This window comes from Vibrio sp. 2033, assembly GCF_033339735.1.
Genome location: NZ_JAWOVC010000001.1, coordinates 1 through 57,671 on the forward strand (window position 1 = coordinate 1; position 57,671 = coordinate 57,671).

Annotated in this window: 38 protein-coding genes; 21 read left to right on the top strand and 17 right to left on the bottom strand. The window is 43.3% G+C overall.

From position 1 onward, the window contains the following. On the top strand, nucleotides 1-5,036 hold a 5,036-nt coding region (locus R7P74_RS00005; RefSeq protein WP_318122457.1), incomplete at its 5' end, for a tandem-95 repeat protein. An 88-nt stretch (nucleotides 5,037-5,124) separates the two neighbouring features. On the opposite strand, the gene R7P74_RS00010 is transcribed toward R7P74_RS00005, so the two are convergent. Both R7P74_RS00010 and R7P74_RS00015 read right to left on the bottom strand, forming a co-directional pair. Further along, a complete protein-coding gene (locus R7P74_RS00010; RefSeq protein ID WP_031781371.1) occupies nucleotides 5,125-5,739 on the bottom strand; it encodes an OmpA family protein in 615 nt (204 codons plus the stop codon). A gap of 2 nt (nucleotides 5,740-5,741) precedes the next feature. Next, nucleotides 5,742-7,058 carry a TolC family outer membrane protein gene (locus tag R7P74_RS00015; RefSeq protein WP_005389970.1) on the bottom strand — a complete coding sequence of 439 codons (1,317 nt, stop codon included), beginning with the start codon at nucleotides 7,056-7,058 and terminating at the stop codon, nucleotides 5,742-5,744. A gap of 401 nt (nucleotides 7,059-7,459) precedes the next feature. Here R7P74_RS00015 and R7P74_RS00020 point away from each other — a divergent pair, with 401 nt between their 5' ends. After that, the gene (locus tag R7P74_RS00020) at nucleotides 7,460-12,832 is read left to right on the top strand and encodes a Calx-beta domain-containing protein (protein ID WP_318122459.1); all 5,373 of its coding nucleotides are present in this window, start codon (nucleotides 7,460-7,462) and stop codon (nucleotides 12,830-12,832) included. 70 nt (nucleotides 12,833-12,902) lie between these two features. Here R7P74_RS00020 and R7P74_RS00025 read toward each other — a convergent pair whose 3' ends face one another. Further along, nucleotides 12,903-14,096 (bottom strand): class I SAM-dependent methyltransferase, encoded by a 1,194-nt coding sequence (locus tag R7P74_RS00025; RefSeq protein WP_195723091.1) that lies wholly within the window; start codon nucleotides 14,094-14,096, stop codon nucleotides 12,903-12,905. 161 nt (nucleotides 14,097-14,257) lie between these two features. Then, a complete protein-coding gene (locus R7P74_RS00030) occupies nucleotides 14,258-15,661 on the bottom strand; it encodes a methyl-accepting chemotaxis protein (RefSeq protein ID WP_025766604.1) in 1,404 nt (467 codons plus the stop codon). 90 nt (nucleotides 15,662-15,751) lie between these two features. Here R7P74_RS00030 and yccX point away from each other — a divergent pair, with 90 nt between their 5' ends. Then, nucleotides 15,752-16,024, top strand: coding sequence for an acylphosphatase (gene yccX, locus R7P74_RS00035; protein ID WP_017634611.1), 273 nt, complete (start codon nucleotides 15,752-15,754; stop codon nucleotides 16,022-16,024). A gap of 2 nt (nucleotides 16,025-16,026) precedes the next feature. On the opposite strand, the gene R7P74_RS00040 is transcribed toward yccX, so the two are convergent. Beyond that, nucleotides 16,027-16,356, bottom strand: a complete 330-nt coding sequence (locus R7P74_RS00040; RefSeq protein ID WP_005377396.1) for a TusE/DsrC/DsvC family sulfur relay protein — start codon at nucleotides 16,354-16,356, stop codon at nucleotides 16,027-16,029. A 408-nt stretch (nucleotides 16,357-16,764) separates the two neighbouring features. On the opposite strand from R7P74_RS00040, the gene R7P74_RS00045 reads away from it, so the two are divergent. Further along, nucleotides 16,765-17,139 (top strand): chromosome partitioning protein ParB, encoded by a 375-nt coding sequence (locus R7P74_RS00045; RefSeq protein ID WP_005377398.1) that lies wholly within the window; start codon nucleotides 16,765-16,767, stop codon nucleotides 17,137-17,139. 76 nt (nucleotides 17,140-17,215) lie between these two features. On the opposite strand, the gene R7P74_RS00050 is transcribed toward R7P74_RS00045, so the two are convergent. The 5 genes from R7P74_RS00050 to R7P74_RS00070 form a co-directional block, all read right to left on the bottom strand. Continuing rightward, entirely contained in the window at nucleotides 17,216-17,878 is a 663-nt protein-coding gene (locus R7P74_RS00050; protein ID WP_025766607.1) for a Bax inhibitor-1/YccA family protein, read from the bottom strand. 249 nt (nucleotides 17,879-18,127) lie between these two features. Continuing rightward, on the bottom strand, nucleotides 18,128-18,877 hold the full coding sequence (locus R7P74_RS00055) for an amino acid ABC transporter ATP-binding protein (RefSeq protein WP_005377400.1): 750 nt from the start codon (nucleotides 18,875-18,877) through the stop codon (nucleotides 18,128-18,130). A 23-nt stretch (nucleotides 18,878-18,900) separates the two neighbouring features. After that, nucleotides 18,901-19,998 carry an amino acid ABC transporter permease gene (locus R7P74_RS00060; RefSeq protein ID WP_005389988.1) on the bottom strand — a complete coding sequence of 366 codons (1,098 nt, stop codon included), beginning with the start codon at nucleotides 19,996-19,998 and terminating at the stop codon, nucleotides 18,901-18,903. Between the two features lies 1 nt (nucleotide 19,999). Beyond that, a complete protein-coding gene (locus R7P74_RS00065) occupies nucleotides 20,000-21,205 on the bottom strand; it encodes an amino acid ABC transporter permease (RefSeq protein WP_005377402.1) in 1,206 nt (401 codons plus the stop codon). A gap of 218 nt (nucleotides 21,206-21,423) precedes the next feature. Then, nucleotides 21,424-22,452 carry an amino acid ABC transporter substrate-binding protein gene (locus R7P74_RS00070; RefSeq protein WP_005377403.1) on the bottom strand — a complete coding sequence of 343 codons (1,029 nt, stop codon included), beginning with the start codon at nucleotides 22,450-22,452 and terminating at the stop codon, nucleotides 21,424-21,426. A 460-nt stretch (nucleotides 22,453-22,912) separates the two neighbouring features. On the opposite strand from R7P74_RS00070, the gene R7P74_RS00075 reads away from it, so the two are divergent. Beyond that, entirely contained in the window at nucleotides 22,913-23,833 is a 921-nt protein-coding gene (locus R7P74_RS00075) for a precorrin-2 dehydrogenase/sirohydrochlorin ferrochelatase family protein (RefSeq protein ID WP_005390199.1), read from the top strand. A gap of 101 nt (nucleotides 23,834-23,934) precedes the next feature. Here the strand turns inward: R7P74_RS00075 and R7P74_RS00080 are convergent, their stop codons facing one another. Both R7P74_RS00080 and R7P74_RS00085 read right to left on the bottom strand, forming a co-directional pair. Then, nucleotides 23,935-24,417 carry a YajQ family cyclic di-GMP-binding protein gene (locus tag R7P74_RS00080; protein WP_005377415.1) on the bottom strand — a complete coding sequence of 161 codons (483 nt, stop codon included), beginning with the start codon at nucleotides 24,415-24,417 and terminating at the stop codon, nucleotides 23,935-23,937. 21 nt (nucleotides 24,418-24,438) lie between these two features. Then, nucleotides 24,439-25,497, bottom strand: coding sequence for a 3-deoxy-7-phosphoheptulonate synthase (locus R7P74_RS00085; RefSeq protein WP_213877442.1), 1,059 nt, complete (start codon nucleotides 25,495-25,497; stop codon nucleotides 24,439-24,441). Between the two features lie 372 nt (nucleotides 25,498-25,869). Here R7P74_RS00085 and R7P74_RS00090 point away from each other — a divergent pair, with 372 nt between their 5' ends. Continuing rightward, a complete protein-coding gene (locus R7P74_RS00090; RefSeq protein WP_005377418.1) occupies nucleotides 25,870-26,367 on the top strand; it encodes a DUF4442 domain-containing protein in 498 nt (165 codons plus the stop codon). Nucleotides 26,368-26,400: 33 nt separating this feature from the next. Here the strand turns inward: R7P74_RS00090 and R7P74_RS00095 are convergent, their stop codons facing one another. Continuing rightward, entirely contained in the window at nucleotides 26,401-27,753 is a 1,353-nt protein-coding gene (locus R7P74_RS00095) for a hypothetical protein (RefSeq protein WP_005377421.1), read from the bottom strand. 192 nt (nucleotides 27,754-27,945) lie between these two features. On the opposite strand from R7P74_RS00095, the gene R7P74_RS00100 reads away from it, so the two are divergent. Continuing rightward, entirely contained in the window at nucleotides 27,946-28,779 is an 834-nt protein-coding gene (locus R7P74_RS00100) for a CvfB family protein (protein WP_017633794.1), read from the top strand. 284 nt (nucleotides 28,780-29,063) lie between these two features. On the opposite strand, the gene rsmF is transcribed toward R7P74_RS00100, so the two are convergent. The 4 genes from rsmF to R7P74_RS00120 all read right to left on the bottom strand — a co-directional run bounded on the left by rsmF (nucleotide 29,064) and on the right by R7P74_RS00120 (nucleotide 36,363). After that, entirely contained in the window at nucleotides 29,064-30,500 is a 1,437-nt protein-coding gene (rsmF, locus tag R7P74_RS00105) for a 16S rRNA (cytosine(1407)-C(5))-methyltransferase RsmF (RefSeq protein ID WP_318122462.1), read from the bottom strand. 150 nt (nucleotides 30,501-30,650) lie between these two features. After that, nucleotides 30,651-33,299: an MlaD family protein gene (locus R7P74_RS00110; protein WP_318122464.1), complete on the bottom strand. Its 2,649-nt coding sequence runs from the start codon at nucleotides 33,297-33,299 to the stop codon at nucleotides 30,651-30,653. Beyond that, nucleotides 33,292-34,542: a paraquat-inducible protein A gene (locus R7P74_RS00115; RefSeq protein ID WP_005377429.1), complete on the bottom strand. Its 1,251-nt coding sequence runs from the start codon at nucleotides 34,540-34,542 to the stop codon at nucleotides 33,292-33,294. The genes R7P74_RS00110 and R7P74_RS00115 overlap by 8 nt, the downstream gene beginning before the upstream one ends. 24 nt (nucleotides 34,543-34,566) lie before the next feature. Beyond that, the gene (locus R7P74_RS00120; RefSeq protein ID WP_318122466.1) at nucleotides 34,567-36,363 is read right to left on the bottom strand and encodes an ABC transporter ATP-binding protein; all 1,797 of its coding nucleotides are present in this window, start codon (nucleotides 36,361-36,363) and stop codon (nucleotides 34,567-34,569) included. 92 nt (nucleotides 36,364-36,455) lie between these two features. On the opposite strand from R7P74_RS00120, the gene R7P74_RS00125 reads away from it, so the two are divergent. From R7P74_RS00125 to rmf, 14 genes are all read left to right on the top strand, one after another. Beyond that, nucleotides 36,456-36,929 carry a GAF domain-containing protein gene (locus tag R7P74_RS00125; RefSeq protein WP_005377433.1) on the top strand — a complete coding sequence of 158 codons (474 nt, stop codon included), beginning with the start codon at nucleotides 36,456-36,458 and terminating at the stop codon, nucleotides 36,927-36,929. Between the two features lie 97 nt (nucleotides 36,930-37,026). Next, complete coding sequence (gene proQ / locus R7P74_RS00130) at nucleotides 37,027-37,653, top strand: RNA chaperone ProQ (RefSeq protein ID WP_005377435.1); 627 nt, start codon at nucleotides 37,027-37,029, stop codon at nucleotides 37,651-37,653. Between the two features lie 17 nt (nucleotides 37,654-37,670). Then, nucleotides 37,671-39,677 carry a carboxy terminal-processing peptidase gene (prc, locus tag R7P74_RS00135; RefSeq protein WP_213962515.1) on the top strand — a complete coding sequence of 669 codons (2,007 nt, stop codon included), beginning with the start codon at nucleotides 37,671-37,673 and terminating at the stop codon, nucleotides 39,675-39,677. Nucleotides 39,678-39,871: 194 nt separating this feature from the next. Beyond that, nucleotides 39,872-40,537: a hypothetical protein gene (locus tag R7P74_RS00140; protein ID WP_062730582.1), complete on the top strand. Its 666-nt coding sequence runs from the start codon at nucleotides 39,872-39,874 to the stop codon at nucleotides 40,535-40,537. A 226-nt stretch (nucleotides 40,538-40,763) separates the two neighbouring features. Further along, entirely contained in the window at nucleotides 40,764-43,370 is a 2,607-nt protein-coding gene (gene pepN / locus R7P74_RS00145; protein WP_225472946.1) for an aminopeptidase N, read from the top strand. A 65-nt stretch (nucleotides 43,371-43,435) separates the two neighbouring features. Then, entirely contained in the window at nucleotides 43,436-43,654 is a 219-nt protein-coding gene (locus tag R7P74_RS00150) for a DUF2835 domain-containing protein (protein ID WP_005377440.1), read from the top strand. A gap of 201 nt (nucleotides 43,655-43,855) precedes the next feature. After that, on the top strand, nucleotides 43,856-48,697 hold the full coding sequence (locus R7P74_RS00155) for an NAD-glutamate dehydrogenase (RefSeq protein WP_086046766.1): 4,842 nt from the start codon (nucleotides 43,856-43,858) through the stop codon (nucleotides 48,695-48,697). Between the two features lie 311 nt (nucleotides 48,698-49,008). Continuing rightward, the gene (pyrD, locus tag R7P74_RS00160) at nucleotides 49,009-50,019 is read left to right on the top strand and encodes a quinone-dependent dihydroorotate dehydrogenase (RefSeq protein ID WP_225472945.1); all 1,011 of its coding nucleotides are present in this window, start codon (nucleotides 49,009-49,011) and stop codon (nucleotides 50,017-50,019) included. Between the two features lie 168 nt (nucleotides 50,020-50,187). Beyond that, the gene (locus R7P74_RS00165; protein ID WP_005377444.1) at nucleotides 50,188-50,730 is read left to right on the top strand and encodes a cell division protein ZapC; all 543 of its coding nucleotides are present in this window, start codon (nucleotides 50,188-50,190) and stop codon (nucleotides 50,728-50,730) included. A 486-nt stretch (nucleotides 50,731-51,216) separates the two neighbouring features. Further along, nucleotides 51,217-53,337, top strand: coding sequence for a bifunctional 23S rRNA (guanine(2069)-N(7))-methyltransferase RlmK/23S rRNA (guanine(2445)-N(2))-methyltransferase RlmL (gene rlmKL, locus R7P74_RS00170; RefSeq protein WP_053350765.1), 2,121 nt, complete (start codon nucleotides 51,217-51,219; stop codon nucleotides 53,335-53,337). A 21-nt stretch (nucleotides 53,338-53,358) separates the two neighbouring features. Continuing rightward, on the top strand, nucleotides 53,359-53,601 hold the full coding sequence (locus R7P74_RS00175; protein WP_017821808.1) for a glutaredoxin family protein: 243 nt from the start codon (nucleotides 53,359-53,361) through the stop codon (nucleotides 53,599-53,601). Next, nucleotides 53,579-55,498, top strand: coding sequence for an ABC transporter ATP-binding protein (locus R7P74_RS00180; protein WP_213893859.1), 1,920 nt, complete (start codon nucleotides 53,579-53,581; stop codon nucleotides 55,496-55,498). Before R7P74_RS00175 ends, R7P74_RS00180 begins: the two co-directional genes overlap by 23 nt. 7 nt (nucleotides 55,499-55,505) lie before the next feature. Beyond that, entirely contained in the window at nucleotides 55,506-57,239 is a 1,734-nt protein-coding gene (locus R7P74_RS00185) for a DUF3466 family protein (protein WP_213896466.1), read from the top strand. Nucleotides 57,240-57,420: 181 nt separating this feature from the next. Continuing rightward, a complete protein-coding gene (gene rmf, locus R7P74_RS00190; RefSeq protein ID WP_005377453.1) occupies nucleotides 57,421-57,594 on the top strand; it encodes a ribosome modulation factor in 174 nt (57 codons plus the stop codon). The last annotated feature ends 77 nt before the right edge of the window (nucleotides 57,595-57,671 follow it).

A 57,671-nucleotide genomic window follows, 5' to 3' on the forward strand; every position in this document is an offset into this window, starting at 1 on the left:
GCTTTACCTACATCGTCACCTCCGGTGGGGTATCAGAGTCCACCACGGTGAACGTCGATGTCACGCCAGTGAACGATGCGCCAGTGGCAAACGATGACGCGGCAACAACACAAGAAGATACCGCTGTAACGATTGATGTCCTGCCAAACGACACCGATATTGATGGTGATACGCTGTCTATCCAATCAGCGTCTGTACCTGAAGCACAAGGTACAGTTGAGATTGTTGATGGCAAACTGGTCTTCACACCGGCTGAGAACTTCCATGGCGACGCCGAAATCACTTACACCGTGACCGATGGTGCACTGATTGACCAAGCAACGGTCAACGTCACCGTGAATGCGGTGAACGACACGCCTGTGGTTGAGAGCAACATTGCAGACCAAACCTTGGCAGAAGACTTTACGCCATACAGCATCGATCTAAATACCGCTTTCAGTGATGTGGATAACGTGGATGGCGAGTTGAGCTTCAGTGTCTCTGGCAACAGCAACATTCAAGTGGCGATCGTCAATGGCATTGCTACGTTCACTCCAACCGCAGACTGGAACGGCTCAGAAGCGTTGACCTTTACCGCCACCGATCCAAGCGGTGAAAGCGTTAGCCAAACGGTGAACTTCACAGTTGCGCCTGTGGCGGACATCGTGGCAGATAAAGCAACGGTCGTGGAAGACACGCCAACCATCATCAAGGTCTTAGGTAACGACACGTTCGAAGGCGACGACAAAGTGGTGTCGCTCGATACCAACAACGGTCCAGCGAACGGCACGGTCTCGGTCAACCCGGACGGCAGCGTCACTTACACGCCAAACGACAACTACCACGGTACAGACAGCTTCACCTACATCGTTACCTCGGGTGGGGTATCGGAGTCCACCACGGTGAACGTCGATGTCACACCAGTCAATGACAGGCCTGACAGTGAGGACTTTACGCATGTTACTGACAAGCCTTTGACGCAAGTTGTATTTGATACTGATACGAAACCTTTAGGTGATGGCGACTCTCAGGATCATATAGCGGATATTGAAGATGACTTAAATGGCAACGATTTGCATGTGCGGATTATTGAACTACCGACCTCAGGAACATTGTTCTTCAGAGATAACAACGGTGAACTGCATGAAATAAAAGAAGTCAGTGACACTCTTTATGAAAAAGATAGCCTTTACTATGAAGCTGATAATGTGGGTTTCTTATTAGGTATCAAGGATCGCCCAGATACACCAAATAGTTCCGAGTCTACAACAGATTTCAATAATTGGGGGCTAAGTGAGGACGGAGGTCCATCACACTCCCGTACTGAGCATTTAGTTAATGGTTCCTCCATCACTATATCTTCTGATAGTGGTGAACTTGCTCAATACAACCGCCAAGTGTCACATATCGGAAATGGTATTGCTGACAATGATGGGCAGGGTATTGAGAAAGGCGAGACAATTACGATCGATTTGTCTAATAACCCTGTGGGCAGCGTAAACCTTGGCTTAGATGGATTAGGTGGATTGTTTGATTACGGTGATGACAACGCTGCGCTTATTACGGTTACGTATTTAGATTCAAATAATATCGAACAGACTCAAACGTTCGAGTTCTTGAAGCCTGAAGGCAATTTCATGCTATTCCAAGAAACAAGCGTTGGTTTTGGGCAAGAACTAGCTCTTCCTGAAGGTTCGGTCATTACTCAGTTAGATTTTTCTACGAAAAATGAAGGGAACTGGGAGTTACGTTATGTAGAAGGTATTCCTGCCGGAGATAGCTTTGGATATGTGGCAGTCGATTCTGAAAGTGGAGTTAGTGATCCGTCTACGGTCAATATCGTTAACGAAATACTAGATGGTAATGTTGCGGAAAATGGACCTGTGGTGGAGAGCATTGCAGGTGTTACTGTTGTTGAGGGTGACGATGTCACGTTTTCTGTTTCTCTAAATAACGCGACAGATCAGACCGTTAAGTATCAAGTGGATTTCTCTGCAGAGGGTTCTAGTGTGAGCTCTCAAGACATTGATTTGTCGAGCGCAACTTTTACTAATGGCGTGAAGTATTTGGGTGGATACCTTATTGTTCCAGCCGGAGTGAATGGCTTTGAGATTACCATTCCAAGTATTGATGATCAGTTGGTTGAATCAACAGAGAGTCTTGTGATTAAAGTCGGAGATGTATCTGGCGTTGGCTATATTGATGATAATGATGTTCCGCCAGCAGTTCAAAGCAACGAAATTTCCGGATTAGAAGACGAAGCTATTGTTATAACACTAGAACATTTAGGCATCGTTGATAGTAGTATAAGTGTTGAGTTTGACACTTCTGCTCTAAATGGCTCACTACAAGTGAAAGGTTCTGATGGTTGGGAAGCGGTTTCTGGAAGTGTGCTCGCTTCTGATATCGAAAATGGTCTTGTTCGTTATGTTCCTGCTGAACATGAATCTGGTGCAAATGTTTTCGATAAAGACGGTGTTGGGAACGGCTTGGATACTTACGAGCAGATTCATTTCACTGTTAGTGATGGCAATTCTTCTGCTTCAGGTACGTTGAGTATCGACATAGAGCCTGTCGCGGACCCAATTAAGATTGACCTTACTTTCGGTCCAGTAACGTCTGTACCTGTGACACTAGGCGGAAGCTGGTCTACAGACGAAGAACTTAAAGATCTGCTTGAGGCAAGTAATTTACCAGGGCTTGACTTTGAACATGTGGTGACACAAACGTTTAATAACGGACATGTTGGTAATGACTTAATGCTAAGCGGTGACACTGAATCGCCACTGAGCTTTGTCGGAGATCAACAAGCAGGTGCGAACGTTGATGCTCAAGGCAGTGATATCTTTGTGACTGGAGGAGGTAATGATTCTATCTATGGCGGTATTGGTTCATTAGATGATCAAGCGGAGACGGACACAGTTGTTTACTCTGGCAAGTTGTCTGATTACAACTTCAACTATTACCCTGCATCTGACCACTCAGAGGTCCCGTATTGGATTGTCGAAGATAGCCGATTTATTGATACAAAAGATGTTGTTTCGAGCACTCATAAAGAGTCGGGTGACCACCTTTATGAAATTGAACAACTTATCTTCCAAGATGCCATTATCAAGCTAAATAACAACACAGGAGAGTATGTTGTACTTACAGAGCAGCAAGTCTCTTTTGAGCTGAACCTTGATCTTATCGATTTGGATGGCAGTGAGTCATTCATTAACGATAGCGTCACCTTAACGGGAATTCCTTCAGGGCTAACATTAGAGGTGAATGGCAAAACGGTTACTGAAAACAGCGATGGTTCTTACACGGTTGACCTTTCAAGTGAACCAAATCAAACCAGTCATCAACTAAGCGGTACGATTACTGTACCAGCCGATTACAATGGTTCGTTAGATTTTGATGTAACAGCGACGGCAGGAAGTGTTGAAGTTAATAACAATACTCAAATGGGAACGGACACGGCTTCTGTTTCAGTTCGAGATTATGATTTTGTTTCCGGTACGCATGGTGATAACAAGATAGCTGGATCTGATAGCAATGATGTGATTGTTGGCGATGTTCAAGGATTACAGATTGTCGAGGGGCAGGACTACAACATTGCTTTTATGCTCGATACATCAGGCAGCATGGGTTACGACGTTGGTCTAGCGCTAGGTGAGCTAAAAACAGTGCTGAATACTCTTACCGAAAGTGCTAGTGGCCCTCATTCGGGCAAAGTGAACGTTTTATTGACCACATTTGCTACTGGGAGCTCTCAGGTACTTGAATTAGATTTGAGTGCTGACAACGCAACATCGCAAATAGAGTCTACATTGGATGCAATTTTACAAATCGGTGATGGTAATACAAATTATGAAGCCGGGTTCCAATCTGCACTAGACTGGTTTGCTAATGCCGATAGTGGCGCAACAAACCTAAGTTATTTCATATCTGATGGTCAACCAAACCAAGCTACGGATAACAATACGAGTTGGTTTAGTGGTTGGGAGGGTGTCGTACTTGGCGTGTCAGAACAAAAGTTAGTGACGCTAGCGGATGTCTTGCCAAGTGATTACAGGTTTGGTGATACAGTCACATACAACAATAAAACAATCATAGATTTTCGCGGGGCGGTGTATTCGCTCTCTACTGGTGAACAGGTGGGGAGAATGCTTAACTCATATGTCTATGATGATTATGGAAATAATGTTCTATCTCAAGCGAATAACGCATATCAAGCATTGGCTGAATTTAGTGAGGTTCGTTCGATAGGTCTTGGTCGCTACTTAGATGAAGATTCGTTAGAAAACTTCGACTCTGATGGTGTAGTAAGAGCTAACATAGATGTAAACCAACTAGCAGAAGTGATCCTTGGTAAGGAAGTTTCATTGATGCAAGGCAAAGATGAGATTAACAGCCTTGATGGAAATGACATTATTTTTGGTGATGCCATGCGTTTCGACGTCGATGGTGAGCAAGGAGTTTCCGCGCTGCAAAACTACGTAGCTTCTCAACTAGGTAAGGATGTTTCGTTGGTTACCAAAGAAGAAGTTCATCACTACATTACTGAAAACCAAGCAGAATTTGAACAGTCTCGTTATTACGACCAGGCAGATACCATCTCTGGTGGTTCAGGAGATGATATTTTGTTTGGACAAGGCGGTGACGACAAGCTGTTCGGTGGTGCAGATAATGATATTTTAATTGGTGGTTTCGGCAATGATATTTTGACAGGGGGGGACGGTGAAGACATCTTTAAATGGATTGATGTGTCCAATGAACGCGACACTGTCACTGACTTCAATAAAGATGAAGACACTCTAGACTTCTCTGATCTCTTTGATGACTTATCTAAAGATGAAATTGGAGAGCTTCTTAATGATCTTCAATCAGGTGATCATACCGGTGATGTCGGAGAGTATCACGTAGAAGTGGCACCAGATGGCAGCTCTGAGGCAAACCTGAGTATTACAAAAGGTAGCTCGACATTAGACATCCATTTTGACGGTGCAAGTGTTGATGATGTGACTCAAAGCTTGATTGCAAGTTTAGAGGCGCAATACAAAGATATGTAGTGGCGTTACCATTTAGGTAAAATTGAAAATCAAAAAAGGTCTAGCAATTTGCTAGACCTTTTATTTTTACGTTCTGTTTATGGTTGTGTTAGCTTTTTGGAAGTGTAGTGAAAACGGTCCACTCTTTCTTAACTTCGCCCTTGTGACCAATCACTGTTGCGGTTACTCGACGGTTTAGCGCGTGACTCACTTGGTCAGTGCCTTGTGTTGCAAGCACTGTGTCTCCATAGCCCACAATGGTAACTCTATCCCCACTAATACCATTCGTCATGAGTTCTTTTCTAACGTTCTCAGCCCGGCGCTTGGATAAGTCGAGATTGTGTTCTGCAGTACCAGTGCGACTAGCATAGCCCTGAATCTCGATAGACGTATTTGGGTACTCTTTCAAGAAATCGGACAACTCACGAATTTGTTGCGTAAAGATAGGGTTGATAACATCGGAATCGTTCGCAAATAGGACTCGAATTTGCATTTCTTGTGAGGAGTCGACATACGAGCCGCAACCATCGTTATCTATCTCGGCACCTAAAGGGGTACCCGGACACAAATCGCGCTCGTTAATAACGCCGTCTGAGTCATCATCTATATGATCAGCCCACTGATCGGCAATTGGCGTATCGATGTAATCATACTCATCGCCTTTATCGGATGAGCTGCATGCCGAAATCATCAATGAGAGTGCAATAAGAGTTATGTGTTTCATAATTAATACTCCACTTCTTCTAGCCATTCTTTAGGCATTTCGACCCTTAATGCACTCAACAGTTGACCTGTTGCGTTCATCACTCGATATTTGGCGTACTGCTCTGCGTATTTAGAATCTAAGTAGTCTTTACGCGCCTCAAAGAGCTCGTTTTCAGTGTTCAATAGATCAAGCAGTGTTCGTTTACCGATGCGATATTGCTTCTCGTAAGCAATTACGGTCTCAGACGCAGAGTCAACATGATCTGACAGAAACTCTTTTTGTTGTAATGTTAAATCAAGCGCACTCCAAGAAAGTCTTAACCCTTCTTCAACATTGCGATAGGCACCTTCACGCAAGTCTTTTGCTTTATTTAGCTGGTAGGCGAAGTTTTCTGAGTTCGCTGCATCACTGCCGCCATTGAATAGGTTGTAGCGTAGACGCAGCATGGCAAGTGTCTCATCACTGCGACCTTTTAAACCATCAGCGTCGTCACGCCATGTTTGCGAAGCTTCAATGGAAATGGTTGGGTAGTTAACACCTTTAGACTGTTTGTATTGAAACTTAGCCGAGTCTACGTCTGCGAGCGCCACTTGAATAACGGGATGCAGTTCAAATGCCAAGCCTACCGCTTCATCAACTGTGTACGGAATAAAGTTTTGGTCCGCTCTCGGAAAGATTAGCCCTTGCGGTGTTTGACCGACTAAACGAGTGAACATCGTGTGAGAGTCATACAGGTTATTTTGAGCAGCGGCTAAGTTGCCGTGTGCTTTTGCCAAACGTGCTTCTACTTGCGTTAAGTCAGCGGTAGAGCCGATACCCGAGTTGACTCGTTTTTTAATGTCATCGTAGATATCTTTGTGAACAGCCAGGTTGTTTTCAGACAGCTTGAGTATTTCGTAAGCTTTTACAGCGTCTAGATAAACTTTGGTGACTTCAAGTGCTTTATCCGATGCGTCGGCCAAAAGTTGAAATCTTACTGATTCAGCATCCGCTGCGGTTCGGTCGATATCATTAAGAGTCGCACTGCCGTCCCAGATAAGTTGGGTTAGTGTCACCGATGCTTCTTTTCGAGTGTAATCTGTATCTCCACGTCCCACCTCGTCAGAAGGGTCTAATCCTTCATACCCAATACCCGCATCTAGATCAATAGAGGGTAAGTAAGCACCCGAAGATGCTTCATTTACGTATTTTCGGCTCGTAAATTCATTAAATGCACTCTTAATGTCAGGGTTGTTTTTTAACGTCAATGCCACGGCTTGCTCTAAAGTTTGACCGAAAACGGGTATAGACACCATTAAACTACAGCAGCAAGCAATATTTAGTCGGTTCCATTTCACGGTATTTCTCCTAAAAATTCGTGTTGCTTTTTGCTATTTCATCTCATAACTGAGACGAAACATCATAAATAACAGTGCTTGAGTAAGGGATTTATCAACCTACTGTTAAAACAAAGCTTTTGTTTCAAAAATCCAAGATTTCGCCTTTTAAAACCTTAGCACATATGTCGAATGTTGCTTAGCAACATAGCAAGTTTAGCTCGGAGAAAAGCTTGAATTCTTAATATCATAGCGTTTCACGGCCTGTGTCACTCTGCGCTTTTTTGTAACTCTGCCCCTAGAGTTATCAAACGTCCTACAAGCTACACATACAACGAAAATATGATGATTTTGACTAAACTATAGACGTAAATGTAGGGGTGACAAACTTTTGACTTGGTTTGAAGTGGGGCGAGGTAGATATGGAACGTGTAACTTTTAGCTCATTGGCGGGCAACATTGTCGTTATCGGGTTGGACGGGGAGATTAGGACTTTAGGTCAGGGTCAACTACCTCAACCAGGAGAGTTAATAATCGATGAAGTATCAGATACTTCTGAACTTGTTATCGAGCAGGTGACACCACAAGGAAGTTCAATAAATGTAACTGATGATATCACTGCGTTAATTGAAGCAATTGCGAGTGGGGAAGACCCGACTGAGCTGGGTGAAGAGTTTGAACCTGCTGCAGGTGAAGGAAACGGGTCTAGCCCACAGAATACGGGAGCTATAGATCGCACAGGTGCTGAATTACTCGCTAGTACCAATTTTGAGACAGTGGGAACTGACGGAACAGGATTTTCAAGTACTCAGGTAGAGACGCTACTCGATATTCTCCAAATACAACCACCAGAACCAACAGCAATCCCCGTTCCTGCAACGATAATTGTTCAGGAAATATCCAGTCCGACTATCAACGAAGGTGATCAGGTTGTATTCGATATTACTTTAAACCAAGCAACAGAGGACAATACTGATGTCACTTTGTCGCTACTTGATGGTACCGCAACTGGCGGTTCAACTGACGAGAGCGGAAGTGACTACGTTAATGAGCGTGTTCTCATAACATTTTCTGATGGTACAACGGAAGAAATCTTGGTTGATGATAACGGTACTTTTACAGTCTCGGTCCCATTAGGTGAAAGCGGGTTTACGGTTTCTCTCGACTCTATAGATGACTCTATATTCGAAGGCCCAGAAACGTTTACGCTTTCTGGCACAACAGAAGAACAAAATACACCTGCAACCGGGGTGGCAACCATTGTTGATGATGGTAGTGGGCCAGGTTTAAGTCCTGATGATGATCGCCCAACGGTAACGATGAGCGATGCAGGGATAGTTAATGAGGGTGAAACGGCTAGCTTTAAAGTGTCGTTATCTAATCCATCAGCTATAGATGTTGAGGTTGAACTGACTCTCAACTTAGGTGACACCGAAGCCGGTGACTTAGGTCTCTTAGAATACAACACGGGAAATGGCTGGGTTGCAGTGCCAAATGATGGTGTGGTGACGGTGTCAGCCGGGCAAACCGAATTTGATGTGCGTATCGCTTCCATTGATGACGCCGTTTATGAAGGCCCTGAAGATTTCAGTGTGACAGTAACTGGCATTGGGGCAGTGCAAGGCAGCGATACGGGTACGGCGACGATAGTGGATGACGGCAGTGGCCCGGGCCCTGATCCGGATGATGACCGTCCAAGTGTGACTATTACCGATGCTGGCATTATTAATGAGGGTGAGACAGCGAACTTCAAAGTGACGCTATCGAATGCCTCCGAGTCCACTGTTCAAGTCGAGCTAGGCCTAAACTTGGGTGACACTGAAGCCGGTGACTTAGGTACCTTAGAATACAACACGGGAAGTGGTTGGGTTGCAGTGCCAAATGATGGCGTGGTGACGGTGCCAGCCGAGCAAACCGAATTTGATGTGCGTATTGCTTCTATTGATGACACCGTTTATGAAGGCCCTGAAGATTTCAGTGTGACAGTAACCGGCATTGGGGCGGTACAAGGCAGCGATACGGGTACAGCAACGATTGTGGATGATGGCAGTGGTCCAGGACCTGATCCGGACGATGACCGTCCAAGTGTGACTATTACCGATGCTGGCACTATTAATGAGGGTGAGACTGCGAACTTCAAAGTCACCTTATCGAACGCGTCTGAAGCGGAAACGCAAGTGGAACTGGGTCTTAATCTTGGCGATACCGAAGTTGGAGATTTGGGCACCTTAGAATACAACACGGGAAGCGGTTGGGTGACAGTGCCAAACGATGGCGTGGTGACGGTGCCAGCAGGGCAAACCGAGTTTGATGTGCGTATCGCTTCCATTGATGACGCTGTTTACGAAGGCCCTGAAGACTTCAGTGTGACGGTGACCGGTATTGGCGCAGTACAAGGCAGTGATACGGGTACGGCGACGATAGTGGATGACGGTAGTGGTCCAGGTCCCGATCCGGATGATGACCGTCCGGTTGTTGCGGCAATTAGTGATACAACCGTAAGCGAAGGTGAGTCTGCTACGTTGGTTGTCACTTTGAGTAACCTAAGCACTACGGATACTCTCGTTAATCTGACACTTAATGATGGCACAGCAGAGGGAGGGGTAGATTACACCAAATCGTCTGTTACTGTTACCTATGCAGATAGTTCATCAGACGTTATCCCTGTGAACCCTGATGGTACATTTAATGTGTCCGTACCAGCTGGTGATATGACCTTTGACGTTGTGATAAGTACCACCGACGATGAGCTGTTCGAAAGCGATGAAAATTTCACATTAATTGGACAGACCGAGATACAAACAACTCCGGTTATAGGCACGGTAACGATTCTTGATAACGATACAGTCAGCGTTGCCTCTATTTCTAGTGAAGTGGTTAATGAAGGTGAACCTATCATTTTTGATGTTACTTTAAGTAACCCTAGTGATAGTGAAAGTTTGGTCAATATGGTGCTCGCTGATGGTAGCGCAGAGGGGGGCATAGACTACATCAATACATCGGTTACAGTTACCTATGCGGATAACTCAACAGATGTCATTACTGTCAACGCAAACGGAACATTTGATGTTTCAGTTCCCGCGAACGACGTCTCATTCAGCGTCACAGTCAATACTATTGATGATGACCTATTCGAAGGCGCAGAGACTTTAACACTCTCGGGTAAAACTGCCACTCAAATTACATCTGCAATGGGCACAGGGACTCTTCTTGATGATGGTTCGGGGCCAGGACCTGATCCAGATGACGATCGTCCAACAGTGGCAGCGATTACCTCTACAACGGTAAACGAAGGTGATATTGCAACACTAGATGTAACGTTGAGTAATGAAAGCACCACCAACACCACTGTCAATATGATGCTGACTGACGGATCAGCAGAAGGCGGTGTGGATTACACCGATACTTCAGTAACAATTACTTATGAGAGTGGCGGCATAGAAGTCGTTACGGTAAATCCAGATGGCAGCTTTATTGTCGATGTGCCCGCAAATGATAAGACTTATAGTGTTTCTGTAAGTACAACAGATGATGACTTATTCGAAGGACCTGAAACCTTTACGTTATCAGGTAACACTGATAACCAAGTTGGCTCTGTGATTGGTACCGGTACTATTGTTGATGATGGTAGTGGCCCAGGACCAGATCCTGATGATGACCGCCCGACTGTAGCAGCGATTACGGATGCCATAGTTAGTGAAGGTGAGCTGGCAACGCTTGAAGTCACTTTAAGCAATGCAAGTACCACAAACACCGTTGTTAATATGACATTAGCAAATGGGACAGCTGAAGGAGGTTCGGATTATACAAATACGACAGTAACCGTTACCTACGCTGATAGTAGTACCGACGTTATTTCAGTGAACCCAGATGGTACGTTTGATGTCATTGTACCAGCTTTAGACACAACATTTAGCGTTACTATGGTGACGTTAAACGATGATATTTATGAGGGTGATGAGAACTTTACATTATCCGGTGCCACTACTGTGCAAACAACTGCTGCGGTCGGTACCGTAACGATTAACGATGATGCAGACATACCAACTGTCACTGAAATTACGGATATTCAAGTGGTGGAAGGTAACGATGCGAAATTTAACGTTACACTGAGTAATGCAAGTGCGGTTGCGATTATGGTTAGTATGTCTCTCTTAGACGGAACCGCTGTCGCTGGAGATGATTTTAACGCTACGAGTGTGACCATTACTTATGCTGATAACACGACGGAAGTTATTGCGGTAAACCCTGATGGAACGTTTGATGTCTCGGTACCTGCGAGTGATACTAACTTTAGTGTTACGGTAAACACTGTTGAAGACCAGATTTATGAATCTTCAGAAAACTTTGTTTTAACTGGTTCGATTCAAGGGCAATCACCTGCAGCGTCAGGCCTTGGTACTATTATTGATGATGACAATACACCTCCGACAGTAGAAGACTTTGGCATTTCGGTTGACCTTAGTGTGGGAGGAGACGCTTTAATTGACTTTGCACCACATGCGCAAGACTTTGAAGATGACTTTGATCTTCAAGATGATAAAGAAACGAGCATCTGTGTCACGACGCTTCCAGACTATGGCTATCTCTATTACTTGGATGATCAGAACAATGAAGTCATATTGGACATTGGTGATGTGATTCCAGAAACTACGGAAGTCAGATATGCACTAACGGAAGACTTCTTTGATGAGCAAAGCTTTGATTCCCAAGATTTACTCGATGAATTTTCTAAAGACTTCATTGCCGATTCAGTCGATGTTAACGGTTTAAGTTTCTTTGGAGGAACCATTGATGGTAATGGTGACTTTGTCAATAATGCTCAAATCAAGGTTGACTTTGCCGCTCAGCAGGTAGGTTTAGTCGTAGTGTCTCCGGGCGAAACTGGCCAAGGGGATGAAATTAGTACGAGTGAGTTCATTGCCATTGAATTAGACGAAGGGCTTGAAGCTAAAGAAGCAAGGTTAAACCTAGCAAGCTTGAATGATAGGTTTAACAGTGGCGGCGCTTGGATTCAAGCATACTTTTATATGGGCGATACTCTTGTTGATATACAAACCATACACACCAGTGACATCGTATTTACTGGTAATCAAGAAGGTTACGCTGACGTATCGCTAAGTAATGGCAGTTTTGATGAGATTCGCTTGTTCCCTGAAACAGACAGTTCAAGTGATAAAGCCAGCTTTACTCTAGTTGGTACTCAGATTACAAGTTTTAATAATGTAAACGACTCGTTTGATTACAAAGCGATTGACTCAGATGGTTTAGAAAGCGATACCACTGCAACCGTTGATATTGATTTTAACAATGTCTCTTTTGAAACAGTGACCGCTTTCGGTACACAGACTGCTTCGTTACAGCAAGAGCCTAATATCATCATGGGAACAGACCAAGATGATGTTCTTGTAGGCACCGATGGTAATGATATTCTAATTGGTGGTCTAGGTAATGATATTTTGACTGGTGGCGGAGGTGATGACATCTTCAAGTGGACAGAGATGCAATCCGCAACTGACACCGTGACGGATTTCAGTGACGGGGATCAGCTCGATTTTACCGATGTATTTGATGATATGAGTGGTACTGATATTTCCACATTACTTGATGATCTCGGCTCTGGCGATTATCACGGAAGCGTGGATGATATCACGGTGGCGGTGACTGAAAGTGGAGGTAACTCAACTCTGACCATCAATAAAGATGGACAACAGTTGGAGGTTAATTTTGACGGAGCTTCTGCTTCTGATATTGCCAATAGTTTGATTTCTAATCTTGAACAATTACGAGAGTAAATGATTCAAAATGAAAAACGGAGCGAAAGCTCCGTTTTTCATTTAGTAATGCAGTAAGTTCAGGCAATAATTAAAGCACTTTACATGCAAAACCTTTTAAGTAGAAACCTTCTGGATATGCTGTATCGGTTGGGTGGTCAGCGGCTTGCTCAAAACGCTCCACAAACTTTACTTGGCGGTTAGCGTCTACGGCTGCATCAGCGATGATTTTCTGGAACAGAACTTGATCCATCAAGCCAGAGCACGAGTAGGTCAGTAGCGTGCCGCCCGGTTTTAGAATTTGCATTGCAAGCATGTTGATGTCTTTGTAACCACGACATGCGCCGTTTAGTTGTGCTTTGCTTTCTGCGAACTTCGGTGGGTCCATAATAACCACATCGAACTGAGTTCCTTGATCACGATACTCACGAAGTAGCTTAAACACGTCTGCATTTAGGAACACGGCACGCTTCTTCGAAATATCAAACTCGTTTAGCTCTGCGTTGAATTTTGCGGTATCTAAAGCAGGTTGCGACACGTCAGCGTTAATCACACGCTTTGCATCACCTTTTAGAGCGTAAAGTCCGAAGCCACCTGTATAAGAGAAGCAGTTAAGAACTTCTTTGCCTTTCATATATTTCATCGCTTGCTGGCGACTATCACGTTGATCTAGGTAGAAACCTGTTTTGTGTCCGCCAACGATATCTACACTAATCTTTACGCCATTTTCTTCGATGACGACCGATTTAGGTGGCTCTTCGCCGTGCAAGACGCCCGTGATCTCTTTTAAACCTTCTTTTTTACGAACGGCCACGTCAGAGCGCTCGTACACATTACAATCAGGGAAGCTCTCAACCAGAGCGTCAACAATAGCCTGCTTATTGTGTTCTGCGCCAGCACTGAGAAGTTGGCACACAAAGAAATTTTGGTAACGGTCGATCGTAACGCCTGGTAAGCCGTCAGACTCTGCTGCGATAAGGCGATAACCCGTAAGGCCATCACGTTCGATAATGTCTTCACGAAGAAGTTGTGCGTCTTTAAGTCGTTTAACGAAAAACGCGGTGTCGATTTCTTCTTTATCAAAACTCCAAATACGAGCACGAATTTGTGAAGCTGGCGAATATGCCGCCTTAGCTAGCCATTTACCGTCGTGAGTGAATACATCAACCGTTTCGCCAAGAGCAGGTTCGCCCTCAACTTTGTTGATGCCTCGAGAGAAGATCCAAGGGTGCTTGCGCTTGACCGATTTCTCACGACCTTTAACCAAATAGATAGCAGCTGTCATTTCATTAGCTCTTGTTGAATTTTGAAAGGGGCGTATTGTCCGGGATGTGAATGGTAAAAGCAATATCCCTCGGCAATCCAGTACATTGTAGTGACTTTTAAATACAAAAAAGGTCACTAAAGTGACCCTTTTATTTGAATTTGCTGTAACAGATTCCGTTGCTATGCTTTAAGTCCAGTAAGTAGTGCTTCCATGGTGTCGCTTTGCTTACGCAGTTGATCCACGTTTTGTGAAGTCGTGCTGATCATATTGCACACGTTATCTGCTTGAACTCGAATCTCTTCAACGCTTGAGGCGATATTGTCCGCGACTACACCTTGCTCTTCAGCTGCTGTTGCAATTTGAATGCTACTGTCGGAGATAGTTTGATTTTTATCTGCCAAAGAGCCGATTTCGTGATTCACTTCCGTCATGAGGTTTTGTCCCTCATTTGCATTATTAACTGTCACTTCCATCAGCTTAGTAAGCGACTGGCTGTTACGCTGTAACGATTCAATCATCGTTTGGATTTCAACTGTCGCTTGCTGAGTGCGTCCCGCAAGAGCGCGAACCTCATCCGCAACGACCGCAAATCCACGACCTTGTTCTCCAGCACGTGCAGCTTCAATAGCCGCGTTCAGAGCAAGTAGGTTGGTTTGCTCGGAGATCCCATTGATGGTTGTCACGACTTCATCAATTTGTGCTGCATTGGCATCTAACTCGGCAACGGCTTGAGACGCAGATTGAATCTCATTAGAAAGGTTCGAAATCGAGTGAAGCGTATTCTCAACTTTCACTTGTCCAGACTGAGCCACGTTACGTGCATCATCGGTTTGCGTGCTTGAATCGTGAGCTAGTGTCGCGACTTCTCGAATCGTTGATGCCATCTGTTCAGTTGCACTCGCAAGAGAGTTGAGGTGTTCCTGCTGAGTCGCTGAAATATCTGAACTGTGATGAATCGATTGATTCAGATCTGAGCTAATTTGTTGCATTAAAGCCACAGACTCTTGAATCGACAGCACCATTTGTTGCTCTCGTTCTGCAACTTTGTCTATCGTAATAGCAATTTCACTAAACTCGTCGCGAACAGGGAAGAAGTTCATTCTCGCAGTTAAGTCGCCACCCGCAAGGGTGTTTAATGCTTTGTTCATCGTGAACATCGCGCCGCCAATAAACGTCATGATGTAGTAAACGCCAAGAGCGAGAATAAACAAGCTCACACAGATAATGCTTACTTGAGTCGTTGATAGGGCAGCCCATAAAGAAAGTTCATGGTTCGCAACCAAACTGTACGTACCATTTAAAACAGACACGGATTGCGAACCAGAGCCAATAGAAACGGTTTCTGAACCAGCGATGAGGCTTGCTACTTGAGATTGAGAAAGGTTGCCTGCCTCTATCAGACCTTTCATAAGCATGAGCTCTTCTTGGTACATACTTGAGATCAGTGTATTAGCCGCGCTATTAAGGACGAGAGTGAGAATGACTAAAGCAAGAAGAGGGAGAACGAAGAGCAAATAGAACTTTTCTTGAATCTTTAAGTGAATGAGATACTTATCAATCCAGCGGAATGGAATTTCTTTCATAATTATAATAACCGTGCAAAAACCCACTATCCTTAGTGGGGTGAATAGACGAAAAGAATATATCACTCAGTAAAAAGAAGCGGTACAAAGATGAACGTAAAGTGTGAGAGATTTATAGTAAAAGGTCATGTTCAAGGCGTGGGCTTTCGTTACCATACTTCCCATCAAGGATTGAAGCTAGGGTTAACAGGTTATGCGAAGAACCTAAACAATGGTGATGTTGAAGTGATGGCGTGTGGAACAGACGCGCAAATAGTTGCGTTTTCGGAATGGTTACAAGAAGGACCGCGAACGGCAACAGTAGAGCATGTGATGCAGGAACCTGCGTCGTATAAGCCGTTACGCGGTTTTAAAATTTTATGAATCTACAAGCATTTAGCTGGCTTTGGTAGGCCGGCTAATTTGGTTGCTTGTTTGGCTGGCCCCTTTTTAAACAGCTTGAATAGATACTTACTATTACCTTTTTCCGGGCCGTGCGCTTTTTCCATCGCTTTCACAAGCATACGCACTGCAGGGGAGGTATTAAACTCTTCATAAAAGTCTCGCACAAAATGCACAACTTCCAAATGAGCATCCGTAAGCTCGATGTCTTCTTCTTTTGCTAAAAGCTCAATCATACCTTCTTCCCATTGAGTATGATCCAATAAGTAGCCTTGAGCATCCGTTTCAATTTCTTTGCCGTTGTAAACGAACATAACGTTTTATCCGTTAAGTAAACATGGATGTTTATAGATTAGCGACAGCCGAGAATGTTCTCAACAAAAGAATCTCGAAGTCGTATCGAGCGAATCAAAAGCGTACAAAATGGTGAGTGTTTTTGACTGAGCTAGGCACTTTGATATAAATGCTCTTTTATTCAAATAAATAGGAAACTATTCAGTTTGTTAGAAATTTTACGGGGTGAGTACCAACGAAATTGCATGGATACCCAGGCTTATTCATTTTTGTTTTGGTTTTTTCTTGGCTACTTGTCTGATTATGGTATTTTATGGGTGAATGAATAGCTGACAACGTTGTGTTTGTTTTCATAGACCGATATTCTCATTGGATTAATGAAAGCCTGTATTCAGGTTAGAAACAACAATGATGACAAGGAGTTAGTCATGTCGAAACAACGTTACATTGAGATTAATGACAATGTAAAATCCACTTGGTCCATCGAGCGTATTTGGCAACTTGCAGAATCCTTACCTGTAGAAGAAATTTCGATTGATGATATCAAAGGCCCAAATGAAGTGACTTGGTTTAGTCATGAAGGGCCACAGCCAACCTGCCGTGAAATTGCAAAACATTGCCAACGAATCAACAATGCTGATTTGTCGTATCCGGTAATCTTAACCAGTGACTATCGTGTTTTTGACGGTATGCACCGAATCGCCAAGCAAATCATGTTAGGAGAGGAAACGATCAAAGTGAGACGCTTTAGAGAAAATCCAGAAGCTGACGAAGTTATCGAGTTGTCAGTAGAGCAGGCGTAATACACTGAATTGCACACAAAGAAAAAGCCCGAAGGAATTACCTTCGGGCTTTTTGATTCTACTTAACGAGAAACGATTAATCGTCGTTCATAATACCTAGAATGCTTAGTAGGCTGATGAAGATGTTGTAGATTGATACATACAAAGTTACTGTCGCAGAGATATAGTTTGTTTCACCGCCACGAATAATGCTTTGTGTTGTCATCAGGATCGCCATAGTAGAGAAAATGATAAACAAGCTGCTCAACGCCAAGTGTAAAAGGGTTGATTGAATAAAGAAGCTTGCAATCATGCCCACAACCAGCACAACAAATAGTGATAGCATTAAGCCACCCATCATCGATAGGTCACGTTTCGTTGTTAGTGCGTATGCCGATGCTGCCATGAAAGATAGTGCCGTACCACCGAGTGCGGTTAATACGATATCGCCCATGCCTGCACCGATGTACATGTTTAGAATAGGGCCAACGGTGTAACCTAAGAAGCCAGTAAATAGGAACGTAAACACAAGGCCAAGACTGTTGTTACGGTTTTTTTCTGTTAAGAATAATAGGCCGTAGAAACCAACCAGCATTAGGATGATACCTGGATGTGGAAGGTTAAATGCCATTGCAACGCCAGCAACGACTGCCGACCATAAAAGTGTCATTGAAAGTAGAGCGTAAGTATTACGCAATACTTTGTTCGTTTGTAGAGCACTTTCTTGAGTTGAAGTGCGGGTAAACATTGGACTGTTCATAATCTTCCTCGATAAGAGACTTTCTTTTAAGTACATTTATGGGATTGAAAGTTCAAAAAATCAAGCCCTAACCATACGTAACTTAGATAAAATAATAATAGAAATAAGATGTTATGTATTTGGCAACTTGTAACACAATATTACTGCCTAGCATAGCTATGTTGATTCTTACACAGATTTTTGAATTTAGTAACAAAAAGCACTGGCTTCATAGAAACCAGTGCTTTTTTATGTCGATTCGGCTAAATCTTAGTGGTGTAAGATTTGCGCTAGGAAGTTTTGGGTCCTATCCGATTGAGGATTCTCAAAGAAGTCGACCGGGTTGTTTTCTTCGATGATCTCTCCTGCGTCCATGAATATCACGCGATCGGCAACCTCTTTAGCAAAGCCCATTTCATGTGTCACACATAGCATAGTCATGCCTTCCTCGGCGAGTTCGACCATTACATCCAGTACTTCGCGAACCATTTCCGGGTCGAGTGCAGATGTTGGCTCATCAAAAAGCATGACTTTAGGGTTCATACACAAAGAGCGAGCAATCGCCACACGTTGTTGCTGGCCACCAGACAGCTGACCGGGATACTTCTCCGCTTGGTCTGGAATTTTTACACGTTCCAGATATTTCATCGCAACCGCTTCTGCCTCATCTTTTGGCATCTTCTTCACCCAGATAGGCGCGAGCGTACAGTTTTCCAGTACGGTTAAATGAGGGAAGAGATTAAAGTGTTGAAAGCACATGCCCACTTCTCGGCGTACTGCTTCAATGTTCTTTAAGTCTTCAGTTAATTCCGTACCAGAGACGTAAATGCTGCCTGCTTGGTGCTCTTCAAGGCGGTTAATACAGCGAATCATCGTTGATTTTCCCGACCCAGATGGGCCACAGATAACGATTTTCTCGCCGCGCTTAACATCGAGGTTAATATTTTTTAGTACGTGAAACTCACCATACCATTTATTCATGTCCTTCAATTGGATCATGTAATCTTGTTGTTGCGTCATAATACGTCCTTGATCTTGATGAGTTATCGTTTGTGACCGGTATGAAGTTTGTTTTCAAGCCATATCGAATAGCGTGACATGCCAAAACAAAATACCCAAAACACTAACGCGACAAATACATAACTTTCTGTAGCAAAGCCTAACCATTCAGGGTCGGTGTTTGCTGCTTGCCCTATACCGAGTACGTCAAACATACCAATGATGAGTACCAAACTGGTGTCTTTAAACAAACCGATGAAGGTGTTCACGATAGAAGGAATAGTAATCTTTAGCGCCTGTGGCAAGATAATCAGCCCAGTCTTTTTCCAGTAACTTAACCCAAGCGCATCAGCGGCTTCATATTGACCTTTCGGAATGGCTTGTAGACCACCGCGTACCACTTCTGCCATGTAAGCGGAGGCAAACATAACCACACCGATAAGGGCGCGAATCAGTTTATCTGTCTCTGAACCTTCAGACATAAATAATGGAAGCATAACCGAAGCCATGAACAAAACCGTAATCAGCGGAACGCCACGCCAAACTTCAATGTAGACGGTACAAATGCTGCGAATGATCGGCATCTCTGAACGTCTACCAAGCGCAAGCACCACACCAATTGGCAGTGAAACTACGATACCAACTAACGCAATAATGAGCGTAACGAGTAGTCCACCCCATTTGTGTGTATCGACCACTTCTAGTCCAAAGACACCACCGTATAAAAGTCCAGCGATGATGAATGGGTAGATGTTTACGAAGAAAAGCCAAATCCACATCCGTTTCGGTGTCTTCTCATACGCGAGTAAAACAGTAAATATGGCTAATGTGATATAGAACAGGCGAGGGCGCCATAGTTCAGACTCTGGATAAAAACCATACATGAACTGCTCCCAGCGCACGCTGATAAATACCCAGCAAGCACCATCTCGGCTACAGTCGTCACGCGTTGAGCCAATCCAGTCTGCGTTAATAAACGCCCAATCCACGATATACCATATTGCAGTTACGACAATATACGCAAGAATGACAGTAACAATGGAATTGATAGGGCCATTAAATAGATTTTTCCGCATCCAACCAACGAAGCCTACAGTATTGGCGGGTGGTGGGAGATCCGGTTGAAATTGATGAGTACTCATATTATCTCTCCACCAGCGCGACTTTACGGTTATACAAGTTCATTAATGCAGACGTAATCAGACTTAATGTCAAGTACACGCCCATCGTCATCGCAATGATCTCAATCGCTTGTCCCGTTTGATTCAGGGTAGTACCAGCAAACACAGAGACAAGATCTGGGTAACCAATCGCCATCGCTAACGATGAGTTTTTGGTGAGGTTGAGATATTGACTGGTTAAAGGTGGAATAATAATTCGTAACGCTTGAGGAATGACAACAAGCTTTAAAGTTTTCGAGCGTGGTAAGCCTAGCGACATCGCTGCTTCGGTTTGACCATGGCTAACCGCATTAATACCAGAGCGCACAATCTCAGCAATGAAAGAAGCTGTATAAACACTCAATGCCAAAAGTAGCGCAGCCAATTCAGGAATAATGCTAATACCACCTCGGAAGTTAAACCCTTTTAGTTCAGGATAATTCAGTGAAATTGGCATACCAGCAAGGAAGTACACAACCAATGGAAGGCCAACAACTAAACCCAAAACTATTCTTCCCATTGGGGTTTGTTGCCCAGTGAGACGTTGCTTATTATTCGCCCATACATTAATTAATAAGCTTGCGATTACCCCGAAGATTAACGCGGCAATAACGTAGCTACTGCCAGGTTCCATAGTCGGTGCAGGGAAATATAAGCCACGAACGTTCAGGAAAATAGCTTCACCAAGACTTAAGCTTTGGCGTGGTGAGGGTAATGCTTGAAGAACAGCGAAATACCAGAAGAATATTTGCAGAAGAAGGGGGATATTTCGGAAAGTTTCGATATAAACTGCCGCTAAACGACTAACTAACCAGTTAGAAGAAAGGCGGGCAACCCCCATGGTAAAGCCAATCACAGTAGCCAGAATAATACCTAATACGGAGACTAACGCCGTATTAAGAAGGCCGATGATAAATGTTCTACCGTAAGAGTACGTTTCATCGTATTCAATTAATGTTAACCCAATACCAAACCCGGCTTCTTGATTCAGAAAACCGAAGCCCGTTGCAATACCACGAGCATCTAAGTTATTGAGAGCGTTGTTTACAATCGTGTAAAAGAAAAATACCAGTGCAGCAATGGCAATGATCTGGAAAATAGCAGAACGAAAGGCAGGATTATAAATCAGGCTCTTGCTTCCGCTTGGTTTGGACATCGTACTTGGCGATGCATCTTGTGTCGGTTTCATACAGCGATAACCTCAAACCTTAGTTATAGATATCGGCCTGTATAACGAAGTTTCGTCCTTGCTGGCTAAAGAATAACGCTCTCATGTCTAGTGGCTTACGAACCTTTAAAGCCGTTCCACAAAGCGAGCGCTTTTCGCCATCCAATGAGCGATCCTTACTCATACAGTGAGATATAATCAAGAAAAAGGGCGGCATGAACCGCCCTGATTAACTCTTTCTATCGGATTGGTGGCGCGTACATAAAGCCGCCTGCATTCCATAGCGCATTAACGCCACGAGAGATTTCTAACGGCGAACCAGTACCGACTGTACGTTCGAAGCTTTCACCATAATTACCAACTTGTTTGATAACTTGGTAGCCCCAATCGTCACGAATACCCAAACCTTTGCCTTTAGGGCCATCAACACCGAGGATACGTTTGATGTTTGGATCTGTTGACTTCAGCATTTCATCCGCATTCTTCGAACTAATACCGTATTCTTCAGCGTTAATCATCGCAGACAATGTCCACTTAGCGATGTTAAACCATTGATCATCGCCTTGACGAACGACTGGACCTAGTGGCTCTTTAGAGATGATTTCTGGAAGAACGGCCGCAGAGGACGGATCTTTCAAATTCAAACGCAGTGCATAAAGGCCAGATTGGTCAGTTGTTAATACGTCACAGCGTCCCGCATCAAAACCTTTCGAAGTTTGCGCAGCTGTGTCGAATACCACTGGTTTGTACGCCATGCCTTGGTTGCGGAAATAATCTGCAAGGTTTAGCTCGGTTGTTGTACCTGATTGAACACATACCGACGCACCATCAAGCTCTTTAGCACTTGAGATACCAAGTTCCTTCTTCACCATAAAACCTTGACCGTCGTAGTAGTTCACACCTACGAAGTTTAGGCCCAGTGCAGTGTCACGGTGGAGAGTCCAGGTAGTGTTACGGGAAAGCACATCAATCTCACCAGATTGAAGCGCAGTGAAACGTTCTTTTGCGGTTAGGGGTACATATTTAACTTTCGTTTTATCCCCAAGAACGGCTGCAGCCAGTGCTTGGCAATATTCTACGTCGATACCTTCCCATTCGCCTTTTGAGTTAGGGTTAGAGAAACCAGGTAGACCGGTACTTACGCCACAAGTAAGAAAGCCTTGTTTTGTGACTTTGTCCAGAGTAGTGTCTGCTGCTTGAGCTGATGTTGCCATCATCGCAGTAGAAGCCGCTACGACGGAAGCAAGAACTGTGAGTTTATTTGCCATTTGTATCCTTCCTGTATGATCCATGTTTAATCAGGAGTGACCTGAAATAACGTGTCCAATTCGTTAGAGTTATCGTCCTACGTGATTGATTTTCGAAGAAACGGCATTCGATAGATCAACCAGTTATAAGCGTAGGAAAGGATCTGTTAATTCTCAAATATATAATTTAAATGAAGTTTTGAGAGAACTTACAAAGTGCCTTGAGATTTAGAATGACGAAATGTTAATTGTTTGTAAATAGTGCAATTCATGGACAATTTGGTGCATCAGAACAATCAATAGAAGAGTGAACAATACAAAAGAATAAAAAGTTGTTATTAAAACTGTCATTAGCTGAGCAAGGTGAAGTTCAGTAAAAATTCAAACAAAAATTATTTGTGATACCGAAACAGGGTGATGAGCTTGCCCCATTTTTGGTAGCATGGTCTACAACAGCTAATTAGAGTAATCATGGATTGAAATGCGATATTTTCCTCTGTTCTTAGATTTAATTAATAAACCCGTTCTCGTCGTGGGTGGCGGTGAGGTGGCAAGCCGAAAGGTGGAAGCGTTGCTAAAGGCTGGGGCGGATGTGACTATCGTTTCTCCGACGTTGGTTGATTTTCTGTCTAAGCTTGCTTCTGAGCATCAACTGCGCTGGGTACAACGTTTCTATTCGAGTGACATTGTCACTAAAAGCTTTGTTCAAGTGTGGGCGACGACAGACAATCCTGAGCTAAATCACCAAGTGTACAAAGATGCCAAAGAGCTAGGCATCTTGGTTAACGTTGTGGATGATAAGCCTTATTGTGATTTCATCACGCCGTCTATGATTAATCGTGGCCGCATCCAAATCGCTATCTCTAGTGGTGGAGCTTCGCCAGTTTTAATTCGAAACATCCGTGAAAAACTTGAATCGATACTGCCACAAAACATGGGGTTGATGGCGGATTTTGCTAACTCAAAGCGAAACTCAATTAAAGAGGCGCTGCCTAGTGTCGATTTACGCCGCAAGTTTTGGGAGCAATTCTTCTCGAATCCCGAGGTGGAAAACGCGCGAGATAATCGTGAGTTAGAAGCAATTTACCAAGCGACCATGGCAACACCTTTAGATGAAAAGGGAAGTTGTACTTGGGTTCATGTTGGGAAAGATGTTGAGATGTTGCCAATAAAAGCCGTACGCTATATGCAACAAGCGGAGCTGGCTCTGTACTCAACTCGATGTGAAGCGAATGTGTTAGAACTAATACGAAGAGATGCAGAAAGAGAAGCTTTCTCGAGCGCTGCTGAGCTTTCGGATATGCTGGCTAAGGCTAAAGCTGAAAAGCTTCGAATTTGCGTGTTCATACCACAAGGAACGAGCGAATTCGTATTGCTGCAAGGGCAGGACTTAGTTATCTAGCAATGCCAAATGCTAAAGTGGATACGTAGTTCGTTACATTAAAGCCAATAAAAAACGCCAGCGGATTATGCGCTGGCGTTTTTATTTACTTCTCAGATTGATTAATCACGGAAGTTGTTAAACTGGAATGGGATACCCATCTCTGCTTCACGAATCGCTGCCATTGTCGCTTGCAGGTCGTCGCGTTTCTTACCAGTAACACGTACTTTGTCGCCTTGAATAGAAGCTTGTACTTTTAACTTTGCGTCCTTGATAAGTTTCACTACTTTTTTCGCCGTTGGAGTATCAATACCTTGGCGGAAAAGCAGAGTTTGGTGCCAGTTTTTACCAGTAACGTCTGGGTCTTGTGCATCCATTGCGTTCGCGTCAATGTTACGCTTCGCTAAGTGGCCGCGTAAAATATCGCGCATTTGCTTAAGTTGGAAGTCACCTTCCGCAGACATTTTTACGTTTTCTTCTACTAGCTCAAAGCTCGCATTTACGTTGCGGAAATCGAAACGAGTAGACAATTCACGGTTAGCATTATCAACGGCGTTACGTAGTTCAACCGTATCGATTTCAGAAACAATATCAAACGATGGCATGAAGATTCCTTGATTATTTTGTTATAGGGACTTTCGGGACTTAACAGCGCTTGCCAGCATATCTAGCATTGTAGCAGTGTCTTCCCAACCTAGGCATGGATCTGTAATAGACTGACCATACGTTAGGTTATTGATGTCAGTCATTGGCTGATTGCCTTCAAGAATAAAGCTTTCTGCCATGATACCCGCAATACGAGTGCTGCCTGACTTAATTTGGTTACAAATGTCTTGAGCTACGTCGATTTGTTTTCTGTGTTGCTTCTGACAGTTTGCATGGCTGAAATCCACAACCAAACGTTGTGGCAATCCAAACTCAGCTAAAGCATCACATGCTTGATTGACTGATGCTTCATCAAAGTTAGGGCCTTTTTCTCCACCGCGCAGAATAATATGACCGTAAGGGTTGCCACTTGTGCGGTAAACCGTCATTCGACCGTTCTTATCTGGCGAGTAGAAGTAATGCGATGCTTTCGATGCGCGAATTGCATCAATTGCAATTTTTACGTTGCCATTTGTGCCATTTTTGAAACCAACTGGGCAAGATAGTGCCGACGCCATTTCACGGTGAATTTGTGATTCCGTTGTGCGAGCACCAATCGCGCCCCAAGTGATCAAATCCGCGATGTATTGGCCAGTGATCATATCAAGAAACTCAGTAGCAGTCGCAAGACCAAGCTTGTTGATATCCAGTAGTAGTTTACGAGCTTTATGAAGACCAGCTTCAAGTGCGTAAGAACCATCTAGGTTAGGGTCCGTAATCAAACCTTTCCAACCAACTACTGTACGAGGCTTTTCAAAGTAAGTACGCATCACGATAAATAGCTCGTCTTTGTACTTGTCTTGGATTTCACTCAGGCGAGTGGCGTAATCAATGGCAGCTTCAGTGTCGTGAACAGAACACGGACCTACAATCGCAAGAAGGCGATCGTCTTCACCCGATAAAATGTTTTCAATCTGACGACGAGATTGAGCGATACGGTCTGCAACGTCATCCGTAATAGGATGTACACTACCTAGCTCTGCTGGGGTAGGCATTGGACCCAAAGGTTGGGTTCTCAATTCATCTGTTTTTATAGGCATGTTATAGCTTTATTCTCTATTGCGAAGGGGTAAAGATAACGGAATTACAGGCAGGAATAAACCGTTTCACGGGAATCTTCGCCAGGAAATACCGAATTGTATACAAAGGTGTAGGTATTCATTTAAATGACTTATGTATAAATGACAAAACTTGATCATTAAATCAATATATATACATTTGAATTTATAACCATTTTATCTATCTCGCTGTAAGGTAATCTAAGTAACTGCGATAAACTTCATACCTCACGGGTGACGCCGTCACTTCCTGAAGGTTAAATAACTCGTGAGATCGAGCTTTTGTTAACATTTCTTTGACATCTATTTCTTTCGTTGATTAACTGGTCTGACTAGATTGATAAGGAGACCAAAATGTTATCAGCTCTACGTCGTGCGAATTTGTATCTAAATCTGTTTGGCTTTTCAAAAGTGCCGCTGATTTGGCTTTGCCACCCTAAAATCATTGCGATAGATAGCAAGCATGTTGAGGTTCGTATCCCATTGCGCAGAAGAACGAAGAACCACCTGAATAGCATGTATTTCGGCGCTTTAGCCGTTGGCGCTGATGTTGCTGGTGGTTTTCTTGCTATGAGTAAAGCGCAAGAAAAGGGAGAAGCGATCTCGCTAGCATTTAAAGGTGTGAAAGCCGAGTTTTTAAAGCGCCCGGAAGCCGATGTGCACTTTGTTTGTAACGATGGTCATGTCATTGATGAGATGCTCGAGCACACCTTGGCAACGGGTGAACGAGTAAATCGTGACGTAAAAATTGTCGCGCTGTGTCCTAACTTACATGGTGACGAGCCAATGGCTGAATTCTCGCTTACTCTTTCGATAAAAAAAGCAGCCCAACAAAGAAAAGAGGCTGCCTAGTGGTTTGTGGCTCGCTTGTTTAAAGGCGGTGGCTTAATTGAGTTCAATCTTCTCGATAGAGACGATTTTGGAGCGATTTAAGACCACTTTCCAGCGGTAATAAACAGGCTCATCGGTGTGGTTGTCCTCTTTGACAATCACATTGAGCAAATGACGTTTCTCTACTGACTCTTTGGTTACTTGACCTTCATTTAAACGGTAAACTCGGTTTGAGCTTTTATCCATCAAGCGGATGATAGGGCGTAAACTGATGTTCAATGTTTCTCTCGTTTGTTCGTAACCACTCAAGAAAAGAGAGGTCGCCATTTCGGTTTTCTCGTGATAATGAAGAATCTGCTCTTCACGTTGCACGACGCGCTTTTTCCGTATTCTTTGAATCTTATCCGGCAAGCTACTTAAGGTACGATAATCGAGCCACTCCAATTTTTTGCCAACCACTTTTTTCGTCGTTGGATCAACATACTTCTTACGCCATTTTGGCTTGCCTTTACGGATCCATCGCCACATGGCATCGCGTAAATCATCTTTAAAGATTTCTCGTAAAGCGTAAATAAAAGACATCGCGATAATGAATGAGGCAGAAATTTCCCCCAGATAATCGCGAGCGAGAATCACTGTCGAGGTCACGACAACCATCACTAAACCGGTTGCAATACCTTTGATAGCGCGCTTAATGTTGTTACCCATCGATATGGTTTCTTCACGAAGCACGATAGGGTGTTCAATCAATCGCCTTAGCAAGCGCATTTTGTTAGATAGGCGAGTAACGTCTTCAACGACTCTTGATGAGTTGTATTTGTTGAGTTTACGATGGGCTTGCTCTTTCTCACATAGCGTGATCAGGCGCTTCTTGATCGTGCCATAGTCGCCTTCACGTGGGAGATGAGCCACCAGTGACAGGAACTTTTGCTCGGTATACCAAGACAGATAGTTATCGATGTTAACGTAGTAGCGTTTTAAGTTCTCTTCATAAGGAATAGAGCGCCGCAAGCGCTTTAAGATCTCAAGCGTGAGCTCGATAACTTCGTCCACTTCATCTTCCGTTACGGAGTTGTTCTCATGCTTGTTTAAACTTGCTACCGCTTTGTCTAGCGCGATAACGTATTGGTAAGCGAACAAACTCAAACTTACTCGGTATTGCTGATTCGACAGGCGTCCACGTTTGGCAAGTCGACTGTGTACTAGCGGAAGAAGGATTTCAGTACTGTAATAAGATCGTTGCTGTGTGATTGAGGTGTAATAAAATTCGGATTCACTGATGATATCGGCGTTTAAACCAAGCTCACCAGGTATAAAAAAGTAAATATCTAGGTCGACACTTTTGCTCTTTGCGAGTGCATGACTGATTTTTAATGTTATTGAGTCTTGTTTATCGACGGTGACCAAAGAAAGCTCCTGACTTTGTTAAAGCATTCTTAACTTATGCGTACTGTTGAGCAGGTAAGCATAAAAGTGCTAAAAGAGTGACTGGGGCATATAGCTGAACGACAACAGCATAACAGAGCACTATGCTTTTCTCTCTGATTTTCTTGTTAGTTTAGGTATAATTCCACGTAAATTTAAAAAGAGACAAAATCAATGATTAAAATTGGTCAAATTAACAGCTTAGAAGTCATTAAAAAGGCTGATTTTGGCGTATTTCTGGATGGCGATGATTACGGTTCTGTTCTACTACCTAGTAAGTATGTACCAGAGGGTACTGAAATTGGTGAGCATGTAGACGTATTTCTGTACTTCGATTCAGAAAGCCAACTTGCTGCGACCATTGAAAGACCAATTGCCCAAGTGGGTGAGTGGGGTTTAATGAAGATTGAGGGTGTGAATGCGACAGGTGCTTTTGTAAATTGGGGCATCAAAGAAAAGGACTTACTGATTCCTTTTAGTGAGCAACGCACTCGCTTCTCTGCCGGACAAACCATTTTAGTGTATGTTTATACCGACAAAGCGTCAGGTCGCATTGTTGGTACGACTAAGTTCAATAAATGGTTAGATAAAACTCCAGCGAATTATGAAGTTAACGAACAAGTTGATTTGATCATCGCAGAGCGTAGTCAACTTGGTTATAAAGCTATCGTTAACGGTAAGCATTGGGGCATGATTTTCCCATCGGATGTTTTTGGTAAGCTTTACATCGGTAAAAAGCTGAAAGGCTTTATTAAGCACATTCGTGAAGATGGTAAAATCGACCTTGCTCTACAAAAAGTAGGTGTGGCGAAAATGGACGATCTTTCTAGTAAGATCCTTGACCTGCTAGAGAAGAAAGGCGGATTTTTGCCTTTGAATGACAAGTCGTCTCCTGAAGCGATTTTTGATGCTTTCCGCACAAGTAAAGGGACTTATAAAAAGACCATCGGTGGCTTATACAAGCAGGGTAAAATTGTCATTGAGAAAGACGGTATTCGTCTAGCGTAGTCCAAACTCACGTATAGCGGATCTACAGCCAAAAAAAACGGCCCAAACTTTTCCTTTTTTTGGGCCTAGGGGAAACGGCTCCGCAGAGCCTGCGCTAAACTTGTCCAACAATAATTTTGTTGGAGAACATAGAGAGAAATGCCACATCAAAGCATTACTTTGATACAACTAGTTTAGTACAGCGTGTCCGGATCGCTAGCGAGCCCACTTGCTTTCATACTTATGAATTAAAAAGCCATCGCAAATACGATGGCTTTTCATTTATTTATGGTTCGTTACGTCTTTTAAAATAAGTTCTTATCTCGTACTAATTCGCGAGGGAGGCCATTCTTTATTCGGTTGCTTACCCACTTGCCAAGGCCAATAACTGCGCCTTGATAGGTGACAAGCACTTCGCCTTTACCTGTTTTCATTCCCTCAGGAATGGTTTGTGGGCGAACATCACGCCCCATATACCATTCGCGCGCTTCTTCAATACTGAGTTCAATGGCGTTGCTTTCAGAACCTGTCGCCAGGGCGGTCGCGACTTGGTGTTGCCAACGGTAGCCATTTTTATGGGCTTCCGCGATCTTTATACCCATACGGGAGAAGCGTAATTCGCCGATCATCGCTTCTAAAGCATTAGGGAATAACCAGACATCTTTATCGCGAAGCCATACAGAACTGTCATTCGGAAGTTTAATACCTAACGCGCTTTGGAGTTGTTGAGCAATTTCTGTCGATTCTTTTTTTGATGTTTTGGCAAAGGGGAATTTCCCCATGCGCTTTTTGACTTCTGGCGCCTCAACAGCAGCCAGTTTGCGAATTCTTGCAACAAAGAACCCTTCACAGTCGTAGACCTGTGGGAAAATATGCAAAAAGCCTTCTTCAGTTAGGGTTGCCTCTGCGTTTTCAAACAAGTTCTCAAGGCTTTCAAACTCTACAGCATCCCCAAAGGTTTCTTTCAAGTGATGACAAACTTGTTGGTTTTCTTCTGTACTGAGCGTACATGTTGAGTAAACCATCACACCACCGGGCTTTAATGCATGGAAGGCGCTTTCAATAAGATCTTTCTGTGTGTCAGCGATGTCGAGTACGGAAGCTTGCGTCCAGTTTTTCATCGCATCTTCGTCTTTGCGAACGGTGCCTTCTCCAGAGCAAGGCGCGTCGAGCAAAACCGCATCAAATTGTTCTGGTAGCCAACCGCCAAAAACGCGTCCATCGAAGTTACTTAGTGCGGCGTTACGTACCCCACAACGTTCCACATTAGCGTGCAGTACTTTTACACGACTTGCGGCGTATTCATTGGCCACAAGTACACCTTTGTTGTTCATTAAAGCTGCAATTTGAGTGGTTTTTGAGCCTGGAGCGGCTGCGGTATCTAACACGGCATCGTAAGATTCATCATTCATAAACAGAGCAGATACCGGCATCATCGAACTGGCTTCTTGAATGTAGAATAAGCCAGACATGTGTTCTGCTGTGTTGCCTAATGGTACAACTGACTCGTCCGCTTCAATCCAAAACCCCGTCTCACACCAAGGCACAGGAGAAAGCTTCCAGCCTTTTGTTTCTGCTCGTTCTAAAAACGCTTCAACGCTGATCTTCAACGTATTAACTCGAATACTCTTGCGCAGTGGCTTTTGGCACGATGCGATAAAGTCTTCCATGTTGAGGTGAGCTGGAAGGATAGTTTGGATTTTTTCCAGAAACGCGTCTGGGATGTAAACATTAGGATGCAATGTGGGATCTCGTTTGCAGAATTTGTGGCAAATAATATACGAAAGCGAAGCAGAAACGAATAGTGACAAGGGCCGAGCAATAAAAAAGAGCAGCGATTGCTGCTCTTTTAAGGTACTCAAACTTCAATTGTACGTGAATTGAGCTTTATTCTACGGCTTAGGAATCGCTGTACGCCATTGAGTCCAACCTTCTTCAGCTTGTGGATACAAAAAGAAAGATTGCCCACTCTTTGCCGCTGGTGGAATAGTCGATTGCTCTGGCGTTGAAAACGCAATTCCTCCGCGAACTAAACTATCAAAGGTTCCCGCTTTGATGTTAGCGCCGGTAAGCCCGATGGAAACATCTACTCCTGAAACATTCCAGAACACACTGTTTTGACGAACGAGGTAAGCGTATTCAGGCTGTATTTTGATAGTCGTGACGATGCGATCAGCAAATTCTCCTAGGCTTACGTCGGTCACTTGGCCAACTTCCATCTGGCGGTAAAGAATAGGGGTACCGACTTGTACTGAGCCTCTTTGTTCACTTTGTAACGTAAACATGATTCCATGCACGCGTTCTGAACTATTTTCTAATTGAAAATCAAATTTAGCTTTACCTTTACCTGGTTCAACACTGATGGATTTCGACACCAACGCCCCGAGGTTTTTAACGCCACCTAAACCAATTTCTGGTTCAGTTAGCCAAAAATGTGAGCCTTCAACCGCAATGTTTTCTACGTATTCAGGTAGGATCCTTGCAGTGACTTCAACCATGTTACGACGAAAATTCGGTACAACCAGAGTGATTTCACCAACTTTAACACCTTGATATTCAATCGGCATTCCTTTAGCCATCTCTTGCGAACCGTCGGTTTCTAAAGCAATGACGCGCCCAAACTTGCGAGCGGTTTTTTGATCAGAATACAGCTTCCAGTTTTCTCCGATTTTGTTTTCAACGCCTGGCACGGAGTCAAAAGCGATGCCACCTTCGATTAACGATTTTAAAGGGTGCGCTTTCACACTGACTCCGGCTAATGATGCATCTATCTCGATCCCTGAACGATTCCAAAAAACGGTTTGTGGCGTTACAAGATAAGCGAAGCGGTTTTCGATAGTAGCCTTAATTAGTACTCCGCCATCAATTAGTTGGAAATCGGAGACGTTACCAACTGGAAGATTACGATAGAGTAGAGGACTGCCTTTGGAAATCGGCGGCAATTCAGAAGCAAATAGTGTTAGAGCCCTAGAGCCACTTTGATTGTACTGCGCCAATTCAGCCAATGATTCATTTTGGAACAGCTGATACTCTTTTTGAATATCCTGCTTGCCTTCGCTCACAAAACTAATTGACCCGGTTAACAACTGCTTTGCTGGAGGAACGGTAACGCTGAGCCCCGATTCAGTTAACTCTGCTGATGCACTGCCGGTTACATAAAAACGATTGTTTGATTTGATCAGATGTTTGTATTCATGGTCAATCAATACATCCATAAATACTTCGTGTTGTGATTTTTTATCTTCCTTAACTAGGCCCACTTTGATGATTGAACCAACAACGATGCCTTTATAAAGTACATTGGCACCGCTATCTAGGCCAAACGAATTGTCGGACACCAACCGAATCGCGATGGACTTTTCTTGCTGTTGGTTAAACACGTTTTTACGAATCGCAGTAAAGCGGCGAGAGCGTTCACCCGCGCCCGGCACGATCGTTAAGAAGTTTCCTCGCACTAAATTAGCAATGTTTTCAACACCAGAAAGGGACACCTTTGCTTCTTCTAAGACAAATCGAGTACCTGTCGTCAGCATGTCACTAAAAGCGGGTTGAATTGCCGCTGACGCCAATATCACTTCTCGACCTTCGGAAAGGCTCAAGTCCGTAACTTGGCCAATTTCAATTCCGCGATACATAATTGGAGCGCCTTCCCCGCTGATCTTGCTGTCATCAGGTAGGACGATTTTAACCGCGATGCCTCGACCAGCAGTTTTCAAATCTTTATACAAACGGAACTCGGTGTTCTCTTCTACAGGCTCACCATCATCCGGAGAGTCGACTGCGATGGCGCCACCTAGTAAGGCACTCATGCTTTCTAGTCTTACATCGACACCTTCAAAACCGATGCTGGCACCAATTCCACTGACGTTCCAGAATCGACTGCGGTTGTTAATGATATGTCGGTATTGATCCTGAATGTTGGCTTGAATAGTGATAGATTTTGCATCTTCATCTAGCTGGTAACTGTACACTTCACCGATTGGGATTTTCTTATAAACAATTTGAGAGCCAACCGATACACCACCTAAATCACGGCTTTTGAGCTTAATATTCAAACCTTGAGAAACGCGTAAATCTGTTGGGGCAGAGTCTAACGCATGGAATGTTGTCTCAAACTCTTGACCATCTCCGGGTTGAATCGAGATGTAGTTACCTGAGACGAGCGCATCTAGTCCGGAAACTCCCGTTAGGCTAGCTGTTGGTTTTACTAACCAAAAGCGTGTTTTATCGTTCAGTAACTTTGCAGCTTCAGGATAGATATCAGCATCGACATAAATACTGCCGAGATCTTCGGTGAGGTTAATGTCTCTTACCATGCCGACTTCTAATCCTTGGTAACGGATAGTGGTTCGGCCGGCGACAAGACCAGCGGCATCAGAAAAATAGATTTGCACTCGTTGTCCTGCATCGTGTATCGACTTCACAACAAGCCAGCCAGCTAAGACCATGGTCAAAATTGGCAACAGCCAAAGAGGAGATATGCCTTTACTCCGCTTTACATCTGGTACGTATGACGTTTGAGAACTGTTCTGATCACTCATTCATTGACTCTTTTTCTGATTGTTTTGGGCTTGTTTGGTCCCAGATTAGCCTTGGATCAATACTTTCTGCTGCAAGCATGGTCAATACAACGACAACACCAAATGCTACCGCGCCATATCCTGGTGTGAAATCCAGTATCTGACCACGATCGACTAAAGTCATCATGATAGAAATAACAAACAAATCCATCACAGACCATTTACCGATCCATTTAACAACAAAGTAAACCATCATTCGTTGTCTCTTAAACACCGAACGTTTGAATTGGATGCAAAGCATGATGTAGGCGAGCCCAAGTATTTTAATCACCGGGACAACGATACTGGCAACAAAAATGATCGCAGCGATTCCATACATGCCGCTTTTTACCAAACCAGCCACGCCTGAAAAAATAGTGTCCTCCAAACGCTTACCATTGGTAAGCAAGATGGAAATAGGGATCAGGTTAGCGGGGAAGATGGCGACCGTTGCTGCGATGAGGTAAGCCCATGTTTTCTGAATGGAGTTTGGCTTGCGATGATATAACTCGTGATGACAACGCTGGCAATGATCACCTTCAGGCTGGGACAAGTGGCATTCATGGCAATGCACATCTTTATGCTCAAAAGCATATAAACTTTCTGGTTTCCAAGCTTCCCAATAACGACGCACGCTGATTCTTGAAACTAACAAAACGGTAAATATCTGCAAAAGAACCAGACCAATTAACCCTGGGCCGACGAAAATGTCGGAATAATCTTGGAGTTTAAAACAAGAAATGGCGATGCTAACTAAGAACACATCCAACATAACCCAATGCTTCAAATGTTGAATTAGCCACAGTGAGATACGAAGCCCACGGAACCATCGTTGATGTAAAGAAATATGCGCCGTTACCACTGAAACACAAACCGTCAGTGGCGCTAGAGAGCTACAAAATAGAATGAGCAATGAAAGAAGAACAAATCCTTCTTCCATCAATGTGATCATCCCTGAAGGCAGGGTTGCTGGAATCATCACACCAAAGAGTCGGATGCTAATAAAGTTAAAAAAGTGCGATGGAATAAATAGTAGGATACAGGTTATCGCGACGGCTAGATTACCAGAGAGGCTAGGGCTACCTCCGCGATATAATTGTGTACCACAACGAGGGCAGTGTGCATTTTTGCCATGGGGTAAGTCGACGATGTCGACAGGCAATTCACAACCTTGGCACAAACGTACGTTATTGGGTTGCATGGCGTGCTTAGACAGAGAGGTCATAACGACCTCTCTAGCTTGAACGATTTAAGCGTGGGACTGTATGCCCCCATATAAGGTTTGATATAAGCCTTCTTGCTCAACTAACTCACCATGAGTACCTGTTTGCGTCACTTTCCCATCTTCAAGCACGTAGATCAAATCGGCTTGTTTCACAGCGGATAGTCGGTGCGCAACGATTAATGTTGTTCTACCACGTAAGAACTCGGTCAGTGCTTTGTGTAAAGCCGCTTCAGTAGCGGTATCTAGCGCAGACGTGGCTTCGTCTAAAATAACAAATTGAGGATTACTCAGCACCATTCTAGCAATGGCAAGCCGTTGTCGTTGACCTCCTGACAAACGAATGCCATTACGACCAACTTGAGTATCCAAGCCGTGGTTAAGTTGAGAAATTACATCATGCAGCTGAGCCACTTCAAGCGCACGCCAAAGTGACATTTCGTCAAAATTCCCACCAAGCGTTAGATTATGCCTCAAGGTATCGTTAAATAGTATAGGTTGCTGTAATACCACGGCAATTTTGTCGCGAATTACTTCAAAACCAATATCTTCTGTTAATTCATCATTAAAGCGAATGCTACCGGAGTTTTGACGGTAAACCCCAATAAGTAATTGTATCAAGGTTGACTTACCACCGCCGCTTGCACCAACCAACGCCACTTTCTTTCCTGCCGGCATATGTAAAGAAAGATTATCTAGGACTTTGTTTTCATTATTGTAAGAGAAATTAATGTTTTCTACTTTAACATCAACTTCTCTACCTTCTTTGAAAGGATTTACCTTAGGAACCGGACTCTGCTCTTCTTCTAACTCTAATAAGTCGTTGATGCGTTTTAATGCGGCTTTAGCGCTGTACCAAGAAAACTGAATCCCAAGCAACTCTTGAACAGGAGACAGCATGAACCATAGGTAACCAAAAACGGCAAATATTTGGCCAATAGTAAGGTCACTGAACATGACCATTAACATTGCGACAGCTCTGAATAATTCAAAGCCGATCAAAAAGAGAAGGAAAGAAACGCGACCAGCCGCTTCAGATTGCCAAGCATACTTGTCTGCATCAACGCGAACTTGGTTCGCACTGTCTTTGAGTTGCTGGAGAAATTCTCGCTCTTTATTGGCCGCGCGTAGTTGGTAGATTCCATCTAATGTTTCAACTAAACGGTTTTGGAAAATTTCAAAAGAATGATTTTCCTTCCGTTTCAGATGTTTAACCATACTGCCTAGTTTACGTGAGAAGTAAATGACAATAGGGTTAACTAACAGGATAAACAGACCAAGTCGCCAATCGAGCCAAAGTAGAACGATAGCAGTACCAATAACAGTCAGAAAACTGATAACGAATTTTGCTAACGTAGAACCAATAAATTTATCAATGGTCTCAATGTCAGTGATAAGGTGTGCGTTGATTCCTCCGCTACCTTTGGTTTCGTATTGTCGGATGCTGATACGGCCGAGTTTGTCGATCATTTTACTGCGCATCTCAAACGTGATGGTTTTTGAAACAAGCGTAAATTGTCGGCTTTGAAGGATATTTAATCCTTGGCTCGCAGCTCGCATAAGAACAACCAAGAACAGGGTGAAGAAAATATAGCCTGTCGGAGTGTGCCACGCTTCAGGGAGAATGGCATTCATGGCATCTAAGCCTTTTGCAGGTTGGTCCAATAAGACCTCATCAACCATCAAAGGCATGAGGAGGGGAATTGGAACACTAATCAAGGTTGCAAGCACCGCTATCAAGTTCGCTATGATCAGCTTGGACTTGTGCTTTTTTACTTGTGTTATCAACCAAGAACGGCTAATAGTGTCATTTTTCAGAAGCATTGTAATTGAGAATAAGTCCTATTATAAAGTAGGGCTGCATTTTAGCGCCATACATTGAGAATGGAAGCTTTTATAGTAAGTAGGAAGTTAATATGAACTTAGAACAATACCAAAGACTAACCAAACAAGCTGTTGCTCTAATTGAGTCTGAACCAGACTTTATTGCGAACCTAGCAAACTTGAGCTCATTGCTTTTCATGGAACTTGACGATCTTAACTGGGCAGGCTTTTACCTAACAAAAGGTGAAGAGCTTGTTCTTGGTCCGTTCCAAGGAAAACCAGCTTGTGTTCGTATCCCAATGGGTCGAGGCGTCTGCGGTACTGCTGCACAAACTAATACTATACAAAGAGTATACGACGTTCACGAATTTGAGGGGCATATTGCGTGCGATGCAGCGAGCAATTCAGAAATTGTGATTCCATTTTCTATTAATGGAAAGGTGGTTGGTGTACTTGATATTGATAGTCCAAGTATTGGCCGATTTAATGAAACAGACGAAGAAGGTCTCACTCATTTCATGGTTGAAGTAGAAAAGCTGCTTAATTCACACGCGAACGACGCATAAATTAGCCTTCGAGTGTGGTTTTTCCTTGGCATGTCACTATAATACGAGAATATTTTTTCTTAATGCTCGCGGAAATCCGCTCAAATCAGGACCCCTCATGACTGAAAAGTTAAAAAACAGCAAAGAAGTTATTGCATATATTGCTGAATGTTTCCCTAAGTGCTTTACTTTAGAAGGTGAAGCAAAACCTCTGAAAATTGGTATTTTTCAAGATCTTGCGGAACGTCTAAATGAAGACGAAAAAGTAAGCAAAACACAGCTTCGTGCAGCGTTAAGACAGTACACTTCATCATGGCGTTACCTACACGGTGTAAAACCAGGTGCAGTACGTGTAGACCTAGATGGCAACCCTTGTGGTGAGCTAGAAGAAGAGCACGTTGAACACGCGAAAGCGACACTTGCAGAAAGCAAGGCGAAAGTTCAGGCTCGTCGTAAAGAACAAGCACAAAAAGCTCGTGAAGAGGGTAAGGCGAAAGCGAAACCTGCGGCTAAAAAGCCTCAACAGCCTCGTCGTACTAATAAACCAAAAGTACAAAAACCAACTAAGCCTGTAGAAACGCGCGCTCTAAATGCTGATGAAATCACAGTAGGTAACGCAGTTAACGTGAACATGGGCAAAGGAAACATGGCAGCGACCATTGTTGAAATCAATAAGGATGATGTACGTGTTCAACTTGCTAACGGCCTACAAATGGTTGTGAAAGCGGAGCACTTGCGCGCATAAAGGAGATACTCCTACGCATGAATTGCCGTTCAAAAGTGACCCTGATTGCTGCTAGCTTATGGCTAGCAGCATCAGCTCAGGCTCTTGAAGCCAAACTACATAAAGATGACCTGCCGGTTCTTTCTCCTGAAGTTCAGCATGAAACAGCTAGCAAACGAGTCACCTCGCGATTTACCCGCTCTCATTATAAGCACTTCAGCCTCAATGATGATTTCTCTAAAGCGATATTTGAACGCTATGTAGAGTTGCTTGATTACAATAGAAATATTTTCACTCAAGCAGACATCGATTCATTTAAAAATTGGTCAGTCGAGCTTGATGATCAGCTTAAATCGGGCAACAACCAAATTGCTTTTGATGTTTACAACCTCTCAATGCAGAAGCGTTTCGATCGTTTTGCTTATGCGTTAACTCTACTCGATGAAGAGATCAAGTTTGATACCGATGACGAGATAGAGTTAGACCGCTCTGACGCCGCATGGCCAAAAGACGAAGCAGAGCTCAACGAGTTGTGGCGCAAGCGTGTGAAATATGACGCGTTAAATCTGAAACTGACTGGCAAAGAGTGGCCAGAGATTAAAGAAGTTTTAGAGAAGCGTTATAACAACGCGATGAAGCGCATCACACAGACCAACAATGAAGACGCATTTCAGTTGTATATGAATGCCTTCGCGCGACAGGTTGACCCTCATACAAGCTACCTTTCTCCACGTAATGCCGAGCAATTCCAATCGGAAATGAACCTTTCTCTAGAAGGCATCGGCGCCGTTTTGCAAATGACAGACGATTACACAGTAATTCGTTCACTTGTTGTTGGCGGTCCGGCATCAAAGAGTAAGCAACTTGGTGAAGGGGACCGAATCACTGGTGTTGGACAAGACGGTGAAGAAATTGTCGACGTGATCGGTTGGCGTCTGGATGATGTTGTTCAGTTAATCAAAGGCCCTAAAGGCACAAAGGTTAATCTACAGATCTTGCCAGAAGGTAACGATGCTAAGAGTTACATTGTCACAATTGTTCGTGACAAAGTTCGCTTAGAAGATCGTGCGGTTAAGTCAGAAATCATCGAAAAAGACGGTAAGAAGATTGGTATTTTAGAAGTACCAAGTTTCTACGTCGGCTTATCGAAAGACACCGATAAATTACTAGCTGAGTTGAAAACCAAAAACGTTGACGGCGTAATCGTTGATCTACGTAACAATGGTGGTGGTGCGCTAACAGAAGCGACGGCATTGACAGGTTTATTCATTAAAGAAGGTCCTGTAGTTCAAGTTCGTGACAGCTATGGCCGCATCAAGGTGAATGCCGATACCGATGGAAAAGTGAGTTATGATGGCCCATTGACGGTGTTGATTAACCGCTACAGTGCTTCAGCATCTGAAATTTTTGCAGCGGCAATGCAAGATTATAATCGTGCAATCATCTTAGGTGAAAACTCTTTCGGTAAAGGTACAGTTCAGCAACATCGTTCACTGAATCATATTTACGATCTTTTCGATAAAGAGCTAGGCTACGTTCAGTACACGATTCAGAAGTTTTATCGTATTGACGGTGGAAGTACGCAAAATCGTGGTGTTGCACCAGATATTTCGTACCCAACGCCAATTGAGGCTTCTGAAACAGGTGAAAGTGTTGAAGACAATGCTTTACCTTGGGATCAGATTGATAAAGCACAATATCAAACGTTTCCAAGTAACGACGCCTTAGTTGAAAAACTTACTGCTCTTCATAACAAGCGTATTTCTGATGAAATGGAGTTCCGCTTTATCAATGAAGACATCGAGAAATATCGTAAAGAAAAAGACGATAATACTTTGTCTTTGAACGAAAAAGTTCGTAAAGCTGAATCGGATAAAGCGGAAGCCCTTCGATTACAACGCATAAATGAACGTCAAGTTGCTTTGGGTAAAAAAGCATTCAAAACATTGGATGACATACCAAAAGATTACGAGGCTCCTGATGTTTATTTAGATGAGTCTGTCGCGATTATGGTCGATCTACTTAAGCAGGAAAATCAGTCATAATAACTGGCAATTTAGAATAAAAAGAGTGAGTCTTTCAGATTCACTCTTTTTTTATGCCTTTTTGTCTTCCGTTGTCTCGATATCGAGCAAGATATTCGCTTATTTTCCCCCAATAATTTACGTGATCTACATCTAAAATTTCGCGAAAGTGAAGACTACTGGCTAAGCTAAAAGAAAATGATAAGGATGCCGATATGAAGTGGTTCTTTATTTTACTTAGCTTTTGCTGCTTTAGTGTGGTTGGTGGAGAAAACACCAGAGAAGATGAATTAAGTCACTTTGACACGCCGTTTCTCATCGGAGACTGGTATTTAATGAACCCAAACCCCGAAGAGTCGGCTGAAAACTTTCGCGCGATCAAACTCTCATTAGGTTCTGACTACAGCTTTTCTATTGATATTCAAAAGAAAGACTATTCCGTTGACCATTGGGAAGGGCTGTATAATGCAAATGAAGACACAATCGTTCTTGGTTTAAACACCGACGAGCCTCAAATTTATGCCTATCGCAACAACCATAATACGCTTGATCTTAATGGTGTAACGTTCACTAAAGGATTATCTAATTCACTTGCAGGTATTTGGTCTAGCTCTCACGTATCTGGCGACGGTCTTGTGGCTAACAACATTAATCAGATGGATTTGATACTTCAACCTGATTTCGTGTTCATGTTTAGGGTTTCGAACGAAGAAGGGGATGAGTCCATCAAACAAGGTGTGTTTTACACAGAAGATGAGTTTTTGGTTCTGCTGTATGAAAATGGCGAGCATGGAACCACGTATAAGCTCAACAAGAATGAGCTAACGATCGAAGATTCCAATGGTGATATGTACGCCGTACTCAATAGAGTTACGCCATGATGCCTTTAACATGCGCCAAATTACGCGTGCGTACGGTAAGTCATTAATGTTGTTTAAATGTTAATCAAAAAACGGAGCTAGAGCACTAAAAGCTCCGTTTTTTGATGGAAAGACTTGTATTCTGATACCACAACCCCTACAAATAGCTTATATAGTGATACCAGAACTGCATTTTTGATCATGCAGTCTGGTATTTTTGTTGTTCGACATACAAGGATTTATGCTCATGTCTCAAGCTCCCCTGGCCAAATATCGTAAAGATTATAAAGAGCCATCTCATGCGATTACTGATATCGATCTTACTTTTGATCTATATGACAATGACACAATCGTTACGGCGGTATCAAAAGTTGCTCAAAAAGGCGATACAACAACGCTAGAACTCGATGGCGAAGGGCTTGAGCTACGCGCTGTAAAAGTAAATGGTGAGGATTGGGCTCATCACGAGGTGAAGGAGTCATCGCTGGTACTGACCGATCTTCCATCCGAGTTTGAACTTGAAATCGTCACCAAAATTGATCCTGAAGCGAATACAGCACTCGAAGGTTTGTACAAATCAGGCGGCGCATTTTGTACTCAGTGTGAGGCTGAGGGCTTCCGCCGTATCACGTACTATCTAGACCGTCCGGATGTTCTAGCAAAATACACAACAAAAGTGATCGCAGATAAAGCGGCTTACCCATATTTGCTGAGCAATGGTAACCGAATTGCAGAAGGTGATGCAGAGAACGGTCGTCATTGGGTTCAATGGCAGGATCCGCATCCAAAACCAGCTTACTTGTTCGCCCTTGTTGCAGGCGACTTTGATGTATTGCGTGACAAATATACAACGATGTCAGGTCGCAGTGTTGATTTAGAAATCTTTGTTGATAAAGGTAACTTAGATCGTGCAGGTCATGCGATGACATCGCTGATCAACTCGATGAAGTGGGATGAGGAACGCTTTGGCCTGGAATACGATCTGGATATTTACATGATCGTTGCTGTTGATTTCTTCAACATGGGTGCAATGGAAAACAAAGGCTTGAACATTTTTAACTCAAAATATGTTCTGGCGAACGATCAAACTGCGACAGATCGTGATTATTTAGGCATCGAAGCTGTGATAGGTCATGAGTACTTCCACAACTGGACTGGCAACCGTGTCACTTGTCGTGATTGGTTCCAACTAAGTCTAAAAGAGGGCTTAACCGTATTCCGTGACCAAGAATTCTCTTCTGACTTAGGCTCTCGTGCTGATAACCGTATTGATAACGTACGTATTATTCGTGGTCCTCAATTTGCGGAAGATGCAAGCCCAATGTCTCACCCGATTCGTCCTGACAAAGTCATTGAGATGAATAACTTCTACACGCTAACGGTGTATGAAAAGGGCAGCGAAGTTATTCGCATGTACCATACACTCCTTGGCGAAGAGGGCTTCCAAAAAGGAATGAAACTTTATTTTGAACGTCACGATGGTACCGCCGCGACGTGTGAAGACTTTGTTTCTGCAATGGAAGATGCCACCGGTGTTGATTTAAAACAGTTCCGTTTGTGGTACAGCCAATCGGGTACACCAACGCTACGCGTAAATAGCGAATACAACGCTGATGCAAAAACTTACGCACTAACGGTAGAGCAATTTACGGAGCCGACGCAAGACCAAACAGAAAAACAAGCGCTGCATATTCCGTTCGATATCGAGTTGTATGATTCGAAAGGTCGAGTTATCCCACTGGTGATTAACGGTGAATCTGTTCATAACGTGCTGGATATTAAACAAGATAAGCAAACGTTCGTATTTGAAAATGTCGAAGAACAGCCAGTGCCATCTTTGTTGCGTGAATTCTCGGCACCAGTCAAATTAGAATACGATTACAGCGATGACGAGTTAGTCTTCTTGATGAAGCACGCAACGAACGATTTTGCTCGATGGGACGCTAGCCAAATGCTATTGGCTAAATACATTCGTCAGAATGTGAAAAATATTCAAGCGGGACAAGAAGTATCGCTTTCTGAAGGTGTGATAGATGCTTTCCGCGGTGTGCTGTTGGATGAAACGCTTGAGCCAGCTTTCATTGCTCAAGTTTTCTCTATGCCTTCAATCAATGAGATTACTGGTTGGTACCAGCAAATTGATATCGATGCCGTAGACAAAGTGCTAAACAGCATTACAGTGTCACTTTCTAAGGAATTAGAAGATGAGCTAAGTGCGACTTATCACACGCTTAAGCAAACAGAGTATACGATCGACCATGCTGCTATTGGCAAGCGTGCTTTACGTAACCGTTGCCTTCAGTACCTAGCATATACGGAAAAAGGTAATGATTTAGTCAACGCGCAGTACGCATCTGCAAATAACATGACAGATACGATTGCTGCGATGAGTGCCGCAAATAACGCTCAGCTCGAGTGTCGTGAAGCACTTATGGCTGATTATAGCGATAAATGGAAGCACGATGGTTTGGTTATGGATAAGTGGTTTGCACTTCAAGGTAGCAATCCTGCAGAGGATGCTCTTGAAAAAGTAAAAGCAACCATGAACCACGAAGCATTTAGTTTGAAAAATCCGAACCGTACGCGCAGCTTAATTGGCTCGTTCTTAAGTGCGAACCCTGTACGTTTCCATGATAAATCCGGTGTAGGTTACCAGTTTGCCGGTGAAATTCTTCGCCAACTAAATGATTCGAACCCACAAGTAGCTTCTCGAATGATTGATCCTTTGCTTAAGTTCCGTAAATACGATGAAGCTCGCCAAGCAATGATTCGTGCAGAACTTGAAAAGCTCAAAGCAATGGATAATCTTGCTAAAGATCTATTCGAAAAAGTGACTAAAGCACTAGACGAATAGTAAACAACACAATAGGGTGGTCATTTAGACCACCTTATTTGTTTATGTCACTTAGTTTTCACTTCATGAACTATTACTACTTCAATCTCAACATTTCATATCAAACGTTTTTATCTCATTATTCTGGTGCGGCAAGTGTTGTTCAAGTTGTCACACACAACGGTTTGCGTTTGCAGTTACCCGCCGCGAGATTTAGACCATTTCTTAGTCAATTGGGCGTTAGAGGCCAGTTTAGACTAACAACTGACCAAAATAATAAGTTTCTTAAGTTAGAAACTCTGTGATGTATTGTATTTGCAGAGAGTTAAATAGGAATCTTAGTCACAGAATCGGACATTTCACCTCTTACCACTACGATTAGTTGTTAAACATTTGTAATTATGCTTTTACAATGGGCACATGCATTACCTATGCTTAGTTTCTAAGGTAACAACCTAGCTACTAAGTCCCCCTACAAAACAACAATTCTAATGTGGAGTGTGAATATGACCGCGCGTGAAAATGTAGTGCCGGTTCTGCTTGAAAAGGTTTACCAACTGATTCAAGACAAACTCGAGCTTTCTCACCAAACGCTTGTAACTAAACTTGCTCAACACTTATTCAGTAACATTGCTGATGATGATCTAATTCAGCGAAACGAATCCGACCTTTATGGTGCTGTCGTTAGTCTTTGGCACCATATCAATGAAAAAAAACCAGAAGAGATTTCGGTTCGAGTATTTAACCCGACCGTAAGTCGTCAAGGCTGGCAATCCACACACACAATCGTAGAAATTGTTGTTCCAGATAGTCCATTCTTAGTGGACTCAGTCAAAATGGCTTTAGCACGTTTGGATCTTGTTTGTCACCTAATGTTGAATAACCCAACACAGATTCAGCGTGATAAAAAAGGCCAAGTTACAGACGTAAACGGTGAGGGTGGTGTTCTTCAATCACTTTTCCACATAGAGGTAGACCGCCTTACTAGTAAAGACGAGATGCAAGCGCTTAAAGAAGAGCTGTTAAGAATTCTATCTGATACTCGCTTAGTCGTTGATGACTGGAAGCAGATGGTTGATAAGCTTAAGTTTGTTACTGATGAACTTGAGAAAAATAAAGATCGTGTTTCTATCCAAACTGATCGTATGGATGAAACGATCGCATTTCTTCGTTGGCTAGAAGATCATAACTTTACCTTTATGGGTTATAAAGATTATGACTTAAAAGAGGTCAATGGTGATACCGAACTTGTTCCTGCTAAAGAAAAAGGACTAGGTCTGTTTGCTGATGACAAGCGCGTGCGTAGCGTCAAGCTCTCTGAATTATCAGATTCAGCGCGATTAGAAGCGAAAAAACCATACGCTCTGATCATCACCAAAGGTAACAAAGCATCTCGTATCCACCGTCCGGCTTATACTGATTACATCGGTATTAAGAAGTTTGATGAAAACGGTAAAGTAATAGGTGAGCATCGCTTTACTGGTTTATATACCTCCGCCGTTTACAACCAAGCGGTACAAAGTATTCCTCTGATCCGTGAAAAAGTTGACCGTATCCTTGAAGCAAGTGGATACCGTCACGGATCATACTCATACAAAGCATTGCACAATATCTTAGAAAACTACCCACGCGACGAGTTGCTTCAAGCTAATGAAGAAGAGCTGCTTGAGGTGGGAATGGGTGTTGTACAAATGCAAGATCGTGACTTGCTGCGTTTGTTTGTTCGTAAAGACCCATTTGGTCGTTTCTTCAGTTGCATGGTTTATGTCACTAAAGATCGTTACAACACAGAATTGCGTCGTCAAACTCAACGCATTCTTAAGCAGTACTTTGGTTGCGAGCAAGAGGTTGAATTTACAACGTACTTCTCAGAAAGCCCACTAGCGAGAACACATTACATTGTTCGTGTAGACAATAACAACATTGACGTAGACGTGAAAAAGATCGAGCAAAATCTAATGGAAGTTTCTACCTCTTGGGATGACAGACTAAAAGAATCCATCATTGCTAACTTTGGTGAAAGCAAAGGCCTTCCTCTTTCAAAAGAATATATGAGTGCGTTCCCTCGCTCATACAAAGAGGACATGATGCCAGGTTCTGCGGTTGCAGATATCGAGCGCTTAGAAGCGTTAAGTGATGATAATAAACTTGGCATGTTGTTCTACCGACCTCAAGAAGAGGGTGCAGATTCCAAAGCTGTCCGCTTAAAGTTATACCATCGCGATGAACCAATTCACCTTTCTGACGTAATGCCGATGTTGGAAAACCTTGGTTTGCGTGTGATTGGCGAATCGCCATATGAGATCGAGAAAAACAACGGGCAGACTTTCTGGATCCTTGACTTCTCTATGCTGCATAAGAGCGAGAAAACCGTTGACCTTCGTGAAGCTCGTGATCGTTTCCAACAAGCATTTGCTGCCATTTGGGCGGGTAATCTTGAAAGTGATGGTTTCAACCGATTGTTATTAGGTGCGTCGTTATCTGGCCGTGAGATTTCCATTCTTCGTGCTTACGCACGATACATGCGCCAAGTAGGCTTCCCATTCAGTCAGCAGTACATCGAAGACACGCTAAGCCACTACCCAGACTTAGCGACAGGTCTAGTCAAGCTGTTCACCAAGCGATTTGATCCGAAACACAAAGGCAGCGAGAAAGGCCAAAACGATCTAATTAAAAAGCTAACAGAGCAGTTGGATCGTGTAGAGAGCTTGGATGATGATCGTATTATTCGTCGTTATATTGAAATGATCATGGCGACGCTTCGTACCAACTACTACCAAGTAGACGAGAATAAGCAGCCTAAGCCTTGGTTATCTTTGAAAATGAAGCCAAGCGATATTCCTGAGATTCCGCAGCCTGTACCTGCATTCGAGATCTTTGTTTACGCACCAGATATTGAAGGTGTTCACCTTCGTGGTGGAAAAGTGGCTCGTGGTGGTTTGCGTTGGTCAGATCGTCAAGAAGACTTCCGTACGGAGATTCTTGGCTTAGTAAAAGCGCAACAGGTTAAGAACACTGTAATTGTACCAGTGGGTGCAAAAGGCGGCTTCGTTTGTAAACGCCAGCCATCTCTCACCACTCGTGATGAAATTTTTGCGGAAGGTCAGCGTTGTTACAAACGCTTTATCCGTGCACTGCTAGATGTGTCAGATAACATCATTGAAGGAGAGGTGGTACCACCACAAAACGTTGTTCGTCACGATGAAGATGACCCATATCTAGTAGTGGCTGCCGATAAAGGCACAGCAACCTTCTCAGATTTGGCAAACTCTGTTTCTGCAGAATACAACTTCTGGCTAGGTGACGCATTCGCTTCAGGTGGTTCAAACGGTTACGATCACAAAGCAATGGGTATCACCGCAAAAGGTGGTTGGGAATCTGTTAAGCGTCATTTCCGTGAAATGGGCATCAACTGTCAGACCACTGATTTTACTGCAATCGGTGTAGGTGATATGGCAGGTGACGTGTTCGGTAACGGTATGCTGTTATCGAAGCATATTCGATTGCAAGCTGCGTTTAACCACATGCACATCTTTATTGATCCAAATCCAGATTCAGCCAGCAGCTGGGAAGAGCGTAACCGCTTGTTTAATTTGCCAAGATCAAGCTGGGAAGATTACAACAAAGACTTGATCTCTCAAGGTGGTGGCATCTTCTCTCGTCGATCAAAATCGATCCAGTTGACGCCAGAAATTCAGAAAATGTTAGGTACGAAGAAAGCATCTTTAGCGCCTAACGATCTGATAAAGATGATCTTGAAAATGAAAGTCGATCTTCTTTGGAATGGTGGTATCGGCACTTACGTTAAATCATCGACAGAAACTCATACAGATGTTGGTGACCGTGCTAACGACATGCTGCGCATTGACGGCCGTGACTTAAGAGCCAAAGTGGTTGGCGAAGGTGGTAACTTGGGTATGACTCAGCTTGGTCGTATCGAATACGCACTAACTGGCGGTCGAGTGAACACGGACTTCGTTGATAACGTAGGTGGCGTTGACTGTTCGGATAATGAAGTCAACATCAAGATCTTCCTCAATGGACTGGTTTCAAATGGCGATCTTACGGTTAAGCAACGTAACCAAATTCTAGAGTCTATGGAAGACGAAGTGGGTGAAATTGTCTTGGATGATGCTTACCGTCAGTCGGAGTCGATCTCTGTTACTGAACAGCAAGGTGTTGGCATTGTTAAGGAGCAAATTCGATTCATCCACACTATGGAGAAAGCAGGGTACTTGGACCGTGCTCTCGAATACATTCCTGATGATGAAACGCTAATCGAGCGTGAAAAACAGGGACTAGGTCTGACTCGCCCTGAGCTATCAGTGTTAGTTGCCTACGGTAAAATGGTACTTAAACAGCAACTTGTTACGGATGAAATCGCAAATGATGAATTCCATGCAAAACAACTTGTTGAATATTTCCCAAGTGCGTTACGACGTAACTATAAAGATCAAATGGTTAATCACCCACTGCGAGCTGAAATTATCGCTACAGCATTGGCTAACCAGATGGTTAATGAAATGGGCTGTAACTTCGTTACTCGTTTGCAAGAAGAAACTGGTGCAAGTGTTGTCGATATTGCCAACGCTTACAGTGCGGCTAGAGAAATCTTTGATTTAGAAGCAATCCTCAAGCAAACTCGCAAACTTGATAACGTTGCGACAGCGCAAGCTCAATACGAAATTATGTTTTACGTGCGCCGAGCACTGCGTCGAATTGCACGCTGGTTGCTTCGTAACCGTAGCGGCAAATGCACGGTCGGTGAGTTGATTGCTATCTACAAGCAAGATGTCAATGTTATCACTGAAACCCTAGACACTATGTTAGTTGAGTCTGAAGTTGAAGAACACAATGAGTTGGCTCAAGGTTGGATAGAGAAAGGGGTTGAAGAGAAACTCGCTCACCAAGTTGCCCGCTTATCAAGCTTACAATCTGCACTGGATATTTCATCAGTAGCAAGTGAAACAGGTAAAACGGTTGAGCAAGCATCGAAACTCTACTTTAACTTGGGTGACCGTTTATCGTTGCATTGGTTCTTGAAGCAAATTAATAGCCAAGCCGTTGATAACAACTGGCAAGCACTTGCAAGAGCGGCATTCCGTGAAGATCTGGACTGGCAACAACGTCAACTTACCGCTCAGGTACTGACTTGTGGCTGCTCAACCGAAGAGCTTGACGTGATGGCTGCGTTAGAAGATTGGATTGAAACTAACGAGCAATCGTTGCACCGCTGGGAGAGTATCTTAAACGAGTTCAAAGTTGGCTCAGTACACGAATTTGCTAAGTTCTCTGTAGCACTTCGAGAGCTAGTACTTTTAAACCTCAACTGCTCATCGAAAGAGTAGTGGAATAATCAAGTCATAAGTAAAAGCCTCGTTATTTAACGGGGCTTTTTATTATCTATTATTCACATTTGGAACGAAAATAGTTACATTGTCACATTGAATTGAAATTAAAACAGAGTGAAATCGATTGCTTTTAAGCGGTTAGTTACGATTTTTATCGCAGAAACTTGATTGTAATTGTTTGTTTTATATTTAAAAATCTTATAAAGATATAGGTTTTTACTTATTACGTTCATTTTCATTGAATTACGATGAAAAACGGTAAATAATATTGTCCCGTTTATACGGGGCTTTTTTCTTTCGGAGGCACAATGCTTTACCGTCTAGCCAGAACTGGCTTTTTCCAACTCGATGCCGAGAAGGCACATGATCTTGCAATCAAGAACTTCCAACGCTTTAACGGCACACCACTTGATCTCTTTTACCGCCAACAGTTACCAACTCGTCCAGTTGAGTGTATGGGTCTAACATTCCGTAACCCTGTTGGTCTTGCGGCTGGTTTAGATAAAAACGGCGAATGTATTGAAGCATTTGATACCATGGGCTTTGGCTTTGTCGAAGTCGGCACTGTAACGCCACGACCACAACCAGGTAATGATAAACCACGCTTATTCCGTTTAGTGGAAGCAGAAGGGATCATCAACCGCATGGGCTTTAATAACCTAGGCGTTGATAATTTGATCGAGAATGTTAAACGAGCAAAATTCAATTGTGTTCTCGGAATTAATATCGGTAAAAATAAAGATACGCCAATTGAGAAAGGGGCAGAGGACTACCTGATTTGTATGGAAAAAGTGTATGAGTATGCTGGCTATATTGCAGTAAACATCTCATCGCCAAACACTCCAGGTCTTCGTTCACTTCAATATGGTGAAGCGCTTGATGAACTGCTTTCCGAATTAAAAGCGAAACAAGCGGAGTTATCAGAGAAGTACAACAAGTATGTCCCGTTAGCATTAAAGATTGCGCCAGATTTAAGTGACGATGAAATCTGCCAAATCTGCGATTCTTTATTGAAAAACAATATAGATGGTGTGATCGCGACTAACACAACTTTGGATCGCACGATCGTAGAAGGGATGAGACACGCCAATGAGGCAGGTGGCTTGAGTGGTCGCCCTGTGCAATCACGCTCTACGGAGGTCGTACGTAAGCTTCATGAAGAGCTTGGAGACAAACTTCCAATTATCGGTGTTGGTGGTGTAGATTCCTATGTTGCAGCCAAAGAAAAGATCATGGCAGGCGCTAAACTTGTTCAAGTCTACACTGGCTTTATTTACCACGGCCCAGGTCTCGTACGTGATATTGTTAAGAATCTTTAACATATACATCAAAAACTACTGAAAAATCAGTACCTGTTACATAAAAAAGAGGACTTTGTTTCCTCTTTTTTTTTATCCGTTCGTTTGTAGAATTTAAAAATCACGAGTAGGTAATTAAGCGTCTTACCTCTTTACCACTGATTTAACTAGTCAAGAGAGAACGGAATAATGCTTAAACCCAGCGACAAATGGAATTGGTATTTTGACGAGCAAAAAGCTTGCTTAATGCTGGATCTGGGGGAGGAAATGATTTTCCAAACCAATCTATCCCGAAAATTGTTGGTTAACTGTGCCTTCTCAAACAGTGAATTTACCGTTGATGACGCCAGCGCATTTCAAACGTTTAATGAGCGCATTCGCTGTCTCGATATCAGTGAATATCGCCAAGCTGAATTAACACTGTATTGTGTTGCTGCAAAGCGTTTTCATAAACCTGTACAGCCTAAGAGCTGGTTCTTCGATGCACAGTCCTCTGATTATGAACCTCAAGAAGGGGACATGGTCTTTCTCACAAATCAATATTCTGATGGTATGTTCATCGTTCTAGAACCAGGCGAAACATCGAGCTTATGTGCTTATGTTAACCAAGAAGCCTTTGTTCTTGATGGCAATAAGGCGCTTCAATTTGGGCAGCCGATTAAAGTAATGCATGATCGCATGGCTTGTGCAAACCACCTCTTTGCAATGACCCCTATGGCAATGGTGGGTTAAAGCTGTTTAATTTTTCTTTATTTCGTTCCTTTGTTTGCCTTAATCGACCTTATTGGGTCGATTTTTTTTGTCCTTTCCTCTGACACTCCAATCCGAAAGACCATGAAACTGTTTGTTTTCTATGCATGCAAACATGAAGCTGGTCACTTTTATTTTACTTATTTCAATTTGATTACTCCTTTAATTAGGCAACCTAGCGCCTAAAAAAAACCTATTTATTCCCCTATAAAGGGTATTTGTAAGTAATTTACATCAATCAATCCCGACTGGTATATACCAAAATGCATGTAAATAAGTATTCACTTCTTCTAAAGGAAACAAAATACGTTCATGAATGAAAAACATTCAAACTAAAGATGTTGAAAGTTTTAGATCATTTGAGTGGTGATGATTTGAACTAACGGGTGGGAAAATACCTTTAAAAACGAGGCATTGATCGTAAAGTCAGGTATAATTGAAGCCATTTTTTATCAGCGAAAGAACACTATGAATCAATATCTCGCGGTAACTTCAAATGGCATGGAAAATTTGCTTGTTGAAGAACTGACTAAACTAGGCATTGAAAATGCGAAACCAGTACAGGCAGGCGTAAAATTTAAAGCGACAAACGAACAGGTTTATCGCTGTTGTTTGTGGAGCCGTTTAGCGTCTCGATTTGTACGTGTTTTATCTGAGTTCACGTGTAACAACGACATGGACTTGTATCTATCCACTTCCACTATTAACTGGGTTAACCAATTTCATAGCTCTAAACGCTTTGTTGTGGACTTTAACGGCACAAACCGTGAGATTAGAAATAGCCAATACGGAGCTATGAAGGTCAAAGATGGCATCGTAGATTGCTTTGAGAATAAAGGCTTGCCACGTCCTAATATCAGCAAAGAACGCCCAGATATTCGTATTCACGTTCGTTTGCATAAAGATAAAGCGTTGCTTGGGGTAGACATGGTAGGTAGTGGTCTTCATCAGCGTGGTTATCGACCAGAATCGGGTCGTGCGCCATTACGTGAAACGCTTGCTTCTGCGATTATCATGCGTTGTGGCTGGGATGGGCATCAACCATTACTAGATCCAATGTGTGGTTCTGGTACTTTGCTTATTGAAGCGGCAATGATGGCTGCCAACATGGCACCTGGCGTTAAGCGCAAACAATGGGGCTTCGAAGTTTTGGAAGACTTTGAACCGGAGACCTGGGCTGAGATTAAATCAGAGGCTAATGTTCAAGCTAGACGAGGTGTCAAGAAAGTTGACGCTAAGTTTTTTGGATTCGATAACGACCCCAAAGTATTAAAAGTCGCTCAAGAAAACGCCCGCAGAGCAGGTGTTGAAGAGTTGATTGAGTTTGCGCAAGGTGATGCTGCAACTATTACTCGTCCCGCAGGATTTGAACACGGTGTTATCGTTTCAAACCCACCTTACGGTGAGCGTCTAGGAACTGAGCCGGGGCTGATTGCGCTCTATACCGCATTCGGTGGACAGCTAAAATCTGAGTTTGGCGGATGTAAAGCATCTATCTTCTCTAGCTCAGACGAGCTCTTGAGTTGCCTTCGTATGCGCGCTGATAAACAGTTTAAATTGAACAATGGTGCGTTACCGTGTCACCAAAAGAACTACAGCATTGCCGAGCGCAGCGCTGATGAAGTGAAAGGTGCAGATACTAACGTTCAAATCGCACCAGACTTCTCAAACCGTTTGAAGAAAAACATTGGCAAGATTGGCAAGTGGGCGCGTAAAGAGAAACTAGACTGCTATCGTATCTACGATGCAGACCTTCCAGAATATAACGTAGCGATCGACGTGTACGGCGATCAAATTGTGATTCAAGAGTACGCAGCACCTAAGAACATCCCTGAAGAAAAAGCCAAGCGTCGTCTAACGGACATTATCCGTGCGACGATTCAGGTGACAGGTGTCGAAGCGAACAAAGTTGTACTGAAAGTTCGTGAGAAGCAGAAAGGTCGAAGCCAGTACCAAAAATTAGGTCAGGTATCAGAGACGCTCGAAGTAAACGAGTACGGTGTGAAGCTGATCGTGAACCTTCATGACTACCTAGACACAGGCCTGTTCTTGGATCATAAGATCACTCGTCGTCGTCTTGGCGAAATGGCACAGGGTAAAGATTTCCTTAACTTGTTTGCTTACACTGGTAGTGCAACAGTGCACGCTGCAGTTGGTGGTGCGCGTTCCACTACAACTGTCGATATGTCAAACACCTACTTGAACTGGGCGAAAGACAATATGCAGCTTAATGGCTGTGTAGGGCGCCAACATAAATATGAACAAGCGGACTGTTTGCAATGGCTAGAAAACGCAAAAGGTGAGTACGACTTGATCTTTATTGACCCACCTACGTTCTCTAACTCTAAGCGTATGGAAACATCATTCGATGTACAACGTGACCACATTAAGCTAATGAAGAACCTCAAACGTTTACTGAGAAGTGAAGGCACAATCGTATTTTCAAATAACAAACGTCACTTCAAGATGGATGAAGAATCACTCGCTGAATTGGGTTTGAAGGCTCAGAATATTTCTTCTCAAACGTTACCATTAGATTTTGCGCGTAATAAACAGATTCATAACTGTTGGCTAGTAACGCACGCGTAGTATAAACAAAAGGATTAATACGTGCTGATATTGTATAGCACGGAGGGATGCCATCTTTGTGAGATGGCATTTGCTCTAGTAGACCAAGTCGGTTTGGCCGAGCAAACAGATATCATTGATATTGCGTTCGATGATGTACTATTTTCTCGTTACGGCGTCACAATACCCGTATTAAAATATCAAGATTCTGAGTTGAACTGGCCGTTTGACTTAGAACAACTCACACATTGGTTGGATAATAATGGCATTACTTACCATTCATAACGCACAACTTGCATTTGGTGACCACCCATTGCTAGACAAAGCGGAGTTCGCTCTTCAAGAAAACGAACGCGTTTGTTTAGTTGGTCGTAACGGAGCAGGTAAGTCCACGTTAATGAAAGTGCTTGCCGGCGACATTTTGTTGGATGATGGCAAGATTCAAATAACTCAAGACGTAGTAGTTTCTCGGCTTGAACAAGATCCACCGCGCAATCAAGAGGGTACGGTTTACGAATACGTATCTGGCGGTTTGGCTGAAATCGGCGAACAATTGAAGATCTATCACGATCTTCTCGATCTTGTTGCTCAAGACCCAAGTGAGAAGAACATTAACCGTTTGGCGAAAGTTCAAGAGCAACTTGATCATTCTAATGCTTGGCGCTTTGATGACCGTGTTAAGAACGTACTTGGCGCTTTAAAACTAAGCCCAGAAACCAAACTGGCCGATCTATCCGGTGGCTGGCAACGTAAAGCTGCTTTAGCTCGTGCGCTGGTTTGTGATCCTGATGTATTGCTTCTTGATGAACCAACAAACCATCTCGATGTGACAACGATCGAATGGTTAGAGAACTTCTTAAAAGACTTCAAAGGCTCGATCATCTTTATTTCTCACGACCGTGCATTCATCAAGTCGATGGCGACACGCATCGTCGACTTAGATCGCGGTCAATTAGCTTCTTTCCCTGGTAATTACGAACAGTATTTGAATGACAAAGAAGAAATGCTTCGCGTCGAAGAAATGCAAAATGCTGAGTTCGATAAGAAACTAGCTCAGGAAGAAGTGTGGATTCGTCAAGGTATTAAAGCACGTCGTACTCGTAATGAAGGCCGTGTTCGAGCCCTTAAAAAACTTCGTGAAGAGCGTCGTGACCGTCGTGAAGTTCAAGGTAAAGTTAACCTAAACATCGATGATGCTTCTCGTTCAGGTAAGATTGTATTTGAAGCAGAAAATGTATCTTTTGCTTACGAAGGCAAGACAATTGTCGACGACTTTAGCTTTAACATCATGCGTGGTGACCGTATTGCACTTATCGGACCAAATGGCTGCGGTAAGAGTACGGTACTTAAATTGCTACTAGGGCAATTGGAAGCGCAGTCTGGTCGTTTACACTGCGGAACAAAATTAGAAGTCGCGTACTTTGATCAGTACCGAGAGATTTTGGATCCAGAAAAGACAGTGATCGATAACTTAGCGGATGGGAAACAAGAAGTAATGGTTGGGGGACGTCAGCGTCATGCGCTGAGTTATCTCCAAGACTTCTTATTTGCACCTAAGCGCGCCAGAACCCCGGTTAAGGCACTTTCCGGTGGTGAGAAAAACCGATTATTGCTAGCCCGTATCTTGTTGAAACCAAACAACTTACTTATTCTTGATGAACCAACTAACGATTTGGATATCGAAACGTTGGAACTTTTAGAAGAAATGCTTGCCAATTATCAGGGTACATTATTGTTAGTGAGTCACGACCGTGAGTTCGTAGACAACACAGTAACAACCAGCTGGATTTTTGAGGGTAACGGTATAATCGAAGAGTTCGTTGGTGGTTATCATGATGCTAAACAGCAGCGTGACCAAGTTCTTGCTTCGCGCAGTCAGGTTGAAAAACCAACGAAGAAAGAGAAAGTGGTTGAGGAAACTCCCAAAACTACGCAACCTAAGAACAATTCGAAGAAGTTATCGTATAAGCTGCAAAGAGAATTAGAGGCTCTACCAGCTAAACTTGAACAATTAGAGTCGGATATCGAGAGCCTTCAGGAGCAAGTGAACGATCCAGAGTTCTTTGCTAAACCTGTAGAGCAAACTCAGCCGGTATTGGAACAGCTTGCTGCACTAGAGCAGGAGTTGGAAATCGCATTCGAGAGATGGGAAGAACTCGAAGCAATGCAACAGGATAGTTAAGAATTCAATGAATTGTAGTAATAAATTCAAATTGACCGCCATTGCAATGATGGTTGGTACCACAATGAACGCACAGGCGGCATTGTATCAAGTTGTTGAGGTTTCACCTCAGGATCATGGTTCAAACGGTGACTACCAAACGGCTTACGGGGTTGCAATTCAACAGGGCGATGCAGGTACAGATCCTTCAACAGGTTCACCTTTCGCTTTAGGCTGCTTTGATGCAGCAGCAAACTGCACGCCAGAGCAGTTTAAACTTGCAATGGAAACTCGCACTACGCCGATTTCAGCGACACAAGCCGTGGATGGGAACAGCTATCGTGAAGAAATCCCATTCGGATTAGACGCTGGCTTTTATTACATCCAAGAACTCAAAGACTTTGAGCGTTACTGTTACAACCAGCTTCGCTATTCCACCTGTGACTCATGGGCTTCAGTAAACTGGACGCCGTGGAATAAAGAACGTAGTAAAGACTTTACTTCTAATGCGTTAGCGTTCATAGAAGAAGATTCTGCTGCTTATAAAAATGAATATAACAATGTTATCAACCAGCTTACCGAGGGTGGTGCAGCTGTCGGTAATCAGAGTAAAGTTAGCACAGAAAATACTTCTACATTAGAAACACGAAATACCGTAGTTGCACCAGTAGAGCCAAATATTCTTACTGGCGATGGTGACGCAAGTGTTGTGCAAAGCCATGCTTGGAGCACAGACGGCAATTTTACTGTTGGCAGTGTTTCTCGAACAGCAAGCAATACCAATGGATCTCACCACACATCAAAAGCAGCGATTTGGGATCAAAGCGGAACCGTCAGTGAATTGGCTTGGCCAAGTGGCACATCTAAAGATGGAGAAAGGTTAGCTCAAGGGAGCATGCGTGACCTTGTCACTGATGGAACTACGGTCTATGGCGTAGGTTACAACACTTACAGTGATGATAACTACCTGAATGCGACTGTTTTTGTCGGAACTCTAGAAGCCGAAGGTAGCGTTGAAAACGCAACTTGGAAAAACAAAGTTGTTGTAGGAGCTAGACAGCGCGAGGGTGATGATACGGTTCATACAAACTCACGATTAACCGACGTTAACTCTAATTTTGTTGCTATTGGTGAAGCAAAACGTTCGGGCGGATACTTAATGCCAACGGGCTCTGCTCCGAATCGTCTCTTTATCGTAGATGATGTTCGTAAGGATTCTATTAGCGCTTTTTACCCAACTACTGGCATTTTCTTTAGCGGTGCGGGCGGTAAGATGGGCGGTATCAACTCTTACAATGAAATCGTCGGGCAACTTGATGCGGAAACGACTCGTGAAGACGATGGCAAGCCACGTCGTAAGCGCGGTTTTATCTATCCATATAGCGTAGGTGGCGAGACTAGTGAACGTGCTGCAACATTATTCAATGGAGAAGCTTGGTTCCTAGACAGTTTGACTAACGGCGGTGATTACTCTGAACAAAACAATCAGTTCCGTATTATCGACGCAACTGATATCAATGATGCAGGTGTGATCTCTGGTACTGCTATGAAATGTGCAGGTGGTTATAGTACAACAGCAAACAATGCGACATGTAGCTCTGAAGAGCAAATTGTAGCAGTCAAACTAGTACCTATTGCTGACGCAACTAAGGACGACATCGTATCTCGAAGCATTGACTCAACGACGACAGAGCGTCAAGGTGCAGGCCTTGGTTGGTTAGCTTTGACCATGCTTGGATTGTTTGGGTTCCGTAGAAAATAGTTAAAAATCGTCAGTAATTTTTAAATCAAGCAGAGGCTCACACATTTGAGTCTCTGCTTTTTTTATGCCTTGAGAAATTGCCTACTTTGATCGATTCTTATAAGTGGAGTCATAAAAACTCCATCAAAGTTTCACAATAACAGCTGTACGTTAGTAAATGGACCTGTATGAGGAATTAACTATGAAGAGACAAAAGCGTGATCGCCTAGAACGAGCTCAATCTCAAGGCTACAAAGCTGGATTGAATGGAAGGTCTCAAGAGGCTTGCCCATATCAACAAGTTGATGCTCGGTCGTATTGGTTAGGTGGTTGGCGTGATGCCAGAGATGAAAGACAATCTGGTCTCTACAAATAAACTCTCCACATACAAAAAGAAGGATTCGAAAGGGCTCTACGGAGCCTTTTCTACATTACAGGGACATAGGGAAGTAG

What these genes read in the sequence shown, in the direction of transcription:
- R7P74_RS00010 (WP_031781371.1), bottom strand. Translation starts at nt 5,739, where the DNA reads ATGAAACACATAACTCTTATTGCACTCTCATTGATGATTTCGGCATGC.
- R7P74_RS00020 (WP_318122459.1), top strand. Translation starts at nt 7,460, where the DNA reads ATGGAACGTGTAACTTTTAGCTCATTGGCGGGCAACATTGTCGTTATC.
- R7P74_RS00025 (WP_195723091.1), bottom strand. Translation starts at nt 14,096, where the DNA reads ATGACAGCTGCTATCTATTTGGTTAAAGGTCGTGAGAAATCGGTCAAG.
- R7P74_RS00030 (WP_025766604.1), bottom strand. Translation starts at nt 15,661, where the DNA reads ATGAAAGAAATTCCATTCCGCTGGATTGATAAGTATCTCATTCACTTA.
- yccX (WP_017634611.1), top strand. Translation starts at nt 15,752, where the DNA reads ATGAACGTAAAGTGTGAGAGATTTATAGTAAAAGGTCATGTTCAAGGC.
- R7P74_RS00040 (WP_005377396.1), bottom strand. Translation starts at nt 16,356, where the DNA reads ATGTTCGTTTACAACGGCAAAGAAATTGAAACGGATGCTCAAGGCTAC.
- R7P74_RS00045 (WP_005377398.1), top strand. Translation starts at nt 16,765, where the DNA reads ATGTCGAAACAACGTTACATTGAGATTAATGACAATGTAAAATCCACT.
- R7P74_RS00050 (WP_025766607.1), bottom strand. Translation starts at nt 17,878, where the DNA reads ATGAACAGTCCAATGTTTACCCGCACTTCAACTCAAGAAAGTGCTCTA.
- R7P74_RS00055 (WP_005377400.1), bottom strand. Translation starts at nt 18,877, where the DNA reads ATGACGCAACAACAAGATTACATGATCCAATTGAAGGACATGAATAAA.
- R7P74_RS00060 (WP_005389988.1), bottom strand. Translation starts at nt 19,998, where the DNA reads ATGAGTACTCATCAATTTCAACCGGATCTCCCACCACCCGCCAATACT.
- R7P74_RS00065 (WP_005377402.1), bottom strand. Translation starts at nt 21,205, where the DNA reads ATGAAACCGACACAAGATGCATCGCCAAGTACGATGTCCAAACCAAGC.
- R7P74_RS00070 (WP_005377403.1), bottom strand. Translation starts at nt 22,452, where the DNA reads ATGGCAAATAAACTCACAGTTCTTGCTTCCGTCGTAGCGGCTTCTACT.
- R7P74_RS00075 (WP_005390199.1), top strand. Translation starts at nt 22,913, where the DNA reads ATGCGATATTTTCCTCTGTTCTTAGATTTAATTAATAAACCCGTTCTC.
- R7P74_RS00080 (WP_005377415.1), bottom strand. Translation starts at nt 24,417, where the DNA reads ATGCCATCGTTTGATATTGTTTCTGAAATCGATACGGTTGAACTACGT.
- R7P74_RS00085 (WP_213877442.1), bottom strand. Translation starts at nt 25,497, where the DNA reads ATGCCTATAAAAACAGATGAATTGAGAACCCAACCTTTGGGTCCAATG.
- R7P74_RS00090 (WP_005377418.1), top strand. Translation starts at nt 25,870, where the DNA reads ATGTTATCAGCTCTACGTCGTGCGAATTTGTATCTAAATCTGTTTGGC.
- R7P74_RS00100 (WP_017633794.1), top strand. Translation starts at nt 27,946, where the DNA reads ATGATTAAAATTGGTCAAATTAACAGCTTAGAAGTCATTAAAAAGGCT.
- R7P74_RS00110 (WP_318122464.1), bottom strand. Translation starts at nt 33,299, where the DNA reads ATGAGTGATCAGAACAGTTCTCAAACGTCATACGTACCAGATGTAAAG.
- R7P74_RS00115 (WP_005377429.1), bottom strand. Translation starts at nt 34,542, where the DNA reads ATGACCTCTCTGTCTAAGCACGCCATGCAACCCAATAACGTACGTTTG.
- R7P74_RS00120 (WP_318122466.1), bottom strand. Translation starts at nt 36,363, where the DNA reads ATGCTTCTGAAAAATGACACTATTAGCCGTTCTTGGTTGATAACACAA.
- R7P74_RS00125 (WP_005377433.1), top strand. Translation starts at nt 36,456, where the DNA reads ATGAACTTAGAACAATACCAAAGACTAACCAAACAAGCTGTTGCTCTA.
- proQ (WP_005377435.1), top strand. Translation starts at nt 37,027, where the DNA reads ATGACTGAAAAGTTAAAAAACAGCAAAGAAGTTATTGCATATATTGCT.
- prc (WP_213962515.1), top strand. Translation starts at nt 37,671, where the DNA reads ATGAATTGCCGTTCAAAAGTGACCCTGATTGCTGCTAGCTTATGGCTA.
- R7P74_RS00140 (WP_062730582.1), top strand. Translation starts at nt 39,872, where the DNA reads ATGAAGTGGTTCTTTATTTTACTTAGCTTTTGCTGCTTTAGTGTGGTT.
- pepN (WP_225472946.1), top strand. Translation starts at nt 40,764, where the DNA reads ATGTCTCAAGCTCCCCTGGCCAAATATCGTAAAGATTATAAAGAGCCA.
- R7P74_RS00150 (WP_005377440.1), top strand. Translation starts at nt 43,436, where the DNA reads ATGAACTATTACTACTTCAATCTCAACATTTCATATCAAACGTTTTTA.
- R7P74_RS00155 (WP_086046766.1), top strand. Translation starts at nt 43,856, where the DNA reads ATGACCGCGCGTGAAAATGTAGTGCCGGTTCTGCTTGAAAAGGTTTAC.
- pyrD (WP_225472945.1), top strand. Translation starts at nt 49,009, where the DNA reads ATGCTTTACCGTCTAGCCAGAACTGGCTTTTTCCAACTCGATGCCGAG.
- R7P74_RS00165 (WP_005377444.1), top strand. Translation starts at nt 50,188, where the DNA reads ATGCTTAAACCCAGCGACAAATGGAATTGGTATTTTGACGAGCAAAAA.
- rlmKL (WP_053350765.1), top strand. Translation starts at nt 51,217, where the DNA reads ATGAATCAATATCTCGCGGTAACTTCAAATGGCATGGAAAATTTGCTT.
- R7P74_RS00180 (WP_213893859.1), top strand. Translation starts at nt 53,579, where the DNA reads ATGGCATTACTTACCATTCATAACGCACAACTTGCATTTGGTGACCAC.
- R7P74_RS00185 (WP_213896466.1), top strand. Translation starts at nt 55,506, where the DNA reads ATGAATTGTAGTAATAAATTCAAATTGACCGCCATTGCAATGATGGTT.
- rmf (WP_005377453.1), top strand. Translation starts at nt 57,421, where the DNA reads ATGAAGAGACAAAAGCGTGATCGCCTAGAACGAGCTCAATCTCAAGGC.